This window comes from Streptomyces sp. NPDC015220 (genome assembly GCF_043079345.1).
In the GTDB taxonomy this organism is placed as follows: domain Bacteria; phylum Actinomycetota; class Actinomycetes; order Streptomycetales; family Streptomycetaceae; genus Streptomyces.
The window spans coordinates 1-57671 of the sequence record NZ_JBIBUK010000011.1; the positions used below are offsets into that span (position 1 = coordinate 1).

At 73.3% G+C, this 57671-nt stretch carries 48 protein-coding genes (1 of these 48 running past the window's edge); 31 read left to right on the top strand and 17 right to left on the bottom strand.

Annotation, left to right across the window (positions count from 1 at the left end):
- From ACF061_RS21765 to ACF061_RS21785, 5 genes are all read left to right on the top strand, one after another.
- Positions 1-477 (top strand): DUF3459 domain-containing protein (locus tag ACF061_RS21765; RefSeq protein WP_392268574.1); only part of this gene is annotated, 477 nt, incomplete at its 5' end.
- Positions 474-2192 carry a maltose alpha-D-glucosyltransferase gene (treS, locus tag ACF061_RS21770; protein WP_392268575.1) on the top strand — a complete coding sequence of 573 codons (1719 nt, stop codon included), beginning with the start codon at positions 474-476 and terminating at the stop codon, positions 2190-2192. The genes ACF061_RS21765 and treS, both read left to right, overlap by 4 nt.
- A gap of 31 nt (positions 2193-2223) precedes the next feature.
- Positions 2224-3612: a maltokinase gene (locus ACF061_RS21775; RefSeq protein WP_392268576.1), complete on the top strand. Its 1389-nt coding sequence runs from the start codon at positions 2224-2226 to the stop codon at positions 3610-3612.
- A 4-nt stretch (positions 3613-3616) separates the two neighbouring features.
- Positions 3617-5839, top strand: coding sequence for a 1,4-alpha-glucan branching enzyme (gene glgB / locus ACF061_RS21780; protein WP_392268577.1), 2223 nt, complete (start codon positions 3617-3619; stop codon positions 5837-5839).
- Positions 5840-5965: 126 nt separating this feature from the next.
- On the top strand, positions 5966-7054 hold the full coding sequence (locus tag ACF061_RS21785; RefSeq protein WP_392268578.1) for a glutamate--cysteine ligase: 1089 nt from the start codon (positions 5966-5968) through the stop codon (positions 7052-7054).
- A gap of 95 nt (positions 7055-7149) precedes the next feature.
- Here the strand turns inward: ACF061_RS21785 and ACF061_RS21790 are convergent, their stop codons facing one another.
- On the bottom strand, positions 7150-7383 hold the full coding sequence (locus tag ACF061_RS21790) for a DUF6480 family protein (protein ID WP_392268579.1): 234 nt from the start codon (positions 7381-7383) through the stop codon (positions 7150-7152).
- Between the two features lie 693 nt (positions 7384-8076).
- On the opposite strand from ACF061_RS21790, the gene ACF061_RS21795 reads away from it, so the two are divergent.
- Entirely contained in the window at positions 8077-8508 is a 432-nt protein-coding gene (locus tag ACF061_RS21795) for an ATP-binding protein (RefSeq protein ID WP_392268580.1), read from the top strand.
- A gap of 176 nt (positions 8509-8684) precedes the next feature.
- Here ACF061_RS21795 and ACF061_RS21800 read toward each other — a convergent pair whose 3' ends face one another.
- On the bottom strand, positions 8685-9056 hold the full coding sequence (locus ACF061_RS21800) for a PRC-barrel domain containing protein (RefSeq protein ID WP_392268581.1): 372 nt from the start codon (positions 9054-9056) through the stop codon (positions 8685-8687).
- Between the two features lie 388 nt (positions 9057-9444).
- Between ACF061_RS21800 and ACF061_RS21805 the strand changes: the two genes are divergently transcribed.
- The 4 genes from ACF061_RS21805 to ACF061_RS21820 all read left to right on the top strand — a co-directional run bounded on the left by ACF061_RS21805 (position 9445) and on the right by ACF061_RS21820 (position 17753).
- Positions 9445-13716 carry a HAMP domain-containing protein gene (locus ACF061_RS21805; RefSeq protein WP_392268582.1) on the top strand — a complete coding sequence of 1424 codons (4272 nt, stop codon included), beginning with the start codon at positions 9445-9447 and terminating at the stop codon, positions 13714-13716.
- Between the two features lie 37 nt (positions 13717-13753).
- Entirely contained in the window at positions 13754-16198 is a 2445-nt protein-coding gene (locus tag ACF061_RS21810) for a SpoIIE family protein phosphatase (protein WP_392268583.1), read from the top strand.
- 108 nt (positions 16199-16306) lie between these two features.
- Positions 16307-17191, top strand: a complete 885-nt coding sequence (locus ACF061_RS21815) for an SDR family oxidoreductase (RefSeq protein ID WP_392268584.1) — start codon at positions 16307-16309, stop codon at positions 17189-17191.
- 124 nt (positions 17192-17315) lie between these two features.
- Complete coding sequence (locus tag ACF061_RS21820) at positions 17316-17753, top strand: STAS domain-containing protein (protein ID WP_392268585.1); 438 nt, start codon at positions 17316-17318, stop codon at positions 17751-17753.
- On the opposite strand, the gene ACF061_RS21825 is transcribed toward ACF061_RS21820, so the two are convergent.
- The gene (locus tag ACF061_RS21825; RefSeq protein ID WP_392268586.1) at positions 17723-18295 is read right to left on the bottom strand and encodes a MarR family winged helix-turn-helix transcriptional regulator; all 573 of its coding nucleotides are present in this window, start codon (positions 18293-18295) and stop codon (positions 17723-17725) included. The genes ACF061_RS21820 and ACF061_RS21825 overlap by 31 nt on opposite strands.
- A gap of 721 nt (positions 18296-19016) precedes the next feature.
- Here ACF061_RS21825 and ACF061_RS21830 point away from each other — a divergent pair.
- The 5 genes from ACF061_RS21830 to ACF061_RS21850 all read left to right on the top strand — a co-directional run bounded on the left by ACF061_RS21830 (position 19017) and on the right by ACF061_RS21850 (position 26653).
- Positions 19017-19457, top strand: coding sequence for an anti-sigma regulatory factor (locus ACF061_RS21830; RefSeq protein ID WP_392268802.1), 441 nt, complete (start codon positions 19017-19019; stop codon positions 19455-19457).
- Positions 19457-20527 carry a SpoIIE family protein phosphatase gene (locus ACF061_RS21835; protein ID WP_392268587.1) on the top strand — a complete coding sequence of 357 codons (1071 nt, stop codon included), beginning with the start codon at positions 19457-19459 and terminating at the stop codon, positions 20525-20527. Before ACF061_RS21830 ends, ACF061_RS21835 begins: the two co-directional genes overlap by 1 nt.
- Positions 20524-22308 carry a PP2C family protein-serine/threonine phosphatase gene (locus ACF061_RS21840; RefSeq protein ID WP_392268588.1) on the top strand — a complete coding sequence of 595 codons (1785 nt, stop codon included), beginning with the start codon at positions 20524-20526 and terminating at the stop codon, positions 22306-22308. Before ACF061_RS21835 ends, ACF061_RS21840 begins: the two co-directional genes overlap by 4 nt.
- A 550-nt stretch (positions 22309-22858) precedes the next feature.
- Positions 22859-24232: an NAD(P)/FAD-dependent oxidoreductase gene (locus ACF061_RS21845; RefSeq protein ID WP_392268589.1), complete on the top strand. Its 1374-nt coding sequence runs from the start codon at positions 22859-22861 to the stop codon at positions 24230-24232.
- A gap of 165 nt (positions 24233-24397) precedes the next feature.
- On the top strand, positions 24398-26653 hold the full coding sequence (locus ACF061_RS21850) for an FUSC family protein (protein WP_392268590.1): 2256 nt from the start codon (positions 24398-24400) through the stop codon (positions 26651-26653).
- A 78-nt stretch (positions 26654-26731) separates the two neighbouring features.
- Here ACF061_RS21850 and ACF061_RS21855 read toward each other — a convergent pair whose 3' ends face one another.
- The 5 genes from ACF061_RS21855 to ACF061_RS21875 all read right to left on the bottom strand — a co-directional run bounded on the left by ACF061_RS21855 (position 26732) and on the right by ACF061_RS21875 (position 30193).
- Positions 26732-27172 carry a hypothetical protein gene (locus ACF061_RS21855; protein ID WP_392268591.1) on the bottom strand — a complete coding sequence of 147 codons (441 nt, stop codon included), beginning with the start codon at positions 27170-27172 and terminating at the stop codon, positions 26732-26734.
- Between the two features lie 28 nt (positions 27173-27200).
- Positions 27201-28034, bottom strand: a complete 834-nt coding sequence (locus ACF061_RS21860) for a DUF1206 domain-containing protein (protein ID WP_392268592.1) — start codon at positions 28032-28034, stop codon at positions 27201-27203.
- Positions 28035-28263: 229 nt separating this feature from the next.
- Positions 28264-28545, bottom strand: coding sequence for a DUF5133 domain-containing protein (locus tag ACF061_RS21865; protein WP_392268803.1), 282 nt, complete (start codon positions 28543-28545; stop codon positions 28264-28266).
- Positions 28546-28586: 41 nt separating this feature from the next.
- Positions 28587-29486, bottom strand: a complete 900-nt coding sequence (locus ACF061_RS21870) for a SigB/SigF/SigG family RNA polymerase sigma factor (RefSeq protein ID WP_392268593.1) — start codon at positions 29484-29486, stop codon at positions 28587-28589.
- 263 nt (positions 29487-29749) lie between these two features.
- Positions 29750-30193 (bottom strand): ATP-binding protein, encoded by a 444-nt coding sequence (locus ACF061_RS21875; RefSeq protein ID WP_392268594.1) that lies wholly within the window; start codon positions 30191-30193, stop codon positions 29750-29752.
- A 222-nt stretch (positions 30194-30415) separates the two neighbouring features.
- Here ACF061_RS21875 and ACF061_RS21880 point away from each other — a divergent pair, with 222 nt between their 5' ends.
- The 3 genes from ACF061_RS21880 to ACF061_RS21890 all read left to right on the top strand — a co-directional run bounded on the left by ACF061_RS21880 (position 30416) and on the right by ACF061_RS21890 (position 33123).
- Positions 30416-30634, top strand: a complete 219-nt coding sequence (locus ACF061_RS21880) for a 3-deoxy-D-manno-octulosonic acid transferase (RefSeq protein WP_392268595.1) — start codon at positions 30416-30418, stop codon at positions 30632-30634.
- Between the two features lie 212 nt (positions 30635-30846).
- Entirely contained in the window at positions 30847-32322 is a 1476-nt protein-coding gene (locus tag ACF061_RS21885; RefSeq protein WP_392268596.1) for an aminotransferase class I/II-fold pyridoxal phosphate-dependent enzyme, read from the top strand.
- A gap of 348 nt (positions 32323-32670) precedes the next feature.
- Positions 32671-33123 carry a cyclic nucleotide-binding domain-containing protein gene (locus ACF061_RS21890; protein ID WP_392268597.1) on the top strand — a complete coding sequence of 151 codons (453 nt, stop codon included), beginning with the start codon at positions 32671-32673 and terminating at the stop codon, positions 33121-33123.
- Between the two features lie 50 nt (positions 33124-33173).
- On the opposite strand, the gene ACF061_RS21895 is transcribed toward ACF061_RS21890, so the two are convergent.
- Positions 33174-34481 (bottom strand): MFS transporter, encoded by a 1308-nt coding sequence (locus ACF061_RS21895; protein ID WP_392268598.1) that lies wholly within the window; start codon positions 34479-34481, stop codon positions 33174-33176.
- 246 nt (positions 34482-34727) lie between these two features.
- Between ACF061_RS21895 and ACF061_RS21900 the strand changes: the two genes are divergently transcribed.
- On the top strand, positions 34728-34982 hold the full coding sequence (locus ACF061_RS21900) for a WhiB family transcriptional regulator (RefSeq protein ID WP_392268599.1): 255 nt from the start codon (positions 34728-34730) through the stop codon (positions 34980-34982).
- Between the two features lie 244 nt (positions 34983-35226).
- Here ACF061_RS21900 and ACF061_RS21905 read toward each other — a convergent pair whose 3' ends face one another.
- The 4 genes from ACF061_RS21905 to ACF061_RS21920 all read right to left on the bottom strand — a co-directional run bounded on the left by ACF061_RS21905 (position 35227) and on the right by ACF061_RS21920 (position 39872).
- Positions 35227-35676, bottom strand: coding sequence for a DUF6098 family protein (locus ACF061_RS21905; protein ID WP_392268600.1), 450 nt, complete (start codon positions 35674-35676; stop codon positions 35227-35229).
- Between the two features lie 177 nt (positions 35677-35853).
- Positions 35854-37251 carry a M1 family metallopeptidase gene (locus ACF061_RS21910; RefSeq protein WP_392268804.1) on the bottom strand — a complete coding sequence of 466 codons (1398 nt, stop codon included), beginning with the start codon at positions 37249-37251 and terminating at the stop codon, positions 35854-35856.
- Between the two features lie 294 nt (positions 37252-37545).
- The gene (locus ACF061_RS21915; protein WP_392268601.1) at positions 37546-39219 is read right to left on the bottom strand and encodes an FAD-binding dehydrogenase; all 1674 of its coding nucleotides are present in this window, start codon (positions 39217-39219) and stop codon (positions 37546-37548) included.
- 17 nt (positions 39220-39236) lie between these two features.
- Complete coding sequence (locus tag ACF061_RS21920) at positions 39237-39872, bottom strand: TetR/AcrR family transcriptional regulator (protein WP_392268602.1); 636 nt, start codon at positions 39870-39872, stop codon at positions 39237-39239.
- Positions 39873-40107: 235 nt separating this feature from the next.
- On the opposite strand from ACF061_RS21920, the gene ACF061_RS21925 reads away from it, so the two are divergent.
- Both ACF061_RS21925 and ACF061_RS21930 read left to right on the top strand, forming a co-directional pair.
- Complete coding sequence (locus tag ACF061_RS21925; RefSeq protein WP_392268603.1) at positions 40108-40305, top strand: hypothetical protein; 198 nt, start codon at positions 40108-40110, stop codon at positions 40303-40305.
- A gap of 407 nt (positions 40306-40712) precedes the next feature.
- Positions 40713-41207, top strand: a complete 495-nt coding sequence (locus tag ACF061_RS21930) for an SHOCT domain-containing protein (RefSeq protein WP_392268604.1) — start codon at positions 40713-40715, stop codon at positions 41205-41207.
- 176 nt (positions 41208-41383) lie between these two features.
- On the opposite strand, the gene ACF061_RS21935 is transcribed toward ACF061_RS21930, so the two are convergent.
- Positions 41384-42277 carry a universal stress protein gene (locus ACF061_RS21935; protein WP_392268605.1) on the bottom strand — a complete coding sequence of 298 codons (894 nt, stop codon included), beginning with the start codon at positions 42275-42277 and terminating at the stop codon, positions 41384-41386.
- Positions 42278-42522: 245 nt separating this feature from the next.
- Between ACF061_RS21935 and ACF061_RS21940 the strand changes: the two genes are divergently transcribed.
- The gene (locus ACF061_RS21940) at positions 42523-43776 is read left to right on the top strand and encodes a PP2C family protein-serine/threonine phosphatase (RefSeq protein WP_392268606.1); all 1254 of its coding nucleotides are present in this window, start codon (positions 42523-42525) and stop codon (positions 43774-43776) included.
- Between the two features lie 283 nt (positions 43777-44059).
- Here ACF061_RS21940 and ACF061_RS21945 read toward each other — a convergent pair whose 3' ends face one another.
- Entirely contained in the window at positions 44060-44752 is a 693-nt protein-coding gene (locus ACF061_RS21945) for a FadR/GntR family transcriptional regulator (RefSeq protein WP_392268607.1), read from the bottom strand.
- Between the two features lie 433 nt (positions 44753-45185).
- Here ACF061_RS21945 and ACF061_RS21950 point away from each other — a divergent pair, with 433 nt between their 5' ends.
- A complete protein-coding gene (locus tag ACF061_RS21950; RefSeq protein WP_392268608.1) occupies positions 45186-45932 on the top strand; it encodes an MBL fold metallo-hydrolase in 747 nt (248 codons plus the stop codon).
- A 10-nt stretch (positions 45933-45942) separates the two neighbouring features.
- Positions 45943-47178, top strand: a complete 1236-nt coding sequence (locus ACF061_RS21955) for a DUF4032 domain-containing protein (RefSeq protein WP_392268609.1) — start codon at positions 45943-45945, stop codon at positions 47176-47178.
- Between the two features lie 13 nt (positions 47179-47191).
- Here the strand turns inward: ACF061_RS21955 and ACF061_RS21960 are convergent, their stop codons facing one another.
- Positions 47192-48064 (bottom strand): universal stress protein, encoded by an 873-nt coding sequence (locus ACF061_RS21960; protein WP_392268610.1) that lies wholly within the window; start codon positions 48062-48064, stop codon positions 47192-47194.
- A gap of 223 nt (positions 48065-48287) precedes the next feature.
- Between ACF061_RS21960 and ACF061_RS21965 the strand changes: the two genes are divergently transcribed.
- From ACF061_RS21965 to ACF061_RS21975, 3 genes are read left to right on the top strand one after another with little or no spacing between them, the layout of a single operon-like run.
- On the top strand, positions 48288-49964 hold the full coding sequence (locus ACF061_RS21965) for an FAD-dependent oxidoreductase (RefSeq protein WP_392268611.1): 1677 nt from the start codon (positions 48288-48290) through the stop codon (positions 49962-49964).
- The gene (locus ACF061_RS21970; protein ID WP_392268612.1) at positions 49961-51436 is read left to right on the top strand and encodes an ATP-binding protein; all 1476 of its coding nucleotides are present in this window, start codon (positions 49961-49963) and stop codon (positions 51434-51436) included. Before ACF061_RS21965 ends, ACF061_RS21970 begins: the two co-directional genes overlap by 4 nt.
- Positions 51433-51783 carry a UBP-type zinc finger domain-containing protein gene (locus tag ACF061_RS21975; protein ID WP_392268613.1) on the top strand — a complete coding sequence of 117 codons (351 nt, stop codon included), beginning with the start codon at positions 51433-51435 and terminating at the stop codon, positions 51781-51783. Before ACF061_RS21970 ends, ACF061_RS21975 begins: the two co-directional genes overlap by 4 nt.
- Before the next feature lie 64 nt (positions 51784-51847).
- Here ACF061_RS21975 and ACF061_RS21980 read toward each other — a convergent pair whose 3' ends face one another.
- Positions 51848-53632, bottom strand: a complete 1785-nt coding sequence (locus ACF061_RS21980) for a M4 family metallopeptidase (protein ID WP_392268614.1) — start codon at positions 53630-53632, stop codon at positions 51848-51850.
- A 312-nt stretch (positions 53633-53944) separates the two neighbouring features.
- Between ACF061_RS21980 and ACF061_RS21985 the strand changes: the two genes are divergently transcribed.
- The 4 genes from ACF061_RS21985 to ACF061_RS22000 all read left to right on the top strand — a co-directional run.
- Positions 53945-55180, top strand: a complete 1236-nt coding sequence (locus ACF061_RS21985; RefSeq protein WP_392268615.1) for a serine hydrolase domain-containing protein — start codon at positions 53945-53947, stop codon at positions 55178-55180.
- A gap of 38 nt (positions 55181-55218) precedes the next feature.
- A complete protein-coding gene (locus tag ACF061_RS21990) occupies positions 55219-55896 on the top strand; it encodes an AIM24 family protein (RefSeq protein WP_392268616.1) in 678 nt (225 codons plus the stop codon).
- 83 nt (positions 55897-55979) lie between these two features.
- Positions 55980-56939: a threonine/serine dehydratase gene (locus ACF061_RS21995; RefSeq protein WP_392268617.1), complete on the top strand. Its 960-nt coding sequence runs from the start codon at positions 55980-55982 to the stop codon at positions 56937-56939.
- A 298-nt stretch (positions 56940-57237) separates the two neighbouring features.
- Positions 57238-57671 carry the beginning of an LLM class F420-dependent oxidoreductase gene (locus ACF061_RS22000; protein ID WP_392268618.1) on the top strand. Its footprint extends 538 nt past the window's final position, so 434 of the gene's 972 nt are visible here — the first part of the coding sequence; it begins with the start codon at positions 57238-57240; its stop codon lies beyond the right edge, outside the window.

Consider the following 57671-nt stretch of genomic DNA (forward strand, 5'->3'; position numbering starts at 1 on the left):
AACACCCCGCTCAGAGAGGGCGGCGAGGAATACCTGGACTCGGAGAAGTACCAGCTCAAACCCCGCGACTGGGCCGCCGCCGAACGCGAGGGCCGCACCATCGCCCCGCTGATCACCCGCCTCAACGCCATCCGCCGCCGGCACCCCGCACTGCACCACCTGCGGAACCTGCGCTTCCACCACACCGACAACGACGCCGTGATCGCGTACAGCAAGAGCACCGGCGCGGACACGGTCGTCGTGGTGGCCAACCTCGACCCGCACCACACCCAGGAGGCCACGGTCTCGTTGGACATGCCGCAACTCGGCCTGGACTGGCACGAGTCCACGTCCGTGCTCGACGAACTGACGGGTGAGACCTACCACTGGGGCAGGACCGGCTACGTGCGCCTCGACCCGGGCCACCGGCCCGCGCACGTGCTCCACGTCCAGCGATCGTCCACCTCGCCGCAGATCGGAGGGCCCCCAGCGCCATGACAGTCAACGAGCCCGTCCCGGACATCTTCGAGGACGCCCCGGCCAGGGACCGCGACCCGGAGTGGTTCAAACGCGCCGTCTTCTACGAGGTCCTCGTCCGCTCCTTCCAGGACAGCAACGGCGACGGCGTCGGCGACCTGAAGGGCCTGACCGCCAAACTCGACTATCTGCAATGGCTCGGCGTGGACTGCCTGTGGCTGCCGCCGTTCTTCAAGTCCCCTCTGCGGGACGGCGGTTACGACGTCTCCGACTACACCGCCGTACTCCCCGAATTCGGCGACCTCGCCGACTTCGTGGAATTCGTCGACGCCGCCCACCAGCGCGGCATGCGGGTCATCATCGACTTCGTCATGAACCACACCAGCGACCAGCACCCGTGGTTCCAGGAATCCCGCAAGGACCCCGACGGCCCCTACGGCGACTTCTACATGTGGGCCGACGACGACAAGGGCTATCCGGACGCCCGGATCATCTTCGTCGACACCGAGGTGTCCAACTGGACCTTCGACCCGGTGCGCGGCAAGTACTACTTCCACCGGTTCTTCTCCCACCAGCCCGACCTCAACTACGAGAGCCCGGCGGTGCAGGAGGAGATCCTGGCCGCCCTGAGGTTCTGGCTGGACCTGGGCATCGACGGCTTCCGGCTGGACGCGGTGCCCTACCTCTACGCCGAGGAGGGCACCAACTGCGAGAACCTGCCCGCCACCCACGAGTTCCTCAAGCGGGTCCGCAAGGAGATCGACGTCCAGTACCCCGACACGGTGATCCTCGCGGAGGCGAACCAGTGGCCGGAGGACGTCGTCGACTACTTCGGCGACTACGCCGCCGGCGGCGACGAGTGCCACATGGCGTTCCACTTCCCGGTGATGCCGCGGATCTTCATGGCCGTGCGGCGCGAGTCGCGTTACCCGGTCTCCGAGATCCTCGCCAAGACCCCGGCGATCCCCTCGAACTGCCAGTGGGGCATCTTCCTGCGCAACCACGACGAGCTGACCCTGGAGATGGTCACCGACGAGGAGCGCGACTACATGTGGGCCGAGTACGCCAAGGACCCGCGGATGCGCGCCAACATCGGCATCCGCCGCCGCCTGGCGCCCCTGCTGGACAACGACCGCAACCAGATCGAGCTGTTCACCGCGCTGCTGCTGTCGCTGCCCGGCAGCCCGATCCTGTACTACGGCGACGAGATCGGCATGGGCGACAACATCTGGCTCGGCGACCGCGACGCCGTGCGCACCCCCATGCAGTGGACGCCGGACCGCAACGCCGGCTTCTCCTCCAGCGACCCCGGGCGCCTCTACCTGCCCACGATCATGGACCCGGTCTACGGCTACCAGGTCACCAACGTCGAGGCGTCGATGTCCTCGCCCTCCTCGCTGCTGCACTGGACCCGCCGCATGATCGAGATCCGCAAGCAGAACCCCGCCTTCGGACTCGGCTCCTACACCGAACTGCAGTCCTCCAACCCGGCCGTCATCGCCTTCCTGCGCGAGTACCGGGACGACCTCGTACTGTGCGTGCACAACTTCTCCCGCTTCGCACAGCCCACCGAACTGGACCTCAGCGCCTACGACGGCCGGAACCCGGTCGAGCTCATCGGCGGGGTCCGGTTTCCCGCCATCGGTGAACTCCCCTACCTGCTGACCCTGGCGGGACACGGCTTCTACTGGTTCCGGCTCGCCAAGGTCGCATCCCGGGTCGGCCGACGAGTCTGAGCGCGCGGCCGAGACGAAAGGAGGCGTGACCATGCAGAAGACCGCACCCCTGACGCCGAGCGCCGCGGGCCTCGCCGAGCCCATGGCCTCGCTCGGGTCGCTGCTGCGCGCGTGGCTGCCGCGCCAGCGCTGGTTCGCCGGAAAGGACCGGCCGGTCACCGATCTGCGGCTGCTGTCGATGACGGAGCTGTTCCCGGGCTGTCTGCATCTGCTGGTCCACGCCGAACACGCGGGTGTCCCCACCGGTCACGGCGGGGTCCCCGCCCCCGCCGGCACCTCCGCGCCGCCGCCCGCCGACTGCTACCAGCTGCTGCTCGGCGTGCGCCAGGAGCTGGCGCCGCGCCTGCACCGGGCGTTCATCGGCCGGCCCGTGGCGGGACCGCTGGCCGGCCTCGCGGTCTACGACGCGCTGTGCGACCCGCGCTCGGCGCAGCTGCTCCTCGAACGGCTGCGGCGTCCCGGCACGGCGGGTCCGCTGCGCTTCGAGGCCGATCCGTCCGTGCTCATCCCCGGCGGTCTGGCGCCCAGGCTGCTGGACGCCGAACAGTCCAACTCCTCCATCGTGTACGGCGACGAGTTCATCCTGAAGGTGTTCCGGCGCATCCAGCCGGGCGTCAACCCGGATTTGGAGGTGCCGTGGGCGCTGGCGCGGCAGGGCTGCGACCGGGTCCCGGCTCCCGTGGCCTGGCTGCGGACCACCCGGCCGGAGGCGGCGACGCTCGGTGTGCTCCAGCCGTTCCTGCGGGAGGCGGCCGACGGCTGGACGCTGGCCCTGAGGGCACTGGCCACCGGGGACGACTTCACCACCCAGGCGCACCAGCTGGGGCAGGCGACGGCGGAGGTGCACCTGGCGCTGGCCGACGCCTTCCCGACCGGCGCGCACCGGGAGGCGGCGCGGACGGCCGCGGCGATGACCGAGCGCCTGGAGGCGGCGGCGCACAGTGTGCCCGCGCTGCGGCCCTACGCGACCCGGCTGCGCACCGCGTTCGCCGCGCTGGCCAACTGCGACGCCGGTCCGCCCGCCCAGCGCGTCCACGGCGACCTGCACCTCGGCCAGGTGCTGCGGGCCGGACGGGAGTGGTTCGTCATCGACTTCGAGGGCGAGCCGTCCCGTCCGCTCGCCGAGCGCCGCATCCCCGAGTCCCCGGTGCGGGACGTCGCGGGCATGCTGCGCTCCTTCGACTACGCCGCCCGGCAGCGCCGTCCCTGGCGGCCGGAGTGGGCGCGCCGCTGCCGGGAGGCGTACTGCGCCGGATACGCCTCCCGGGCCGGCTGGGACCCCCGTAAGAAACACGCCCTGCTGCGGGCCTACGAGACGGACCGTGCCGTGTACGAAGTGCTGTACGAGGCCCGGCACCGCCCCGACTGGCTCGCGGTACCTATGGCGGCGATCGAACGTCTCGCCGTGAGAGGAGGCTGAACCGGTGGCACTGCGCGACACGTCACTTCCCGAGCTGTCCGGACCCGTCCCGCCCGCAGCGGGCCGGGTACGCACGGCCCCGCCCCTGGACCCCGCCGACCGTGAGCGCCTGCTGTCCGGCGCCCACCACGACCCGCACGCGCTGCTCGGCGCCCATCCGGCGCCGGGCGGGATCGCCTTCCGGGCGCTGCGGCCGTTCGCCCGTTCGGTCTGTGTGGTGACCGGCGGCGAGCGCGTCCCGCTGGTCTCCGAGGGCGACGGCCTGTTCTCGGCCGTCCTGCCGCTCGACGCGATCCCCGACTACACCCTCGTCATCGCCTACGGGCAGGACGAGTACGAGGTCCACGACCCCTACCGGTTCCTGCCCGCCCTCGGCGAGCTCGACCTTCACCTGATCCGGGAGGGTCGGCACGAGCAGCTGTGGCGGGCGCTCGGCGCGGAGCCGATGACCCATCAGGGCGTGAGCGGCACCCGGTTCACGGTGTGGGCGCCCAACGCCCGGGGCGTGCGGGTGGCCGGGGACTTCGCCTACTGGGACGGGACCGCGTTCCCGATGCGCTCGCTCGGCGCGGCGGGGGTGTGGGAGCTGTTCCTGCCGGGGATCGGCGAGGGCGCGGCGTACAAGTACGAGATCACCTCGCAGTACGGCGGACGGTTCCTGAAGGCCGACCCGATGGCGCGCCGCGCCGAGGTGCCGCCGGACACCGCCTCGATCGTGACGGCGGCGCACCACGAGTGGGGCGACGCGGAGTGGATGGCGCACCGCGGGGACGTCCCGGTGCACGAGGCGCCCTTCTCGGTGTACGAGGTGCACCTGCCGTCCTGGCGGAAGGGGCTGACCTACCGGGAACTGGCCGAGGAGCTACCGGCGTACGTCAAGGACCTGGGCTTCACCCATGTGGAGCTGATGCCGGTCGCCGAGCACCCCTTCGGCGGCTCCTGGGGCTACCAGGTCACCTCCTACTACGCGCCGACCTCGCGGCTGGGCTCACCGGACGACTTCCGGTACTTCGTGGACGCCTGCCACCGGGCCGGGATCGGCGTGATCATGGACTGGGTGCCGGCCCACTTCCCCAAGGACGACTGGGCGCTCGCCCGCTTCGACGGCGACCCGCTGTACGAGCCCGGGAACGCGCAGCGCGCCGAGCACCCCGACTGGGGGACGTACGAGTTCGACTTCGCCCGCACCGAGGTGCGCAACTTCCTCGTCGCCAACGCCGTCTACTGGTGCGAGGAGTTCCACATCGACGGGCTGCGCGTCGACGCGGTCGCCTCCATGCTCTACCTGGACTACTCGCGCGACTCCGGCCAGTGGACGCCGAACGCGTACGGCGGCCGGGAGGACCTGGACGCCATGGCCTTCCTGCAGGAGATGAACGCCACGGTGTACCGGCGGGCGCCGGGCGTGGTCACCATCGCCGAGGAGTCCACCGCCTGGGGCGGGGTGACCGCGCCGACCGACCACGGCGGGCTGGGGTTCGGACTGAAGTGGAACATGGGCTGGATGCACGACTCGTTGCAGTACATGAGCAAGGAGCCGGTGCACCGCAAGTACCACCACCACGAGATGACCTTCGCGATGGTGTACGCCTACAGCGAGAACTACGTGCTGCCGATCTCCCACGACGAGGTGGTGCACGGCAAGCGGGCCCTGGTCTCGAAGATGCCCGGCGACTGGTGGCAGCGGCGCGCCGACCACCGCGCGTACCTCGGCTTCATGTGGGCGCATCCCGGCAAGCAGCTGCTCTTCATGGGGCAGGAGTTCGCGCAGGGCGGTGAGTTCTCCGAGGAGCACGGGCCCGAGTGGTGGCTGCTCGACGAGAGCCACTGCGCGGCGGGCGACCACCGGGGGGTGCGCGACCTGGTGCGCGACCTGAACGCGCGCTACCGGGCGACCCCGGCGCTGTGGCAGCGCGACACCCGGCCCGAGGGTTTCCGGTGGGTCGCGGTGGACGCCGCCGACGACAACGTCTACGCGTTCCTGCGTCACGACGCCCAGGGCGCCCCGCTGCTGGCGGTGTCCAACTTCTCCCCCGTGGTGCGCCGGGACTACCGCCTGGACGTGCCCGGTGACGTCACCGCCTGGTGCGAGGTGCTGAACACCGACGCGGCGCGCTACGGCGGCAGTGACGTGACCAACCCCGACCCGGTCAAGCCGGAGGACGGGCACGTCCGGCTCACGCTGCCGCCGCTCGCCACCCTCTGGCTGGTCCCGTACCCGCTCTGAGGGCGACTGCCCCGGGACGGCGGCCGGACCCGTAGGTGTCCGGCCGCCGTCCCGGGGCAGTCGGGGTCGTACGACGACCCGGCGCCCGTCCGGCGTCGCGGCGAACGGACGGAAAGGCGGCAAGAGGTGCGGACCGTCGGAGTGGAGGAGGAACTCCTCCTGGTCGACCCGGAGACAGGTGAGCCGAAGGCTCTGTCCGCGGCGGTGCTCGCCCGGGCCGAGGCGGACGACGCGGACCAGGACGTGTTCGAGAAGGAGCTCTACGGGCAGATGCTGGAGTTCGCCACGCATCCGCAGACGGACATGGCCGAACTCGGCGCGGAGATCGCCCGCTGCCGCAAGGAGGCGGCCCGGCACGCCGGGGAGATCGGCTGCGCGGTGGCCGCGCTGGCCACCTCCCCGCTGCCGGTCAGCCCGTCCATCAGTATGAACCGCCGCTACCAGTGGCTGGCCGAGCAGTACGGCATCGCCACCCGGGAGCAGCTCGTCTGCGGCATGCACGTGCACGTGGCCGTGGAGTCGGACGAGGAGGGCACCGCGGTCCTGGACCGCATCCGCCCCTGGCTGCCGGTGCTCCTGGCGATCAGCGCCAACTCCCCGTTCTGGCAGGGCGAGGACACCAGCTACGACAGTTACCGGAGCCGGGTCTGGGACCGCTGGCCGTCGGCCGGTCCGACGGAGCTGTTCGGCTCGCCGGAGCGCTACCACCGGCGGGTGGCCGACATGGTCGCCACCGGCGTCATCCTGGACGAGAAGATGGCGTACTTCGACGCACGGCTGTCCGAGCGGTATCCGACGGTGGAGATCCGGGTCGCGGACGTCTGCCTGCACGCCGGCGCCGCCCGGCTCGTCGCCACCCTCGCCCGCGCGCTGGTGGAGACCGCCGCACGCGACTGGCGGGCCGGCCGGGAACCGCTGGACCACAGCGTGAGTCTGCTCCGGCTGGCCGCGTGGCAGGCCGCCCGGGCCGGTGTCGCCCGCGAGCTGCTCCACCCGGCGACCATGCGGCGGCTGCCCGCCGAGTCGGTGCTGCGGTCCCTGCTGGACCACGTCCGCGACGCGCTCGCCGACACCGGTGATCTGCCGCAGGCCGAGGAGGCGGTGGAGGCGCTGCTGCGGCACGGCACCGGCGCCCGCGTGCAGCGCGAGGTGCTGGAGCGGACCGGGAGCCTGCGGGAGGTCGTCACCGAGTGCGTGCGCCTCACCCAGGAGTGAGCGCCCGGGGCGGGCCCGAGGCCCGCCTCCGGCCCGCCCCGCCCTCCCGTCCGCCGGACGGGAGGGCGGGGCTCGGCTCTCGCGGTGCCCCGGGATCAGAAGATCAGGGCGAGGGCGTACGTCAGGAAGCCCACGGCGACCACCAGGACGAGCAGGAGGATGAGGATGAGCGGGGCCTTCGCCCAGCCCCGGGCGGTCTGGTCAGGCTGCTGGGGCGCCGCCTCGGGCATGCTGCTCTCCGCGGGCGGGGTCTCGCCGGGCGGCACGCCGCCCCCCGGTTCGAGGCCGGTGGTCCGTTCCGGATCGGGATCTGGATTGACGTAACTCATGCCCGACGGGTTCCCCGAACGGGCCGGGATCACAGAACGGCGCCACTTCCCCGTTCCGGGTTCCCGGGCGCCCTCCCCCCGGCCGCGGCGCAGTGTCGCGCTCGGGGTCCGTCCGGGTCCTCCGGGCGGTGCCGGAGCCCTTCGACGTGGCGGGCGGGCCGCTGACGCCGCCGACGAAGCCGCGCGGGGACGCCGTCGTGGAGCGTTGCGCCGCGCCGACCTGGTGGTCCTCGCCGTCCTGGTGGCCGTGCACCACGGCGCGTCCTGGACGGCCTTCGGGTGAGCGGCTCCGCATCCGGCGCGTCGTCCGTCCAGGCGTGGCGGGGAAGCCGTGCCGATCCGCGCGGCGGAAGAGCCCCGTCCACGACGCACCGCCGACCCCGCCGCACCGCTCCGGGCCGCGCCGGCGACCTCGGCGGCGCTGACGGTACGGGGGCGGCGGTCGACGCGTGGCGGGAGCCGTACGACACCTGCTGCCCGACCGGTCGGGAGTCCGTGGGCGGGGTGCACGACCCCCGGCCGGTGCCCGCGCCGGGCCGCCGTGTGAGACCTGCGGTCCCTCGGTCGGCACTGAGACCAGTGCCACGGGATGCCCACGCGTAGGGTCCGTGCCCACGGGAACTAGACACGGGAACGGAAGGCAAGGAAAGGACGACGACGCCCTGCTCACAGGGGCCGGGCCGGGAAGGCACGATGGCAACCGAGCCGCATTGGGACGACGCACTGGCCACCGAGTTTCCGAGTCGAACCGCTCGCTTCGCGGGCGAGCTGCACCATGTGACGGGTGCGCGCCTCGCCGCGGAGGAGTTCCTGGACGACCTCGCGCACACCTCACTGCCCTCGTCCCAGGAACACTGGGACGACATCCTGCTGGTGGTCACCGAACTCGCCGCGAACGCCGTGCAGTACGCGCCGGGGCCGTTCGTGCTGCGCCTGCGCCGCACGTACGACGGGGTGCATGTGACGCTCAGCGACACCAGCACCACGCGGCCGGCCCCGCGCCCCTTCCATCCCAGCCGCGGTGGCGGCGGGATCGGCTGGCACCTGGTCCACACGCTCTCCGACCAGGTCAGCGTCGTGGTGAACGACCGCGGCAAGGACGTGCACGTCTTCCTGCCCTGGTGACCGCCCGGCGAGGACATCTCCCCGACGACCGCCCGCGAGCCCGCGCCGCCGACCGCCGCCCGGCCCATCGGGCCCGTCGGCGAGCGCTCCGGCGGGCCGGGCGGCGCACGGCGCTCCGGCCCCCGTCCGGCGGCCCCGCGCGCCGGCGCCGCCTGACCGCCGGGCGCCGCCGCCGGTCAGGCGGTGGCCGCTCCACGTGGCGGCAGCCCGTGGTAGTACTGCCCCACCCGGGCCAGGTAGTCCGGGTCCATCGTCTCGCTGTCGGTGCGGAAGCGCGGCGCCGCCTTGATCTCCGCGCGGGAGCAGGCCACCGCTATCCGGCGCTCCTCCCGGTCGATGCCGGTGACCACGCCGACCGGCACCAGAACGCTCTTGCCGAACACCCAGACTCCGGTGTCCACGACCAGATGCCGCATCCCGAAGTGATCGGCCTCCCGGTCCACATGGCCGATGACGCCGTCGGAGGCGACGACGGTGAAACCGGTCACGTCCTCTCCCTGGGCACCGACGGCCTGCGGCGGGTACGACCAGATGCTGTCGACGGTCACGCTGCTCCTCTCCCGGACGAACGAGTGGCGAGCCGCCGGACCGGGGATCGCGGTGCGGTCGGCTCACAGCACCAACTACCCGGCGCCGCCGGTCGCATTCGGCGGCCGGATCGCCGTACGGCCGCGGCGAGGAGGGAAAACAGCACCGGGTTCCCCGGATTTCCGGTCCCATGCACGGTGCGTACGGACGGGACTCGGCGGGGGCCGGAACTGACGCGGAGTTTTGTTCGGCACGGGCGCGGTGGGTTAGCCTGCGACGTATTTCTCATCGCGCGTGCCTTCCGTGACATGCGGAAAAGCACGCGGCAACGCGGGCCCGGAACGGCCCGATGAGGTTTTCCGAGTCCTCGTCGCCGAGGACTCCCTGGGGAGCGGGACGAGGGTGCGCATGACCAGCGACAGGACCGAGGTGGTCGACGCCGTACCGGGCGACCAGGAGCTGAGGCAGCTCCTGGCGGGGCTGACGGCCGTGCGCGACGGCGACTTCGGCACACGTCTGCCCGAGGACACCGAAGGTCTCATGGGCGACATCGCGACCGTGTTCAACGGCATGGTCGACCAGCTGTCCGTGTTCACCTCCGAGGTCACCAGGGTGGCCCGGGAGGTCGGCACCGAGGGGACGCTCGGCGGGCAGGCGGAGGTGCCCGGAGTCTCCGGCACCTGGGCCGACCTGACCGACTCCGTCAACGCCATGGCGGGCAACCTGACCACACAGGTGCGCGACATCGCCCAGGTGGCGACCGCGGTGGCCAAGGGCGATCTGTCGCAGAAGATCGACGTGCCCGCCCGCGGCGAGATCCTCCAGCTGAAGGAGACCGTCAACACGATGGTCGACCAGCTGTCCGCCTTCGCCGACGAGGTCACCCGCGTCGCCCGCGAGGTCGGCACCGAAGGACGCCTCGGCGGCCAGGCCAAGGTCCCCGGTGTCGCCGGCGTGTGGCGGGACCTCACCGACTCCGTCAACTTCATGGCGGGCAACCTCACCAACCAGGTCCGCAACGTCGCCCAGGTGACGACGGCCGTCGCCAAGGGCGACCTCTCCCAGAAGATCACCGTCGACGCGCGCGGCGAGATCCTCGAACTGAAGAACACCATCAACACCATGGTCGACCAGCTCGGCGCCTTCGCCGACGAGGTCACCCGCGTCGCCCGCGAGGTCGGCACCGAAGGACGCCTCGGCGGCCAGGCCGACGTCAAGGGCGTCAAGGGCACCTGGCGCGACCTGACCGACTCCGTGAACTCGATGGCGGGCAACCTCACCGACCAGGTCCGCAACGTCGCCCAGGTGGCGACGGCCGTGGCCCAGGGCGATCTGTCGCAGAAGATCACCGTCGACGCGCGCGGCGAGATCCTCGAGCTGAAGAACACCATGAACACGATGGTCGACCAGCTCTCCGCCTTCGCCGACGAGGTCACCCGCGTCGCCCGCGAGGTCGGCACCGAAGGACGCCTCGGCGGCCAGGCCGACGTCAAGGGCGTGTCGGGCACCTGGAAGGACCTCACCGACAACGTCAACGTGATGGCGTCGAACCTCACCGGTCAGGTCCGCTCCATCGCCCAGGTCGCCACCGCGGTGGCCCGCGGCGACCTGTCCCGCAAGATCACCGTCGAGGCCAAGGGCGAGGTCGCGGCACTGGCCGACGTGATCAACACCATGGTCGACACGCTGTCCGCGTTCGCCGACGAGGTCACCCGCGTCGCCCGCGAGGTCGGCACCGAAGGACGCCTCGGCGGCCAGGCCCACGTGCCCAACGTGGCGGGCACCTGGAAGGACCTCACCGACAACGTCAACTCGATGGCCAACAACCTCACCGGCCAGGTGCGCAACATCGCGCTGGTGACGACCGCCGTGGCCAGGGGCGACCTGTCGAAGAAGATCGACGTCGACGCGCGCGGGGAGATCCTGGAGCTGAAGACGACCATCAACACGATGGTCGACCAGCTCTCCGCCTTCGCCGACGAGGTCACCCGCGTCGCCCGCGAGGTCGGCACCGAAGGACGCCTCGGCGGCCAGGCCGAGGTGGAGGGGGTCTCCGGCACCTGGAAGCGGCTGACGGAGAACGTCAACGAGCTGGCCGGCAACCTCACCCGCCAGGTGCGGGCGATCGGCGCGGTGGCCAGCGCCGTGGCCGAGGGCGACCTGACCCGCTCGATCACCGTCGAGGCCTCCGGCGAGGTCGCCGAGCTCAAGGACAACATCAACTCCATGGTGGAGTCCCTGCGCCAGACCACCCGCGCCAACCAGGAGCAGGACTGGCTCAAGACCAACCTGGCGCGGATCTCCGGTCTGATGCAGGGCCACCGCGACCTGCCGGTCGTGGCCGAACTGATCATGGAGGAGCTCACCCCGCTGGTGTCGGCCCAGTACGGCGCCTTCTACCTCGCCGAGGAGGGCGCGAGCGGCCCCGAGCTGCGCCTCGTCGGCTCCTACGGCAGGCCCGACGACGACGAGCGGCCCACCCGTTTCTCCTTCGGCCGCTCGCTGGTCGGCCAGGCCGCGCGCAGCCGCCGCACCATCACCGTCGACGAGCTGCCCCGCGGCTACGTCACCATCTCCTCCGGGCTCGGCCAGGCCGTGCCGAGCGCGCTGGTCCTGCTGCCGATCCTGTTCGAGGACCAGGTCCTCGGCGTCATCGAGCTGGCCTCGGTCGCCGCGTTCACCCCGATCCACCGGGACTTCCTGGAGCAGCTGCGCGAGGCCCTCGGCGTCAACGTCAACACGATCGTCGCGAACGCCCGCACCGACGAACTGCTGGGCGAGTCGCAGCGGCTGACGGCCGAACTGCAGGCCCGCTCGGCCGAGCTCCAGGCTCAGCAGGAGGAACTGCAGCGCTCCAACGCGGAACTGGAGGACAAGGCCTCGCTGCTGGCGGCGCAGAACCGCGACATCGAGGCGAAGAACCTCCAGATCGAGCAGGCCCGCCAGGAGCTGGAGGCCCGGGCGCAGCAGCTCTCGCTGGCCTCGAAGTACAAGTCGGAGTTCCTGGCCAACATGAGCCACGAGCTGCGCACCCCGCTCAACAGCCTGCTCATCCTCGCCCAGTTGCTGGCCCAGAACCCCTCGCGCAACCTCACCCCGAAGCAGGTCGAGTACGCGGGCATCATCCACTCGGCCGGCAGTGACCTGCTGCAGCTGATCAACGACATCCTGGACCTGTCGAAGGTCGAGGCGGGCAAGATGGACGTCTCCCCGGAGCAGGTTCCGCTCAGCCGGCTCATCGAGTACGTCGAGGCCACCTTCCGGCCCATGACGACGCAGAAGGGCCTGGAGTTCAAGGTCGCCACCGCCACCGGAGCCCCCGCCGACCTGCTGACCGACGACTCCCGGCTGCGCCAGATCCTGCGCAACCTGCTGTCCAACGCGGTGAAGTTCACCGAGCAGGGCGGCGTGGAGCTGTCCATCGAGCCTGCGGTGGACGACGAGGTGCCGCAGGGGGTGGTGCGGGGCGGCGCCGTCGTGGCGTTCCGGGTGAAGGACACCGGCATCGGCATTCCGGAACGGCACCTGGAGTCGATCTTCGGCGCGTTCCAGCAGGCGGACGGCACCACCAGCCGCAAGTACGGCGGCACCGGTCTGGGGCTGTCCATCACGCGGGAGATCGCCCATCTGCTCGGCGGCGCGGTGGTGGTGGACAGCGCGCCCGGCCGCGGCAGCACCTTCACGCTGTTCCTGCCGGTCTCCCGTCCCGACTTCGAGCAACTGCTCGGCAGCGGGCGGTTCCCGGAGCGGGCCCCGGCCGAGCTGCTCGCCGCCGCCGACCCGGTCGTCGCCGTCGCCCCGGCGGGCCCCGCCCGGCAGCGTCCGCGCCGGCTGCTGGTCGTGGAGGAGCGCTCGCGCGGACTGCTCACCCTGGTCGCCGAGAGCGTGGTCGCGGACCTCGCCCGGCACAGCCCGGACGACGGCGCCGCGCTGCCGGCGGTGGACGTCATCACCGCCGTCGGCGCGCAGGAGGCGGCGGGCGCGCTGGCGGCCGAGCCGTGCCACTGCGTGGTCCTGGACCTGGACATGCCCGAGGGCGAGGCGTCCCGGTTCCTCGACGCGCTCGCGGGCGACTCGGGACTGGCCGGCGTGCCGGTGCTCATCCACAGCGGTCACCGCCCGGACGTGGCCCGCTCCGAGGCGCTGGGCTCGCACCGCGACGACGGGTCCATGGAGTTCCTGTCCAGCCTGGACGAGCTGCGCGAGCGCATCGCCCTGCACCTGGCGGCCGAGGAGCCCGGGGACGTGCTGTCCCTGGTACGGCCCGAGGAACCCCAGGACCTCGCGCCCCCGGTCGACGGCTCCTTCCAGGGCCGTACCGTCCTCGTCGTCGACGACGACGCGCGCAACCTCTTCGCGCTCAGCGGGATCCTGGAGCTGTACGGCTTCCGGGTGCTGCACGCGGAGAACGGCCGCAAGGGCATCGAGACGCTGCTGGCCCACTCGGAGATCGCGCTGGTGCTGATGGACGTGATGATGCCGGAGATGGACGGCTACACGGCCACGGCCGAGATCCGCAGACTGCCGCAGTACGCCGAGCTGCCGATCATCGCGGTCACCGCGAAGGCGATGCCGGGAGACCGGGAGAAGTCGCTCTCGTCGGGTGCGAGCGACTACGTCACCAAGCCCGTGGACACCCACGACCTCATCGCCTGCGTCCGCCGCTGGCTGACCGCGTGAGCGCGCGGTCGTCGTTCGGCCGAGGAGCATTCGCATCGTGAGCACGTCCGAGCAGCAACCGGAGCCGGCCGGGGCGCAGACGCGCCCCGAGCCGTCCGCACACCTCGCGCACACGGCCGCCGGTGAGCCGGCGCAGCTCGACCTGGCCGGCATTCCGCCGTCGTCACCGGTCGGCAGACTGGCCGCCACGGTGGACCGGCTGCGCCGCGAGGTGCGCACGGCGCAGGCGGAGGCCGAGGGCCGGGCCCTGATAGAGCTGGCCAAGGGCATCCTGGTCGAGCGTCTGGGCTGCGGCCCGGCGCAGGCCGCCCGGCAGCTCGCGGAGCTGACCGAGCAGGCCAAGGTGACGCCGCTGGAGTTCGCGGTGGAGGTCATCAACCAGGCCGCCCGCGACCGGGTGTCCGAGGTCACGGACGCCTTCCTGGCCGCCGCCACGGGGGTGCCCGAGCGCGACCCGGCCGCCGTGCGGCTGCGCGCCGCGGAGAGCGGGGCGCTGGCCGCCGACGACACGCAGGCCGTCGCCGACTCCCTCCTGGAGCACGCGCTGCGTCCGCTGGGCGCGGTCGCCGTGGCCGTGTGGGCCGCGGACGCGGACGGTTCGCTCACCCTGGCCGGCAGTGCCGGTTTCTCCCCGGCCGAGGGCACCCGGTGGCGTTACGTACCGCCGGAGGTGGCCACCGTGGCACGCCGGGGCCTGACCGAACGCACCGGTCAGTGGTTCCCGTCGCTGGCCGAGACCGGGCTGCCCACCATCGGCCGGCACCTGCACCCGGACGGCGGACGGGTGGCGGTGCCCGCGGGTACCGGAGGGCGTATCCACGGAGTGCTGGAGATCGCCTGGCCGGGGCCGCTGGAACCGCAGCCGCCCCAGGTCGTCCGCCAGGTGGAGGCGCTGGCCGAGCTGTGCGCGCACACGCTGGAGACGTACACGATGCGCCAGGACCTGGGCCCGGAGCCGCGGGTGCTGCCGGACGCGGCCGAGCTGATGGACCTGGCGGACGGGTTGCACGACCCGGCGCTCGTCCTGGTGCCGCAGGTCGACGGCTCCGGGCAGCTGGTCGACTTCCGGATCCAGCACGTCAACAACCGCTTCCTCGACCCGGCGGGCCGGCCGCGGGCGGTGATCAGCGGCGCCCTGCTGCTGGAGGCGTACCCCATGGCCGCCGGCAAGAGCGAGCTGTTCCAGCGGGTGGAACGGGTGTACGCCACGGGTGAGCCGTTCCGGGCGCAGCGCATGCAGCTGACGGCGCTGGTCGACCAGGTGTCGCTGTCGGCGGTGGCGGACATCAGCGTCAGCCGGCACGGCAACAGCGTGCTGCTGATCTGGCGCATCGAGGACGAGACGGCGCGGCTGGCGAGCCTGCTCCAGCACGCCCAGCGCCTGGGCCGCATCGGCGGCTTCGAGGAGAACCTGCTCACCGGTGAGATCACCTGGAACGACCAGCTGTTCCACCTGTACGGGCGGGCTCCTACGAGTACGCCCGTGCCGCTGGAGGCACTGCCCGCGCACGCCCATCCGGACGACGCCGTGGCCCTCGGCCGGTTCCTGCGCACGGTGCTGCACCAGCGCCGTCCGGCGTCCGCGGCCTTCCGGCTGCAACGGCCGGACGGGGTGACCCGGCACATCCGGGTGGTCGCCGAGCCGGTGCTGGACACCGACGGCCGGCTGTTCGTGGTGCGCGGGGCCTACCAGGACATCTCCGCGCAGCACTGGACGGAGGTCGCGCTCGCCGCCACCCGGGACCAGCTCGCCCACACCGAGCAGCAGGCGACCGAGCGCAACCGCCTGACGCTGCAGTTGCAGCACGCCATCATGCCGCCCACGCAGGCGCCGCTGAAGGTGTCCGGCCTGGAGGTCGCGGTGCGCTACCGGCCGGCCGAGACCGAGCAGTTGGTGGGCGGTGACTGGTACGACACCGTGGTGCTGCCGTCCGGGCTGGTGCTGCTGTGCGTGGGCGACGTGGCCGGGCACGGCATCGAGGCCGCGACCAGCATGGTCGTGCTGCGCAACGCGCTGCGCGGGCTGGCCGTGACCGGCGCCGGGCCGGGCCAGCTGCTGTCCTGGCTGAACATCGTGGCGCACCATCTGACCGGTGCGGTCACCGCCACCGCGGTCTGCGCCCTGTACGACCCCCAGCGGCGCGTGCTGCGCTGGGCGCGGGCCGGTCATCTGCCGCCCGTGGTGGTGCGCGGCCCGGAGGCGACGCCGTTGCCGCTGGTACGGGGCCTGCTGCTGGGCGCGGTGCCGGAGGCGGTGTACGAGGAGGCCGAGGTGCAGTTCGCGCCGGAGGACACCCTACTGATGTACACCGACGGTCTGATCGAGCGCCGGGACCGGTCCGTGGAGGAGTCGCTCACCCATCTGCTGACCACGGCCCGTTCGGCGCCCAGGACGCTGGACCAGCAACTGGACCGGCTGCTGACCTACAGCAGGTCGGACACGGACGACGACACCTGCATCGTGGGCATAAGGGTGGCCTGACACCCGGCGGTCACCGGTCCGCCGGGTGTGCGCGGGACGTGCCGGGGCACTAGGAGCGGCGAGCCACGCCCGACGGTTTCCGGGGCGTACGACCCTCGGAGGTGCAGCATGTCCGACGACCGCCCGCAGGACCCGACGGCCCGGTACCCGCGTCCGGACTTCCCCCAGCAGGACCAGGAACACCCGGGCTGGACCGGACCGATGGACCCGCCGCCGGACCACGGGGAGCGGTCGTACCGGGGCAGCGGGCTGCTGGCCGGCCGGAAGGCCCTGCTGACCGGCGGCGACTCGGGCATCGGCCGCGCGGTGGCCATCGCCTTCGCGCGCGAGGGCGCCGACGTGGTGTTCACCCATCTCCCTGAGGAGGAGAAGGAGGCCCGGGAGACCGCCCGGCTGGTGGAGGAGGCCGGCCGCAGGGCGGTCGCGGTGGCGTGCGACATCCGCGAGGAGCGGCAGTGCCGCGAGCTGGTGGACCGGGCGGTCGCCGAGTTCGGCCGGATCGACGTGCTGGTCAACAACGCCGCGTACCAGATGGCGCAGCCGGACGGCATCGGCGCGATCTCCACCGAGCAGTTCGACCGGGTGGTGCGCACCAACCTGTACGGCATGTTCTGGCTGTGCAGGATGTCGCTGCCGCACATGCGTCCGGGTTCCTCGATCATCAACACGACCTCGGTGCAGGCGTACAGGCCGAGCCCGCAGCTGCTGGACTACGCGATGACGAAGGGCGCCATCGTCACCTTCACCCAGGGGCTGGCGCAGACGGTCGCCGGGGACGGGATCCGCGTCAACGCCGTCGCGCCGGGCCCGGTGTGGACCCCGCTGATCCCGGCGACCCTGCCGGACACCGCGGAGTTCGGCAAGCAGTCGCCGCTGGGCCGTCCCGCCCAGCCCGCGGAGATGGCGCCGGCCTACGTCTTCCTGGCCTCGGAGCGCGCGGGCTACATCACCGCGGAGATCGTCAACGCCACCGGCGGCACTCCGCTTCCGTGAGGGTCTTGGTCCGGCCGGGAGTAGGCGGTTGATTCAGGGGTAGGCGCGGGTGCGCGGTGCGGGCCACCACTCGTCCTCGACACGGGTGGCCGGCACTGGCCGTCAGCACTCGTTGGAGGTACTCGTGCCCATTGCCCAGAACCCGTTGTCCGTCGAGGTCACCGTCCCCAGGGAGGATGTCGCCCTGCTCACGGTCGAGGGCTACCTGGACGTCGACACCGCGACCGAGCTGCAGGCCCACCTGGCCAACCAGCTCCATCACGGCAGGCGGCACTTCCTGCTCGACCTCACCGGGGTGCCCTTCATGGACTCCTCCGGCATGAACATCATTCTTCAGGTGTACCAGGAGGTCCGGGACCGGCCGGGCAGCGTGCACATCATCGCGCCCACCCCGGCCGTGCGGCGGATCCTCGACCTGACCGGGGTCAGCATCACGGTGCCGGTCTCGGAGACCGTGGAGGAGGCGTTCGCCCTGGTCGACCGGGAGCCCGGGGAGCTGCCCGAGGGGTCCGCGGCCGGGGAGCCCTCGGATCAGTCGGAGTCGACGGAGGGACGGGCCTGAGGCCTGGTCCGAGGCCGGGTGCGACGAGGGGCCGGGGCATGCGGGTGCTCAGGGGTCCGGGCGGTGCGGGTGCCGTCCGGCGCGACGCCGTCGTGGAGGCGTTCGGACGCGGCGGCGCAGAACGCCTCCAGCCCGGTGAGCAGCGCTGCCCGCTGGGCCGTCGGCATGTCCTCCAGCACGGAGTGCAGCGCCGCCTCCCGGCGGGAGCGCAGTTCGGCCAGGACGGCGCGGCCCCGGCTGCTGAGCCGCAGCTCCAGCTCGCGGCGGCTGGTGGCGGCGGCCTGCCGGCTCACCAGGCCCACCGCCTCCAGCCGGTCGCACAGGCGGCTCGCGGACGGTGGTGTGGCGGCCAGGGCGCCGGCGAGGGTGCGCAGGTTGATGCCTTCGTTGTGCTCCAGGACGAACAGCGCGCGCAGTTGCGAGGCGGGGACCGGAGACCTCGACGCGCGGCCGAACAGAACCTCCAGCAGCTCCGCCGCCGCCAGGGCCGCCCGCGCCACCTCGGGAGGCCGCGGGCCCGGGTGAGAGGACGTCACCGTCACACTCTCGCAGGGTTCGCGGGGCCTGTCAGCCCGTCGGCCGGCCGCGCCGGGACCGGATCCGGCGACCCGGGAGGCGGTGCCGTGGTGGCCGGGCCCGTGGATACAGTTGTCGTCCGGCAAGAGTCGCACCGCGGTCCCGTTGCCCCGATCGGGTTCGCGGTGGTGAGAGGCGGACGAGGAGTCGAACAGGTGCCGGAGCACGAAACGGCAGGGCAGCGCCGATCGCCCGTGCGGGAGGTCGGCGACTTCCCGCACCGTCGTCGGCGGCGGAGCGCCCGGCCGGGGGCGGACGTGACTTCCCCGGTCCGCGACGGTGTGGGTCAGCGGTGACCCACGACTTCCCCCGGCCCACCACGGGACCCGGTCCGGCGCTCCGGCCCGGCTACGCCCGGCGGCACTACTCGTACCGTGGCACGGCCGAGCGGCCCCGGCGGGACGTCAGCGAGGCCGTCGGCCGCGACCGGACCACCGATCCGGTCGTCGGCGTCCGGGGGACGGAGACCGTTGGCACCGGATCCGGCCGGGTGCCGGCCGAGGCCGGGCGGCCGGCCGCGAGGGCGGCGGTGGCCGGTGCACGGCCGGCCGTCGCCCTCTCCGCGGTGGAACCGGGCCCGCCCCTGCCCTGGCCGCGCACCGCCCTCCACGCCGGGGACGCCGTGCGGCTCGTCTCCGGCCGGGCCTCGCTCCCGCGGCCCGGCGGCACACCCCCGGGGAGTCCATGATGGAGACAGCGGCAGACGTGGAGGCATGCTTGCCGATCCGTTCGGACATGGACCTGGTGCGGGTGCGCCAGCACGTGCGCCAGGCGGCCGCCGGGTTCGGCTTCGGACTGGTGGACCAGACCAAGCTGGTCACCGCGGCCAGCGAGCTGGCCCGCAACACCCTGGTGCACGGCGGAGGCGGTCGGATGGAGGCGGCGCTCGTGGTCGACGGGCCGGTTTCCGGGCTCCGGCTGGTCTTCAGCGACGAGGGGCCGGGCATCGCGGACCTGGACCTGGCGCTCTCGGACGGCTACACCTCCGGCGGCGGCCTGGGCATGGGCCTGGGCGGCGCCCGGCGGCTGGTGCACGACTTCGGCATCGACAGCGCCCCCGGCTCGGGCACCACGGTCACCGTGATCTCGTGGTCGGTCCGGCCGCCGCGGCCACGGAAGGAGTCCTGATGCCGCGCGTGTGGGACGTCCCGGTGCGCGAAACGGCCCGGGTGCGCGACGCCCGGGCCGCCGCGGAGGGCGCCGCCGCCCTGGCCGGCCTGGACCGGCAGCGCGCCGACGCCGCCGCCCTGGTGGCGACCGAACTCGCCACCAATCTGCTCAACCACGCCGAAGGGGGGCGGGTCCTCGTCGAGGTGGTGGCGCCGCCGGTACCGCGGGAGGAGGGCCGGCAGGAGCCGGTGGTGCAGATCGCGGCCGTCGACCACGGCCCGGGCATGGCCGACGTGGCCGCCGCGCTGCGCGACGGCTACTCGACGTCCGGGTCGCTCGGCGCCGGCCTCGGCACCTGCCGGCGCGCGGCCGACGACTTCCGGCTGCACAGCGCTCCCGGCCGGGGCACGGTGGCCCTGGCCCGGATCGGCGCCGCGGCGCAGGATCCCGGACCCGCGACCGCACACGGGCCGACCGCCCCCGTGCGGGCCGGCGGGATCAACATCCCCTACCCGGGCGCGGACCACTCGGGCGACGCCTGGGCCTGGGTCCGGTCCGGGGACCGGCTGACCCTGATGCTGGCGGACGGCCTGGGGCACGGCCGGGAGGCCGCCCGTGCCTCGTCCGCGGCCGTCGAGGCGGTGCGCCGCTTCGCCGGCCTCGCACCGGCCGAGCTGCTGCACCGGCTGGACACGGCGCTGCGCGGAACCCGCGGGGCGGCCGTCGCGGTGGCCCAGCTCGACGTGCGCGCCGGGCGGTTGCGGTTCGCCGGGATCGGCGACATCGGGGCGCGGCTGCGCGAGGGGGACGTCTGGCGTCCGCTGCCGTCCCGCCCCGGCATCGTCGGGGTGCACCGGCCGGGGAGGCTGCCCGAGACCGAAGTGGCCTGGGCCGCCGACCGACTGCTGGTCCTGCACAGCGACGGCCTGCCCAGCCGGTGGGCGCCGCCCGCCGGGCCCGGCCTGCTCGGGGACGACCCGGCGGTGACCGCCGCCGTGACCGTACGTGACGCCGGCAGCTCGGCCCGCCCGCTGCGGGACGACACCGCCGTGGCCGTGCTGGCCCCTACTCCGACGGAGCGCCCATGACGCGCACCTGGCAGATCACCACCGTCACCGACGCGGCCCGGGCCCGGATCTCCACCGCCCGCCTGACCGCCGCGTACGGGGTTCCACCGCTGGAGCGCACCCGGCTGTCCGCCGCCCTCAGCGCCCGGCTGCGGCAGTGCCTGACCAAGGGCGGCACCTGGCGGCTCGCCCTGGAGGCCCCCACGCGCGAGCGCGGTCAACGGCTGCTGCGGGTCACGCTGACCCCGGACCGGGAGGCGAGCGCCGCGGGCGAACCGCCGTGGCGGACGGCGGTCGCCTGCCCGGAGTCCGCCGACGCCTGGGACGAGACGGCGGACGCCTGGGACGAGGAGGTGCCGGACGATCCGGCGGCGCTGGCCGAGGCGCTGCTGGGCGCCGACGAGGACACCGCGCTGGCGCTGGACAGACTCGGCGAACAGGAGGAGCTGGTCGCCTTCCACCGGGAGGAGCTGCACCAGACCAACCAGGGCGTGCTGGCGCTGCACGCCGAACTGGACGCCGCCGGACGGGCCCAGCGCGAGGCCTTCGCCGCCGAGCGCAAGGCCCGTACCGAGGCGGAGGAGGCCCGGCGCAGGCTGACGTTCCTGGCGGACGCCAGTGCGGTGCTGACAACCTCGCTCAACCACGAGGAGATCCTGCGCCGGCTGCCGGACCTGCTGGTGCCGAGGTACGCCGCCGACGTCGACGTATGGCTGTTCGACCACGAGGAGGGCCCGGGCCGGCCCGCTCCGCAGCCCGCTGCGGCCGTGCTCGCCGCCCGCACCGGACGGCCGCAGTACGCCGCGGACCACGCCGGCGGCCTGCCCGGCGTCGACGACCAGCCGCCGTCGGCGCTGGATCCGACCCGACCGCTGCTGTGCATCCCGTTGCCCACGCGGCGGGCGCCGCTGGGGGTCCTGACCCTGTCGCCGCCGGGCACCCGCTGGGACCCCGACGACGCGGTCATGCTGATCGAGCTGGCCCGGCGGGCCAGTATCGCCATCGACAACGCCCGCCGGTTCGAGCACAACCGGGACATCGCCGAGACGCTCCAGCGCGCGCTGCTCACCGAGCTGCCCACCACGCCGGGCCTGAGGCTGGCCGCGCGCTATCTGCCGGCCACCCGCGGGCTGAACATCGGCGGCGACTGGTACGACGCCTTCCGGCAGCCGGACGGGAGCCTGATCACCGTCATAGGCGACGTCACCGGGCACGGGCTGCACGCGGCGGTGATGATGAGCCAGTTGCGCACCGCGCTGCGCGCCTACGCCGTCGACGGCGGCAGCCCGGGCCGGCTGCTGACCCGGCTGCACGACTTCCTGCACCATCTCCAGCCCGACCTGTACGCCACGGCGGTCATCGCCCGGTTCCGTCCCGACGACCCCACGGTCACCTGGGCCGCCGCGGGGCATCCGCCGCCGGTGCTGCGCCTGTCGGACGGGCGGGTGCGCACGCTCGACGCCAAGCCGGGGGCGATGCTCGGCATTCCGCTGCGGCAGGAGATCGCCGACCACACCGTCCGGCTCTCCCCCGGCTCGACGCTGGCGCTCTACACCGACGGCCTGGTGGAGCGGCGCGCCGAGGGCATAGACCCGGGGATCGAGCGGCTGGCGGCGGCGCTCGGCGGCTTCGGGCCCGCGGAACTGGACGCCGACCTGGAGGGGGCGGCGGACCGCATCCTGGACCCGCTGCTGAGCGACTCCGAACGCGACGACGACGTGTGCCTGCTGCTGTGCCACATCGCCGGCGGCGGCGAGCGGCCCCTGCCGGTTCCCGCGGGCACGGACCGCACCCGCACCTGACCGCCGCCCGCCCTCCCCCGGCGGACGCCCGCACCGGCCCGGGCGGGACGGGATCCGCCGCCCGCTCGGACCCGGATCCCCGGCCGGACGACGGGCACGCGAGCGCGCCGGGCCGACCGCGGTCGGCACACGCGGCTTCCGAGCCCGCCCGGTCGCCGGGCGAGCGCACCGGAGGACGCGCCAGGGGTGGGGGACATCGCCGGCCCTGTACCGGCCCCCCGGACCGGCCCAGGCGGGGGCGGGGACGACCTCCTTCCCCGGACGGCTCACCGGCGCGATAGAGCGCCCGATCTTGGGAACCCACTTATGCGGACCGTGCCGACGGCGGCACCGGGCGGGCGCCCGGGGCCGCCGGTGGCGGCCGCGTCTGGTGCGCTCCCGGCCCGAGGGGGGCATGGTGGTGATCGACGCGTGTGTCCGGCCACCGGGTCCGCCCTCGTGCCCGGCCGGCCGGACCGCCGGGCGGCACGGCCGGACCGACGAGGTGCGAAAGCGGCGGTCCTGGGCAGGCGCAAGACGTCGAGGCAGACCGCCTGGAGCCGCAGAAGGGATGAACACCGTGACACGACCCAGGATCCTGGTGGTTGGCGCAGGCTTCGCCGGAGTGGAGTGCGTCCGCCGTCTGGAACGCAGGCTCTCTCCCCGCGAGGCCGACGTCACCCTGGTGACGCCGTTCGCCTACCAGCTCTACCTGCCGCTGCTGCCCCAGGTCGCCTCCGGCGTGCTGACGCCCCAGTCGATCGCCGTCTCCCTGCGGCGCAGCCAGAAGTACCGCACCCGGATCATCCCGGGCGGGGCCATCGGCGTGGACCTGAGGGCCAAGGTCTGCGTCATCCGCACCATCACCGACCACATCGTCGACGAGCCGTACGACTACATCGTGCTGGCCCCCGGCAGCATCACCCGGACGTTCGACATCCCGGGCCTCACCGACCACGCCTTCGGCATGAAGACGCTCGCGGAGGCCGCGTACATCCGCGACCACGTCATCTCGCAGCTCGATCTGGCCGACGCCAGCGACGACCCGGCGGAGCGCGCCTCGCGGCTGCAGTTCGTGGTGGTCGGCGGCGGTTACGCCGGTACCGAGACCGCGGCCTGTCTGCAGCGTCTGACGCATGCCGCGGTGAAGCGGTACCCCCGGCTTGACCCGGCGCTGATCAAGTGGCACCTGATCGACATCGCGCCGAAGCTGATGCCCGAGCTCGGCGACAAGCTGGGCCGCAGCGCCCAGGAGGTGCTGCGGCGACGGGGCATCGAGGTCTCCCTCGGGGTGTCCATCGCCAAGGCCGGTCCGGAGGAGGTCACCTTCACCGACGGCCGGGTGGTGCCCACCCGCACCCTGATCTGGACGGCGGGCGTGGTGGCCAGTCCGCTGATCGCCACCCTCGGCGCGGAGACCGTCAGGGGCCGGCTCGCGGTGAACGCCGACATGTGCCTGCCCGGCCACGACGGTGTGTTCGCGCTGGGCGACTCCGCGGCCGTGCCGGACCTGGCCAAGGGCGACGGAGCGGTCTGCCCGCCGACCGCGCAGCACGCCATGCGGCAGGGCAGGCAGGTCGCCGAGAACGTGATCGCGACCCTGCGCAACCAGCCCATGCGGCCGTACGAGCACAAGGATCTGGGTCTCGTCGTCGACCTGGGCGGCAAGGACGCGGTCTCCAAGCCGCTCGGCGTGGAACTGCGCGGGGTGCCCGCCCAGGCGGTGGCCCGCGGCTACCACCTGGGGGCGCTGCGCACGAACGTGGCCAAGACCAGGGTGGCGACGAACTGGCTGCTGAACGCGGTGGCCGGTGACGACTTCGTGCGGACCGGCTTCCAGGCCCGCAAGCCCGCCAAGCTGAAGGACTTCGAATACACCGACGCGTACATGACCATGGAGCAGGTGCGGGAGCACGTCGAACGGACGCGGTCCCGGGCACTGTGACGTGGCACGGGCCGGCCGCCGCCCGCCACGGCCGGGCCGCGCCGGGCCGGCGCGGCGCGCTGACGGGCGGTCCGGCCGGGGCGGACGCCGGTGCGTGCCGGCGCAGGTGTGCGTGCGATGCTGGGGATGCGGATCATCACGGGGATCGGGAGAGAGTACAACGGCGTGAGTGCAGCGGAGGGGTCGGTCTGGGCACGGCTGCGGGATCGCGTGACCGCGTCCGATCCCGGTCTGCTGCGGCTGGCCGCGGGGTCCCGGACGGCCGGTTCGATCGCGCTGACGCTCGCGGTCCTGGCCGCGCTGCGCGCCCCCGTCCCGCACCTGGTGGCCGGTGCCATCGCCTCGATGGCGGCCACCTTCGCCATCCGGGAGAAGCAGCGGCCGCAGCAGGCGGTCACGCTCGCCCTGGGCCTGCCCGTGGCGCTGGCGTCGGTGTCCCTGGGCGCGCTGCTCAACTCACGCGTGGTGGCCGGTGACGTCTTCTTCGTCGTCCTGATCTTCAGCGCGGTCTACAGCCGCAGATTCGGCGACCGGGGCAACGCGCTCGGCCTGATCGGTTTCCAGGTCTACTTCATGTCCCTGTTCGTCGGCGCCACCGCGGCGACGCTGCCGGGGCTGTACGGCGTCCTCACGGTCGCCTTCGTGTGCAGCGCCCTGCTGCGCTTCGTGATCGTCTACGAGACCCCGGCGGGCATCCTGTTGCGGCTGCGCGAGGCCTTCCGGGTGCGGCTGGCCCAGTTGGTCTCCGCACAGCTCGAACTGCTGGACGCCGGGCCCGACCAGGTGGACAGGGCCGTGGAGTCGGTGCGCGAGGGCACCGCCCGGCTGCACGAGACGGCCATGATGATCCAGGGCCGGCTCCAGGACGGAACCTCGGACGAGTCCGTGGCCCGGCTGGTGCAGCGGCGCATCGCGGGCGCCGAGATCGCCGCCGAGCGGCTCGGGCTGCTGCTGCTGAACGCGCGCAGCAGCGAGCGGGCGGACACCCTCACCCTCCACCTGCCCGGTGCTTCCCTGCCCACCGGCGGCCGGCTGCCGATGCGCGAGGAGGCGACCGACATCCTGCGCCGCGATCTGCGGGCGCTGCGGATGCTGGTGCTGCGGCCCGCCGGGGAGGGCGGCGGCACCGCAATGCCGCACCTGCGCAACCGGCTCCTCGGCTACCGCGAGGAGGAGAACCTGCCGCCCGCCTCGGTCGCCGTGCAGGACGTCTTCCGGGGGATCGGCGAGGCCTCGCGGGCCGTGCTGGGACTCAGGGTCGCGCTGGGCGGGCCGCAGGACGAGTCCGACGACACGCCCGCCACCACCCGCTCCCGGGAGGAGCTGGACGCCGAGGACGCCGCCATCGCGGGCGCGGAGGCGGGCGAGCGGGTCCGGGAGGAGGTCCCGACCGGCCTGCGGCGGCCCACCACGCGGGCCGCGGTGCAGGTCGCGCTGGGTTCGTCGCTGGCCATCGTCGGGGGCGAGTTCCTGTCCAGTCAGCGCTGGTACTGGGCGGTGCTGACCTGCTGGATCGTCTTCATCAACACCTCGTCCACGGGCGAGATCCTGGTCAAGGGCTACCGCAGGCTGCTGGGCACCGTGCTCGGCGTGGTCGCCGGCATCGTGCTGGCGGGACTGGTCGGGCCGCACACCTGGCCGGCCATGCTGCTGGTGCTGCTGTTCGTCTTCGCGATGTTCTACACGGCCCCGTTGTCGTACACGCTGATGTCCTTCTTCGTCACCGCGGCGCTGGGGCTGCTCTACACCCTGCTGCACACCTACAGCCTGGCGGTGCTGGTGCTGCGCGTGGAGGAGACGGCGCTGGGCGCGGCCTGCGGGATCATCGCGGCCGCGGTGGTGCTCCCGGTGCGCACCGACCGCCGTACGAACGAACTGCTGGTCACGGTGCTGGAGCGGCTCGCCGACGTCACCGGGGCGGCCGTCGAGCAACTGAGCGGCGGAGTGGAGACGGACCTCCTCGACCAGGCGCGCGACCTCGACCAGGCGCTGGCCGACCTGCGTTCCGCCGTCCAGCCGCTGACCCATCCGATCACCCCGCTGAGGGCCCGGCGCAACACCGCGCAGTACCTTCTCGCGCTGCTGGAGACCTGCGCCTACCACGCGCGGTCACTGGCGGCGACCGCGGAACTGCTGCCCACTCATCCCTCGATCGCGGCGGATCCGCGGCTGCGGCGGGCCTGCGGCCGTATCACCCACAACATCGCGGCGCTCACCGCGCACGTGGCGGACGAGCACGCCGGCGCCGAGGTCGAGACGGGACCGAGCATCGCGTCCCTGCTGGAGACCGGCGGCACGCCCGGCACTCCCCGCTACGGCCGGATCACCGACCGGGTGCTGCGTCATCTGCAGCGTCTGGACGAGGCGGTGGTCGGTCTGGCCCGTCCCCTGGGCGTGCCGGTGCCGACGCCGAAGAAGTGAGGGGGCCGGGCGCGCCCGCCCGGCCCGGGGCCGCCGGGGAGGCGTGGCCGGCGGCGGGTGCCGTACCGGGCCGGGCGGTCAGAAGTCCGTGGGGAGGTCGCTCGCCTCGGCGATGCCCCGCAGTTCCTCGGTGTCCCGGTGGCGGTCGCGGATGTAGTCGGCGATCTCGGTCAGACGGGCCGGGTCCGAGGCGGTCGCGGCGTCGGTGACCACCCGGACCGGGCCGGTCTCCTCGATGTCGAGGACCACGAGCTCGTTGTCCAGTCTGCCGGTGACCGCGGTGGCGATGACCAGGGCCGCCTCGTCCCTCACCTGCTGGGGCAGGCCCTGGGCCTGCGGGCCGTCCAGCGGGAAGTCCGTCGTCGGCACGCCCTGCTCGCCATGCTCGTGGATGGCCTGCAGGACCGGATCGACGACGGTGAGCAGGAGTTCGTAGTCCTCTTCGGGCATCCGGACCCGCAGTAGGTCGAGGTACACCTCCACGGCCCGGTCCTCGGGCGGAAGCTCGTTTTCGTTCATCTGCACCGTGTTCCCCGCCCGGGGAACGTCAGACGCGGCGCCAGCGGGCCAGCGCGAAGGAGAACAGGCCGAACAGCACCAGACCGGCCGCGACCAGCACCAGCAGCCACGGGCCGAACGGGGTGTCGGCGAACGAGCGCAGGGTGTCGTCGAGCCCCTTCGCCTTCTGGGGCCGGTAGTCGACGGCGGCCCGCACCGCGAAGGCGCCGGCCACCGCGAAGACCAGGCCCCGCGCCACGCCGCCGCCGACGCCGGTGACGTCCACCAGCCGGCGGACCCTCGGGGACAGCTCGCCGAGCTTGAGCTTGTCGTGGTAGGAGCGCATCGCCGCGCGTACGCCGATCCACACGCCCGCCACGGCGATGCCGGCCCCGACAGCGCCGACGAACCACTGCCCGGCGGGCACGGCCAGGGCCCTGGCCGTCAGGTCGCGGGACTGCTGGTCGCTCGACCGGCCGCCGCCGGAGCCCGCCGCGAACGACAGCACGGACCAGGCGCCGAAGACGTAGAAGACGCACCGGACCACCGCCAGGAACCGCTTGCCCGGTTTGCGGCCGTCCGGCCCCGAGGAGCCGAACACCGCCTGGGACAGCCGCCACAGCACCATGCCGACCAGACCGGCGCCGAGCGCCCACAGCAGCACGGCGCCGAACGGCTTGTCCGCGATCGTCGCCAGCGCTCCGCTGCGGTCGGCCTGCTCCTCGCCCTCGCCGAAGGCGACCCGCAGCGCCAGCACACCGACCAGCAGGTAGATCACCCCCCGTGCGGCCAGCCCCGCCCGCGCGGCCCCCTCCGTCATCGAGCCCCTCGCCGCCCGCCGGGCCCGGAACCGTCCGGGCCGGGTCATGGCACTCGTCTCCATCGCCACCTCCGGCCATGCGGATGCCCCGGCCGCGGCCGGTCACACGCCCGGGCACACACAGCACTGCCCGTATGCGCGCTGAGGCGCATACGGGCAGCGGGCACGGCCGGTCCGGGGGAAACACGGTCGGCCGGCGCGGGTCGTGTCCGGGCGGCCGGGGAATCGCACAGGCGGCGAACGACCGGGCAGTGCGGCGGTCGCCGTCAGGGACCACGCGTCAGGGGGAGAGTCAGGCGGTCATCGCGGCCGCCGTGGGCTCGCGATCGCGGCGGGCCGGCACCTGCTCACGGCGGGCCGTCACACGGGCGCCGATGTCCGTCCCGGCGGCCGCGAGCATCCGGCGGGCCGCCTCCAGGGCCGGTCCCACGTCGCGGGTTCCGGTGGACACGCACAAGGTGTAGGCCAGGTCCTGCGCTCGGGTGTTCCGCACGCCGGCCGCGGTCACGCTCTCCTCGGCCAGCGCCGTCTCGTACTCGTCCACGAGCTTGCGCAGGAACTCGGGGTGGGGCATCAGCACTCGGTCACTCTCCATGGATGTCGTGCGGGAATTGCTCAGAAGGCCGTGGTCCGGGATCCGCCGCCGCGCCGGTTCGACCGCTCGGCCAGCACCTCGTCGCGGACGCGCGCGCAGCTGCGGCTGATCAGCCGGGAGACGTGCATCTGCGAGATGCCCAGCCGGTCGGCGATGCGGCTTTGCGTCATGTCCTCGAAGAAGCGCATGTAGAGGATGGCTCGTTCGCGTTCGGGAAGCCTGCGCAGCCCTTCCTTGGCTGACTCCCGGTCGACGACGACGTCGTAGGAGGAGTCCGCGGCACCGAGGGTGTCGGCGAGGCTGTAGCCGTCGTCGCCGGCCGACATCTCCGCGTCCAGGGACAGGGTGCTGAAACTGTCCAGCGCCTCCATGCCGGTGTTGACCTCTTCCTCGGTCAGCCCGGTGTGGGCGGCGACGGCGGCGACCGAGGGCTCCGGGCTGCCGGGGTTCTGGGTGAGCTCACGGCGCGCGACGCGCACCTTGTTGCGCAGTTCCTGCACCCGGCGGGGCACCCGCAGCGCCCACATCCGGTCGCGGAAGTGCCGCTTGACCTCGCCGGTGATGGTCGGCACCGCGTAGCTCTCGAACGCGCCGCGGTCCGGGTCGAACCGGTCGATGGCCTTCACCAGCCCCAGCGCCGCCACCTGCCGCAGGTCCTCGATGGACTCGCCGCGGTCGCGGAAGCGGCCGGCGATGCGGTGGGCCATGGGCAGCCAGGCGGTGACCAGTTCGTCGCGCACACCGTCCCGTTCGGGACCGTCCTCGAGTTCGGCGAGGCGCCGGAAGAGCGCCGCGGTGTCCGGGGCGTCGTCGTGCGGCCGCCGCGCGGGGGCGGTCCGGTCGGCGCGCTGCCCGGAGGTCTCGTCGGTGGTCTGTTCTCCGGGGGTGGCGGGATGGCTTGTCGCCATGTCAATGAGCATGCGGAATCGCTCCTGAACGGTGGTTTCAGGTATGTACCGCGGGGGGTGTGGGGTCTCCGGCGATCTCCGGTCGAGCCGGGGGCCTCCGAAGCAGCCAAACCGCTCCCGCTGGCGCGCCTCCGGTCCGAAGCACGAGATTCCGTCTGCCCGGGCGTTGGAGCGACAAACTCCGGTTCACCGAGTTCTTTGCAGCGCGCAACGCTCCCCCGCGGCGGGCGGTCGCGAGCCCCGAGAACCTCCCGGTCGGGTACGCCACCGCCGGGTCAGGTCAGCGGCACCACGACGCTGATGCACTTGCCTCCGGAAGGCAGGTCGCACACCTGTACGTCACGCGCCAGCCGGCACACGATCGGCCAGCCCCGGCCGCCCATCCGGCGCCGTCCCTGCCGGTCCACCGGGGGCCGTGCCACCGGCAGCCGGTCGCTGCGATCGCTCACGCAGACGCGCACGTCCGGTCCGAGGACGTCGACGTGGAAGTCGGTCACCCCGCCACCGTGCAGGATGGCGTTGGTCGTGAGTTCGGAGGCGACGAGCTGGGCGTCGGAGACGGCGTGCTCGTCGCACGGGGCGTGCCCGGCCCGGCAGCATTCGCTGATCGCGCGTTCCACCGCCCGGCGGGCGTCGGCCGGCTTGCACGGTTGGGACCGCCTCCGGCCCACGGCGGACGGCGGCTCGACCAGGGGGGTGGTCCTGTGCTTCTCGCACATCTCCTCGCTCCCAGGATGGTGAAGAAGACGGCCCGGACCGGCGGGCGACCCGCGCCGCGCGGGTCCGGGGCGGCCGCGGCGCGTGGGGCGCGGGGCCGGACGCCGTGCCGTTCTCGGGTCTCAGTGTCCGGCTAGCCCCTCCGGGCGCCGCGAAACATCCCCGCCCGCCGGACAGACGCCGCCCACAGCCATCGGAGCGCGTCGAGCGGGTACGCGAACGGCATGACCGAAGTGGTGGACTCGGACGAACTGTTGCGGCGCATCCAGCGGGCCAGGGGCTGCGCGGAGGAGGAGGTGCGCCGGTGGCGGAGCCGCCGTGACGACCCGGGGACGGACGACGCGGACGCGGCCCGGGAGGCCGCCGGACGAGTGGTCGCCTACGAGGCCGTCCTGCGGGTGCTGGACGAGATCCTCACCCCCGGCAGGCACGGCGGGGACTGACAGGGGGCGGGCCGCCCCGCGCCCTCCGGCGTGCCGGCCCGGGGTGCGGTGCGCCGGGCCGGCGCGCCGGGGGCGCGGGCGAACACGGCCGGTGTTCCGTGCGGAGGCGCGAGGTCCGCGCGGACCCGGCGGCGTGCCCCGCGGGGACGATTCCCGGACGGATCCGGCGGTCCGTCCGAATAAAGGACGCGAGCCGGGACAGGCGATTCGTCATGGTTGCCGATCACACCCGAGCTCCGGTTCTGGAAGCACTCCTCGACTACCGCCGTTCCGGCCGGCTGTCCTTCACGCCTCCCGGGCACAAGCAGGCCCGTGGCGCCGATCCCGCGGTGCGGGAGATCCTGGGGGACGCCGTCTTCCTGGGCGACGTGCTGGCCTCGGGCGGCCTGGACGACCGGCTGATGCGGGGGCGCGTGCTGCAACGGGCCGAGGAGCTGATGGCGGACGCCGTGCACGCCGAGCACACGTTCTTCACCACGTGCGGCAGCTCCCTGTCGGTGAAGGCGGCGATGCTGGCGGTCGCGGGCCCGCACGAGAAGCTGCTGATCGGCCGGGACGCCCACAAGTCGGTCGCCTCCGGTCTGGTCCTGTCCGGCATCGAGCCCGTCTGGGTGGACCCGCGCTGGGACGCCGAGCGGCACCTCGCCCATCCCCCGTCGGCCGACGACTTCGAGCGGGCCTTCGCCGCGCACCCGGACGCCAAGGGCGCGCTGATCACCAGCCCCACCCCGTACGGCGCCTGCGCGGACCTGCGGTCGGTCGCCGAGGTCTGCCACCGGCGCGGGGTGCCGCTGATCGTGGACGAGGCGTGGGGCGCGCACCTGCCCTTCCATCCGGATCTGCCGTCCTGGGCCATGGACGCGGGCGCCGACATCTGTGTGACGAGCATCCACAAGATGGGCAGCGGGCTCGAACAGGGCTCCGTCTTCCATCTGCGGGGCGACCTGGTGACGCCGGCGTTGCTCAAGACGCGCGCGGACCTGCTGGGCACCACCAGCCCCTCGGTGCTGATCTACGCCGGACTGGACGGCTGGCGGCGTCAGATGGCGCTGCGCGGACGGAAGATCATGGACGGCGCCCTGGAGCTGTGCGGCCTGGTCCGGTCCGGGATCGAGGAGATCGACGGCCTGCACGTGAACGACCGCGACGACTTCTGCGGCCCCGGGCTCGCCGACGACTTCGACCCGCTGCCCGTGGTCATCGACGTGACCGGCCTCGGGATCACCGGCTACCGGGCCGCCGACTGGCTGCGGGAACACCGGAACGTGGACGCGCACCTGACCGACCACCGCCGGATCGGCGCGCAGATCACCCACGGCGACGACCGGGAGACGGCCGCCGAGCTGCTGGCCGCGCTGAAGGACCTGTCGGCCGCGGCGCCGGACCTCGATCCGGGGCCGGGGGTGGAGGTGCCGGAGCCGTCGGAGCTGCGGATGGCCCAGGAGCTGCTGCCGCGGGACGCCTTCTTCGGACCCGCTCAGGACGTGCCGGCGAGCGAGGCCGCCGGCCGGATCGCGGCCGAGATCATCACGCCCTACCCGCCCGGCATCCCGGCCGTCCTGCCGGGTGAGCGCCTGACGGAACCGGTGCTGCGCTACCTGGTCGGCGGCCGGGCCGCGGGCATGAACCTCCCGGACCCCAGCGATCCCGGGCTGAGCACGGTCAGGGTGGTGGCGGATGCCGGGTGAAAGCGAGTGAAACCGGTCACGTGACCCGCTTCCGGCTGAGCGAATCGGACGGAGATGGTTTACGGTTCATCCATACGCGGCGACGGGGTCGATCCGGACGATCCCCCGTACGCCGCCGCATACGGCCCTGGCTGGCTTCCCCCGTCCAGCCAGGGCTTTTTCACGCCCTCCCGGACCGCGCCCCGGTCCGGCCGCCCGCACCGGCCACGCCCCCGGCCGAAGTCCCCGGACGGCTCCGCGGCGCGGCGGGCGGAAGTCGGCTCCGCCGAGGTGCCCGGGTGGCCCGCAGCGGCTGAAATGGGCGTAGGCACATGCGCGGATCCCATCGCCGGCGAGGAGCCCCGGGTCATGACCAAAGCGATAAAACTGCTCACCGCCCTCCCCCACAAGCAGCGCGAACGCCTGATGGAGCTCGCGAAGGAGGTGTCCTTCCCCGAGGACACCAGGATCTTCGAATCGGGCGGCACGGCCGACCGCTTCTGGGTCATCCGCTCCGGCGCCGTCCACCTCGACCAGCAGGTCACGGCCACCCGCCGGGTGACCGTGGCGAGCCTCGGCGCGGGCGACCTGCTCGGCTGGTCCTGGCTGTTCCCGCCCTACCGCTGGGACTTCGGGGCGGAGTCCTTCAGCCAGGTGCGGGCCTACGAGTTCGACGGACCCGCGGTGCTGGCCCTGTCGGTGGAGGACCCGCTGCTCGGGCTGTCCCTGGTGCGTACCGTCGCCGAGATCCTCGCCCACCGGCTGGAAGTGACCCGCGGCCGCCTCCTGGAGCAGTACACGATCACCCGGCGCGGGCTGTAGGGGCGCGGGGCCGGCGCCCACGGCCCCCGGGCCGGCGGCCCGCGGCCGGCTCAGACGCGGTAGCGGCGCAGCGCCGGCGCGGCCGTCGCCAGGCCGAGTGTCAGGACGACGACGAGCAGGCCGCCGCCGACGACGGCCGCGCGCGGGCCGAGGGCCGAGCCGGCCGTGCCGTGCAGCACGTCGGCCAGGCGCGGTCCGCCCGCGACGACGACGGTGAAGACGCCCTGCATCCGGCCGCGCATCTCGTCGGTGGCGGCGGACAGCAGGATCGCGCCCCGGAAGACCATGGAGACCATGTCGGCGACTCCGGCGGCGGCCAGGAACGCCACGGCGATCCACAGGTTCCGGCTCGCCCCGGATCCGGCGACGGCGATCCCCCAGGCCGTCACCGCGCCGATGACCATCCAGCCGTGCCGGCGCGCCCGGGAGAAGGTCCCGGAGAACAGGCCGCCGATCACGGCGCCGATGGGAACGGCCGCGAACAGCAGGCCCAGCGCGAGGCCCTCGCCGTAGGGGGCGTAGGTCTCCGCGGCGAGCTGCGGGAAGAGGGCGCGGGGCATGCCGAAGACCATGGCGACGATGTCGGCGAGGAAGGACAGCAGCAGCACCTTGTGGCCCGAGATGTAGCGGAAGCCGGCGGCTACCTCGCGCACACCCGCGCGGCGGGCGGCGGAGCCGTTCAGGGGCGGCAGCGCCGGCAGCCGCAGCACGGCCCAGACCGTGGCGCACAGGGCCACGGCGTCGACCAGATACAGCTCGGGCAGCCCGATGACGGGTATGAGAGCGCCGGCGAGCAGCGGTCCGGCCACGAGCCCGGTCTGCATGACCGTCGAGCCCAGGGCGTTGGCGGCGGGGAGTTCGTCCTCGGGGACCAGACGGGCGATGGAGGCGTTGCGGGCCGGGGAGTTCAGTCCGAAGAAGGCCTGCTGCACGGCGAGCAGCACCATCAGCACCACCACGGAGTCCAGCCCGGTGAGGGCCTGCAACCAGAACAGCAGCGAGGTGACGGCGATGCCGATGTTGGTGACCAGCAACAGCTTGCGGCGGTCCACCGTGTCGGCGACCGCTCCGCCCCACAGCGCGAACACGACCATCGGCAGCAGGCCCGCCAGGCTGGCGTAGCCGACCCAGGCCGAGGAGCCGGTGATGTCGTAGATCTGCTTGGGCACGGCCACGGCGGTGAGCTGGCTGCCGACGGCGGTGACGATGGTCGAGGTCCACAGCCGGCGGAAGGCGGGCCGGCGCAGGGGGCGGGTGTCCATGGCCCAGCGGCGCCAGCCGCGCCGGCCGGCGTCGGCCGGTCCCTGGTCGGCCGCCTGCGCTGTGGTACTGCTCTCGGTGGTGTCGCTGGTGTCCACGGGCTTCCTGGTTGCTCGCTACATCTTTCTGTCCGGGTTCACTATCGCAGCACCGACTGTGCCGTTCGAACTCGTGCGCGGGGCCCGGACGGCGGGGATCCGGACGCCGGACGGCCCTCCTGTGGGGATTCTGCGAAGGTCCGCCACGCGCGGAACCGTGCTGTTTCGCCCCGCGCCGGCCGGTGACCCGAAGCCGAGTACGCACTTGACAAGGGCACGGACGACTTTCGATCGCAGGTGACTTTCATGGACAACTGGCGAGACCACGCCGCCTGCCGCCAGGAGGACCCCGACCTCTTCTTCCCGATCGGCACCACGGGTCCGGCGCTGCTGCAGACCGAGCAGGCCAAGGCGGTGTGCCGTCGCTGTCCCGTCCAGGAACAATGTCTGGAGTGGGCGCTCGACACGGACCAGGCCATCGGGGTGTGGGGCGGTACGAGCGAGAACGAACGGCGCTCGCTCAAGCGGCGGCGCGCAGCGGCCCGTCGGCGCTCGGGCTGACCGTTCCGGCTCCCGGCCGAACACCGGCCGCCCGCGCGGGGGCCCCGTCCGGATCATCCGATCATCCGGGCGGGGCCCCCGCACGACCGGATCCCGGCGGCACGGCGGACCACCGGCGGCCGGCCGCCTACGCCGGTGTCCGGCGGGCGGCCTTCGCCAGGCATCAGGAGGCAGGCGGCAGGCGGCAGGCAGCAGGCGGCAGGCGGCAGGTGCGGGATGCCGGCCGCCCTGGCCGGCGGGCCCGTCAGCCGCCCGAGCGGCGCAGGGTCCCCCACCGCGCCTCCTGCCGGGTGACCTGCGTCCGTGCCTCCTCGATGACGCCGGAATCGATCCAGCACATCGGCTCCACGTCGACGACCAGGGGCTCGTTGTCGGGGCCCCGGCCCGTCTCCCGTCCCTTCAGGACCCACGGCCGTACGCCGGGCCCCTTGTCGTGGGGCAGGTGCGCGTAGTCGTACAGCCGGCGCGCCACCCACAACTCCACGGACCGGTCCTGCCACCACTTCTCCACGTCGAGCGGATTGGCCGACAGCCCCGGCATGGCCACGCCGGTCAGCTCATCGGTGCTGGAGGTGGCGCCCAGGTCGGTCGCGGGGCCGCGCGACCAGCGGACGTACAGACCCCGGTGGTGTCCGACGAGACCGACGAGGTCGGCCAGCGAGTGCACGGTCCGCAGGTCCTCCGATGCGCTCATGTCGTGATCTCCCTCTTGCTCAGGCGCTCGGGGTACCCCGTGTGCGACCGCCGGAATCAGTGGGGGATCACTCCTCGCGGCCGCTCGGCTCCGCCGCGGGTGCTCCGGGCGCGTCGGCGCCGGGCGGCCGGGGCGCCGACGCCCCGGCCGCCCGCGGCCGGGAGGTTCTCCGCGCCCTCAGGGGGTGTCCGGCTTGCCCCCGGCGAGCAGCCAGGTGTGGAACAGTCCGTCCAGGTCCTTGCCGGAGATCCGCTCCGCCAGGGCGGTGAACTGGGCGGTGGTGCCGTTGCCGTGGCGGTGGCCGGAGGCCCAGGCGCGCAGGATCCGGAAGAACGCCGGATCGCCGACCGCCCCGCGCAGTTCGTGCAGCGTCATGGCGCCGCGGTTGTAGACGGCGTCGGCGAAGATGTTCGCGCCGCCGCCGGGGTCACCGGGCGGGAACGCCCACAGCCTGTCGCCCGCCGGGCGGGCGTACAGCGCGTCGAACCGCGTCTGCGCGCTGCGGCCGCCGTGCTGTTCGGTGTAGAGCCACTCGGTGTAGGTCGCGAAGCCCTCGTTGAGCCAGATGTCCTTCCAGCGGGTGACGGAGACGGAGTCGCCGAACCACTGGTGGGCGCTCTCGTGGACCAGGGTGCCCAGGCTGGGCGCGGAGTCGTACAGGGGCCTGCTCTGCGTCTCCATCGCGTACCCGACGTGCGGCGCGTGGTCGACGACGGATCCCGCGGCCCGGAAGGGGTAGGGGCCGAACAGTCGGCTCTCCCACTCCAGCACCGAGGGCAGTCGCCTCAGCACCGAGGCGGCGTCGTCCGCCTCGCGCGGGTCGACCGCGTTGAAGACCTGGACGCCGTCCGCGGTGGTGTACCGCTCGACCTGGAACCTCCCCACGGTGGCGGTGGCCAGGTAGGCGGCCATCGGCTCCGTCTGGCGCCAGCGGAAGGTGGTGCGGCCGCCGCCGGTGCGGCTGCCCAGGTAGAGGCCGTTGGCGACCGCGGTGTGCCCTTCGGGGACGGTGAGGGCGAAGTCGTACGACGACTTGTCCGTCGGGTGGTTGTTCGCCGGGAACCAGGTCATGGCGCCCTGCGGCTCCCCGGCGACGAAGGCGCCGTCGTCCGTGGGGATCCAGCCGTCCCGGGAGCCGTCGGGGTCGGCGACCGGTCGGGGGGTGCCGCTGTAGGCGACGGTGACGCGGAACCGGTGCCCCTCGGGCAGCGCGGTGCGCGGGGTGACGACGAGCTCCTGGCCGTCGCGCCGGTGAGCCGCCGCGTGCCGGTCGACCGTGAGCCCGGTGACCTTCAGGCCCGTCAGGTCGAGGTCGAAGCGGGTGAGGCGCCGGGTGGCGCGGGCGGTGAGGACCGCGGTGCCGTCCAGGTGTCCGCTGTCCGGGTCGTAGCGCAGTCTCAGGTCGTAGTGCTCGACGTGGTAGCCGCCGTTGCCGGCGAGCGGGAAGTAGGGGTCGCCGGCGCCTGGGGAGCCGGTGGTCGCGGCCGTCGCGCGCACGGCGGGCACGGGACCGGCGGCCGAGGGACCGCCGGCCGCGAGCAGCGCCGCGACGGCGGCCGGAACGGCGGCGGCCACGGCTCGGCGGCGCCGGGCCGTGGCGCGTGCGGTTCCGGCGGACCGGTTCGGGGGTGGCGTCACGTGCTCTCCTCGGAGGTAGGGGGTGGCGCGTGAACAACGCACACAGAGTAGGAGCGCTCCGCCCGTGATCGGCCGCGTTTCCGGCCGCTTCGGCGGGCCGTGTCACCCGCCGAGGCGGCCCGCCGGCCGTGGGACCGGCCCTGTCCTTCCTCGGACCGCCCCGTCGGCCGTGGGGCCGGCCGCTCCCCGTTCCACGGACCGACCCGCCGGTCGGCGGGCGCGGACCCCCGCTCAGGCGGTCTGCCCGGCCGCGGCCCGCCCCGCGGCCCGTCCCGAGAAGAGGCACCCGCCGAGGAAGGTGCCCTCCAGGGCGTTGTAACCGTGCACGCCGCCGCCGCCGAAGCCGGCCACCTCGCCCGCCGCGTAGAGGCCGTCGACGGGCCGCCCGTCGACGCCGAGCGCGCGGGAGTCCAGGTCGGTCTGGATGCCGCCGAGCGTCTTGCGGGTCAGGATGCGCAGTTTGACGCCGATCAGCGGGCCGGCCGCCGGATCGAGGAGGCGGTGCGGGGCGGCGACCCGGCCGAGGCGGTCGCCGATGTAGCGGCGGGCGTTGTGGATGCCCTGTACCTGGGCGTCCTTGCTGTAGGGGTTGGCCATCTGCAGGTCGCGGGCCTCCACCTGGCGGCGTACGACGGCGGCGTCCAGCAGCGGCTCGTCGGTCAGCTCGTTCATCTTCCCGACCAGCTGCTCCAGGGTGTCGGCGACCACGAAGTCCGCGCCGTGCCGCAGGAAGTTGCGTACCGGTCCCGGGGCGCCCTTGCCGAGCAGCCGGTCGCGCAGCACCGCCTTGCGGTCCTTGGCGGTGATGTCGGGGTTCTGCTCGGAGCCCGACAGGGCGAACTCCTTCTCGACGATCTTCCGGGTCAGCACGAACCACGAGTGGTCGTGACCGGCGATGTCCTCGGTGGTGCGCAGGTGCCTGAGGGTGCCGAGCGTGTCGTAGCCGGGCAGGCAGGGGTCGGGCAGCCGGCGGCCGAGGGCGTCCAGCCAGACGGAGGACGGGCCGGGCAGGATGCGGATGCCGTGGCCCGGCCAGACGGGGTTCCAGTTCCCGACGCCCTCGGTGTAGTGCCACATCCGGTCGCGGTTGACCAGTCGTACGCCGGCCTCGGCGCTGATGTCCAGCATCCGGCCGTCGACGTAGGCCGGGACGCCCGTGACCATCTCCGACGGCGGGGTGCCGAGCCGTTCGGGCCAGAAGCGGCGCACGATGTCGTGATCGGCGCCGATGCCACCGGTGGTGACGATCACGGCCTGGGCGGTGAGTTCGAACTCGCCGACCGCGTCCCGGTTGGAGGCCACGCCCCGGGGTGAGTCGTCCTCCGCGAGGACCGTGCCGCGCACCCCGCGCGCCGCACCGCCCTCGACCACGAGTTCGTCCACCCGGTGCCGGTGGTGGAAGGTGAGGAGCCCGTCGCGCGCGGCCTGCCCCGCCCGGTGGGCGAACGGCTCCACCACGCCCGTGCCGGTGCCCCAGGCGATGTGGAAGCGCGGCACGGAGTTGCCGTGGCCGCCGGCCCTGAGGTCGCCGCGCTCGGCCCAGCCGACCGTGGGCAGCAACGTGATGCCGTGCCCGGCCAGCCACGACCGCTTCTCCCCCGCCGCGAACTCGACGTAGGCGCGCGCCCAGCGGACCGCCCAGGAGTCCTCGTCCTCGACGCGGTCGAACCGCGCGCTGCCCTGCCAGTCGCTCCAGGCCAGTTCGAAGGAGTCCTTGACGCCCAGGCGCCGTTGCTCCGGGGAGCCGACGAGGAACAGGCCCCCGAAGGACCAGTACGCCTGCCCGCCGAGGTTGGCGGCGTTCTCCTGGTCGACCAGGGCGACCCGGCGGCCCCGGCTGGTCAGTTCGTGCGCGGCGACCAGGCCGGCGAGTCCGGCCCCGACGACGATGACGTCCGCGTCCATGGCGACCGTCTCCTTCCTCAGTCTTCTCGTACGGGTTCGCCGCGGCCGTCGGTGAGCAGCGCGGTGAGCAACCGCCCCAGCCAGGCGCGGGCGCCCTCCACGTCCCTGTCCAGCAGCAGTTGGGTGGTGACTCCGTCGTACGCGGCGACGACCGCGTGGGCGGCGCCGTCCGCGTCGCCGAGGACGGCGGGCAGCGGAGTGCGACCGTGGGCCCGGGCCAGCCGGTCGGCGACGGCCCCGCGCAGCCGGGCCCGGTGCGCGAGCAGGGTCCCGGCGACGGCGGGGTCCCGGGCTGCGTGCGCCAGGAAGTCCGTCTTGACCAGGAGCCAGTCGAGGTCGAGCAGGAGCACCTCGGTGACCCGGTCCACGGCGGCGGGCACGTCGAGGTCCGGGCCGTCCGTGGCGAGCGCGCCGGCCACCTGGTCGGCGATCAGCTCGGCCCGCTCCCGGTAGAGGGCGAAGAACAGCTCGTCCAGGGTGGCGAAGTTGGAGTAGAAGGCGCCCCGGCTGTATCCGGCGGCCTCGCAGACCTCCTCGATGGAGACCCGCCCGAAGCCCTTGGCGGCGAAGACCCGGAAGGCGGCGTCGAGCAGGTTGGCCCGGGTCCGCGCCCTGCCCCTGGTGACGCGCCCGGCCGCCGGCTCGATCGTCATCTCCGCCCCCCTGTCCGTCTCCGCGTTCGATACGGGAACGTATCCGATACACCGGTGTATCGGAAGGGTCGTGCGGTCCCGTTCCGAGCGCCGCGCGGGCCCGGGGCCCCGGGTGCGCGCCGACGGGGCCCGCCGGCTCCTATCACCTGCACGGGGTGAGGCCCGGCGACCGGCTTGGGCGCACGATCGCCGGCAGGGGGTCGTCCGTTCCCGAGTCACCGCGGGAGAGCAGCTGATGCGGTACGAGATCCGCGTCGAGGGGCGCATGTCGGAGACGCTGGCCAAGGCGTTCCCGGAGCTCGACCATGTGCTGGTGTCGGGTCAGACGATCCTGTTCGGCCCGGTCGTGGACGACGCCCACCTGTACGGGCTCCTGGTCCGCTGCCAGTCGCTGGGCCTGCGGCTCCTGGAGATGCGCCGCGTGCCGGAGTGAGCCGGACCCGGACGTACGGTCCCGCTCGGTCCGAATGCCGTCCGGCTCGGACCGGACATCGACCGGCCCGGACCGGAAGCGGCCCGGCTCGGACCCGGACGGCATTGCGTCGCGCCCGGGACCGCGCACGGCCCACCGCGCGGGGTGTGTGGCCAGGCAGGACCGCCGGGGGCGGCTCCGGCGCGTCGGCCGGCACCGGCGCGGCGACGCCCGCGAGCGGCCGGCCCCGCGGCTCCCGGTATCGAGCGAGCCGGTGCCGGGCGTCGGCCGGCGCACCACCGCCCCGGCACGGTCACCCGTCCCGGGTGAGGCGCCCGGCGCTTGCCGTGCGCACGCTGAGACCGGAAGGAAACGCCGAGAGCGAGAAGAGGACGACTCCGGGTCGGACCCCGAAAGGGAGTGGAGAAATGAGCCAGGTGTATCTCGCCTACGACTATCCGCTGCTGAGCGCCTTCTGGACGATGCTGTGGTTCTTCCTGTGGATCATGTGGTTCGTCCTGCTCTTCCGTGTCGTCACCGACATCTTCCGTGACGACACCATGAACGGCTGGGCCAAGGCCGGCTGGCTGGTGTTCTGCATCGTGCTGCCCTTCCTCGGCGTGTTCGTCTACGTCATCGCCCGCGGCAGGAGCATGGGCCGCCGCGAGATCGCCCAGGCGCGCAAGCAGCAGGAGGCCTTCAACGACTACATCCGCGAGACCGCGGGCGGCGGCTCGGGAAGCCGCGTCGACGAACTGGCCAGGCTGTCCGACCTGCGTACCCGCGGCGAGATCACGGACGAGGAGTTCGCGCGGGCCAAGGCGATGATCCTGGCCGACGGCGCCCCCGCCGGCCGGGCCACATCGGTCACCGCCATGCAGGAGGGCCCCGACACCTCGGTCACCTCCACCCCCGGCCGCTGAGCACGGGACCGAGGACGGCGGGGGTTCCGCCGGCCCGGAGCCGCGCGTCCCGTGAGGCGGCTCCCGTGAGGCGCGCCGCGTCGGCGGCCACGGCCGTCGACGCGGCGCGGGCCGCGAACGCGGGCACCACCGAGGGGTACGCGCCGGGCGCCGTCGGGGCGGCTCGGGACGGGATCTCAGTCGTGCGCGACGATCGCGACCGGAGCGACGCCGTGGTGCAGGACGGCGTGCGCGACATGTCCGATGTGGGTGCCGAACAACCTGCGGCGCACCCGCCGGCCCAGGACGACCAGGGAGGCCGTACGGGAGGCTTCGACCAGGAGCTGCGCGGCGCTGCCGGAGCGCGCGTCCTCGGTCACCGCCACGTCCGCGTACTTGTGCCGCCAGTCCCGCAGGACCCGGCTCAGCGCGGTGGCCTCGCCGGCGCCCGTCGAGGCGTGCAGTTCGGCGTCGGCGGCCATGCTGCGCCCGAAGTAGGCCGGCGGGTGCCAGCCGTGCACCACGCGCAGCGACGTGGCACGGCGCACCGCCGCGTCGAAGGCGAACCGGATCAGGTCCTCGTCCGGGCTGCTGGTGTCCAGCCCCAGCACGACGGGCCGGAAGGCGGACGCGCCGGACGGCCCTGCGGCGGGGACGCTCTCGTGCTCGTCGGCGGCCTGCTCCCCGGCGCGGACCAGGACGACGGGCCGTTCCGCGTGCGCCACCACCGACAGGCCGACGGAGCCGACGACGAAGCCGCCGACGCCGCCGAGCGCCCGGGAGCCCAGCACCAGCAGTTCGGCTTCCCTCGCGGCCTGGCAGAGAACTTCGACCGGCCGGCCGGCCGCGTGTTCGGTGACCACCTCCACGCCGGTGTGGCGCACCCGCAGACCGTCGGCGACTTCCCGGAACAGCTGCTCGGTCCAGTCCTGCTCCGTCTCGGCGCCGAGGAGCGGCGCCTGTGTCAGGGGCTGCCAGACGTGGAGGAGTCTCAGCGGCAGCCCGAGCAGCTTGGCCTCCCGTGCCGCCCATTCGACGGCGGCCCGGCTCTCGGCCGAGCCATCGAGGCCGACGGTGACGGTGCGCGGCATGGTCTCCACCTCCCTGCGGCGGGTGCGCGCAGGACACCCCGCATCCAGCCTCTCACCGGCTCGCGGCACACGCTCCCGCGACAGCTCTCGGCCCGCCAGGGGCCCGGCGGCGCCGCCTCGGTCCCGAAGGTCCCGCGCGGGGGCCGGCGGAGGGCGCCCGGGTGGGCGACCGGGGCGGGCGCGGTCGGCGGGCGGAGCCTAGGTTGGGAAGCGGGCCACTCGTGAGAGTGAACAGGAGCGGTGGTATGGCAGCGCAGGTCGATCACGCGGCGCTGTTCGCCGCCATTCCCAACCCCTATATGGTGATCGGTCCGGACCTGGTGATCGCGGACGTCAACCGGGCCTATCTGACGGCGACCGGCCGGAGCCGGGACGATCTGGTCGGTCAGCACGTGTCCGAGGTGTTCCCCGACCACCCGGACGCCCCGGACGCCGACGGGGTGCGCAACCTCAGGACCTCGCTGGACCGGGTGCTGGCCACCCGCCGGCCCGACACGCTGGCGCTGCAGCGGTACGACGTCCCGCTGACGGGCCGGCCCGGGGTGTCCGAGGAGCGGTGGTGGTCCCCGGTGAACACCCCGGTGCTGGGACCGGACGGGCAGGTGGCGTGGATCATCCACCGGGTGGAGGACGTCACCGAGTTCGTCCGGGCCCACCAGACCGGCCAGCCGGCCGACATCCTGGTGGCCGAGCGCCTGGAGGTGTCCCAGGCGCTGGAGGCCGAGCTGTACGCCCGGGCGCGGGAGCTGCAGCGCCTGAACGAGGAACTGCTGCTGGCCCACACCCGCGCGCGGGAGGTCGCCGTCACCCTCCAGGAGGCCATGCTGCACGCCCCGGACCTGGCGCACCACCCGCACGACATCGCGGTGCGCTACCTGCCGGCGACCGGCTCGCTGAACGTCTGCGGTGACTGGTACGACGTGGTCGACCTGCCGCCCGACCGGCTCGCCCTGGCCGTCGGCGACGTCATCGGCCACGGCCTGGAGGCCGCCGCCGTGATGGGCATGCTGCGCAGCGCGCTGTCGGCGGCCATCCGCGCCCTGGAACGTCCGGCGCAGGCACTGGAGGTCCTCGGGCTGTACTCCCGCTCGATCGAGGACGCCCTGGGCACCACCGCGTTCAAGGCGATCGTCGACCGGCGCAGCCGGTTGATCAGCTACAGCAGCGCCGGCCACCCGCCACCGGTGCTGACCCACGCCGACGGCCGGTTCGAGCTGCTGGACCAGGCGACCGACCCGCCGCTGGGCGCCCGCCCCCGGCACGTGCCCCGTCCGCAGGCCAGCATCCACTACCGCCCCGGCGACACCCTGGTCCTTTACACGGACGGACTCATCGAACGCCGCGAGGAGGACATCTACACCGGTCTCGACCGCCTGATCGGCGTCCTCGCCCGGTACCGCGGGCTGGGGGCCGAGGAACTGGCGGACACCCTGCTGACCGGCCTGGGCGTGGCCGGCGGCGGCCGCGACGACGTCGCCCTCGTCGTGGTCCGTCTGTGACCCACGAGGCGTGCTCCCCCGGGTGGGACCGGGAGCCGCGGGCCAGGGGGCCCGGCGGTTCCGGTGCGGCGGGGCGACCGCGGACCCGTGCTCATGCGCAGGTCAGAACAGTTCCGAGACGGCCTTCACCATCCGGCCTGAAGACCGGAGCACTGGCCAAGATCAAAGGTGGACGCGGATCGCGTTGCCGTGGAACACGGCTTCCCCCTCCTGCGGGGAGGGCGCCGCCGCGACACCCGCGGCACGGCGCCTGTCGATCCGGCGCCCGTCGGCCCGGCGCCCGTCAGAGCGCGGAGCCGCTCCCGCCGAGGGTGCCGCGCAGCCACTGTTCGACGCCGGCGACGTGCACCGTCATCCAGGACCGGGCCAGCTGGGGGTTCCGGCCGGCGATGGCCGCGCGGATCGCGGCGTGCTGCTCGCGGGTGCGTTCCACCGCGCCTTCCTCGGTGAGCCCGCGCCAGACCCGCGCCCGCGCGGTGGGACCGGAGATCCCCTCGATCAGGGAGCAGAGCACCGGGTTGCCGGCGCCGGCGGCGATCAGGCGGTGGAACTCCAGGTCGTTCGCGACGAGTTCCTCCAGCGACGGATCCGGCGGAAGACGGTCGAGCACCTCCTGCAGCTTGGCGACGTCCTCGTCCGGCATCGCCCGGGCGGCCATGGCGGCGGCGGCCGGCTCCAGTATCCCGCGGACCTCGAGGAACTCCAGCACCGTGTCGTCCTGGTGGAAGTCGACGACGAAGCCGAGCGCGTCCAGCAGCAGGTCCGGCTCCAGGCTGGTCACGTACGTCCCGTCGCCCTGGCGCACGTCGAGCACCCGGATCAGCGAGAGCGCCTTGACCGCCTCCCGCAGGGAGTTGCGGGACAGTCCCAGCCGCTCGGCCAGGTCGGCCTCCTTGGGCAGCCGCTCACCCGGGCGCAGCTCGCCGTCGACGATCATCGCCTTGATCTTCTCGATCGCCTCGTCGGTGACCGGCACTGTGGTACCTCCTCATACCGCGACCGGGATTGTACGTCTCAGGCACGAATACCGGCGCCGACAACCGCGGCCGGAACCCCGCCGGTCGGCACCGCCCGGACCGACACGAGACGCCCGGCCGCCGTCGGCGGGCCACCACCGACGGCGGCCCCGTCACCCCGTCGCCCCGTGCCCCGTCGCCCCGTGCCCTGTGCCCCGTGCCTCACCGCCCCGTGCCCCGGGCGCCGGCGGCGTGGGCCGGCGCCGGCACCGCCCGGCGCTTGCCGGGTCGGTACCGTCCGGACTGCCGGACCGCCCGGATCGCCCGGCTCCCCCTGGGCCGGCCGGAGTAGGCCGGAGCCGGCCGGGCGGGCCGCCCGCGCTCCTGCGACCGGTCCGCGTCTGGTTTGCTGTCCCTCGACGGACAGCCATCCGGGGACGCGGGAGAGACGTGATGCGGGCGGGCGTGCAGCAAGTGGCCGACGGCACCTATCTGGTGCACGGCAGCAACACCAACTGGGTGATCCTCACCGAGGGCGACGCGGTCACACTCATCGACACCGGGTATCCCGGGGACCGGCAGCAGGTGCTCGCGTCGCTGGCCGCGGTGGGCGGTTCCGCTGAGGCGGTGGCGGCGGTGCTGATCACCCACGCGCACAACGACCATCTGGGCTCCGCCCAGTACCTGCGCGAGACCTACGGCACCCCGGTACGTCTGCACGAGGCCGAAGTACCGCACGCCCGGCGGGAGTTCCTGCACCAGGTCACCCTCGGGCAGGTGCTGCGCAACGGCTGGCGGCCGGGTGTGCTGCCCTGGGCGGTGCACGCGGTGCGCTCCGGCGGCACCGCGCACGTCCCCGTCGCCGAGCCCGAGCCGCTGCCGGCGGCCGGACCGCTGGACCTGCCGGGGCGGCCCGTGCCGGTGCACACCCCCGGTCACACCCTGGGTCACACGGTGTTCCACCTGCCGCAGGCGGGTGTGCTGGTCTCCGGGGACGCCCTGGTGAGCGGCCATCCCACCTCGCGGGTCCAGGGGCCGCAGCTGCTGCCCGACATGTTCCACCACCAACGCGCCCGGGCGCTGGCCTCGCTGGACGTACTGGAGGAGCTCGACGCCGACGTGCTGCTGCCCGGGCACGGGCCCGTGCACCGGGGCCCGGTCGGGCAGGCCGCACGGCGGGCCCGGGACGGCGCCCTCTAAGGTTTCGGCCATGGCCTTGCAGATCAGCGCCACCAATCCGGAGCACCCCGCCCTCCTGCTCGCGCTGCCGTGGGAGACGCCGCTGGAGGAGTGGCCCGAGGAGTACCTCGTGCCGCTGCCGCGCGGCATCTCCCGGCACGTCGTGCGCTACGCCCGCGCCGGCGACGAGGTGGTCGCCGTGAAGGAGCTCGCCGAACGGCCGGCCCTGCGCGAGTACGAGTTGCTGCGCGACCTGGACCGGCTCGGCATCCCCGCGGTGGACGCGCTCGGCGTGGTCACCGGGCGCACCGACCGCGCGGGGGCCCCGCTGGAGCCGGTGCTGATCACCCGGCACCTGGGCGGCTCGCAGCCGTACCGCTCGATGTTCGAGACCACCATGCGCCCGGTCACCATGCACCGGCTGATGGACGCCCTGGCCGTGCTGCTGGTGCGGCTGCACCTGGCCGGGTTCGCCTGGGGCGACTGCTCGCTGTCCAACACGCTCTTCCGGCGCGACGCGGGCGCGTACGCCGCCTACCTGGTCGACGCCGAGACCGGCGACCTGCACCCGCAACTGAGCACCGGGCAGCGGGAGTACGACCTGGACCTCGCCCGCGTGAACATCAGCGGCGAGCTGCTGGACCTGGAGGCGTCCGGGGCGCTGCACCCCTCGGTCGACGCGATCGAGTTCGGTGCGGAGATCTGCGCCCGGTACCACGGACTGTGGCAGGAACTGACCCGTACCTCGGTCTACCCGGCGGGCAAGTACCACTACATCGAGCGCCGGATACGACGGCTCAACGACCTCGGTTTCGACGTCGCCGAGATGCAGATCGAGTCCTCCTCCAACGGCGACACGGTCACCTTCGTGCCCAAGGTCGTCGACGCCGGTCACCACCAGCGGCAACTGCTGCGGCTCACCGGCCTGGACACCGAGGAGAACCAGGCGCGGCGGCTGCTGACCGACTTGGAGAGCTGGATGGCCACCCAGGACGACTACGCCCCGGGCGATCCCCTCGCCGCCCGTCCGGAGGTGCTGGCGCACCGCTGGGTGCGGGACGTGTTCCGGCCCACCGTGCGGGCGGTGCCGCGCGAACTGCGCGGCACCATGGACCCGGCCGAGCTGTACCACCAGTTGCTGGAGCACCGCTGGTACCTGTCCGAGCGGGCGCAGCACGACATCGGCCTCGACACCGCCGTCGCCGACTACGTCAAGAACATCCTGCCCAGGGCACGCGAGACGCTGGAGCCGACGACGCCGGAGTGAGGGCGGGCGCGGGTCAGGTGTGCGGGACGACGGCCACCGGGCAGCCGGCGTGGTGCAGCACCCCGTGCGCGACCGAGCCGATCCGAGCGCCCACCGCCGTACGGCGGGCCCGGCGGCCCACGACCACCAGTTGTGCGCGCTCGGCCGCGGTCAGCAGCACCTGGCCCGCGCTGCCCATCTCCACGTGCTCGACGACGGGGACGTCGGGGAAGCGCTCGCGCAGCGGTGCGAGCGCCTCGGCCAGCGCCTTCTTCTCGTACGGCTCCAGACCGCCGGCCTCGTCGAGCAGTCTCAGCGAGCCGGGGCTGTAGGCGAACACCGGCGGCAGGGTCCAGGCGCGCACCGCCCGGACGGTGGCGCCGCGGGCGGCGGCGCTCTCGAAGGCGAACCGCAGGGTCCGGGCGCTGTCGTCGGGGCCGCCGTGCTGGCCGACGACGACCTCCCGGCCCGCGGCCTCGGCGGCGGGTTCGTCGCCGGCCCGGACCAGGACGACGGGCCGGGCGGCCTCGGCGATCACCTGCTGCCCGACCGAGCCGACCAGGAAGCCGATGAGGGGGCCCTGCCCGCGCGAGCCGAGGACCAGCGTCTCGGCGTCCGCCGCCGCGGCGACCAGCGCCTCCACGGCGCCGTCCTCCACGGCGTCGGTGGTGACGGTCAGCCGCGGGTGGCGCTCGGCGACGTCACGGGCCGCAGCGGCGACCGAGTCGTGCGCCCACTGTCGCTGGGTGTCCCGGTCGCCGAGGTCGAAGGCGTCGTGCGTCTCGAAGCGCCAGGCGTGCACGACGCGCAGCGGCAGCCCGCGGCGCTCGGCCTCCCGGCCCGCCCACGCCAGCGCGGCGAGGCTTTCCCGGGATCCGTCCACCCCTGCCGTGATCGGCCTCGTCATGCCGTCCGCCTCCCTGTTCCGTGTTCCCACCAGTGGATCTGGTCCGGGCCCAGTCTTCCCCATGCCGCGTCCCGCATGTCGCACCGGTGTGCCCCGCGCACGGTCCGGGGCCGGCCGCGGGTGCCGAGCGGAGCCGGACGATCGAACATACGATGGGCGCGGAGTGGGCGGGCAGACGACGGAGGCACCGGGCCGCCGGCCGACCGCTCGGGGCGGGAGACACATGGCACAGGCCGCGGAGCCGACGCGGACCGTCATCATGACCGTGGACGACGATCCGGGGGTTTCCCGTGCCGTCGCCCGCGATCTCAGGCGGCGCTACGGCCAGTCGTACCGGATAGTGCGCGCGGAGTCCGGCGAGTCCGCCCTGGAGGCGCTGCGCGAGCTGAAGCTGCGCGGCGACCTGGTGGCGGTGATCCTGGCGGACTACCGCATGCCGCGGATGAACGGCATCGAGTTCCTCGAGCAGGCGCTGGACGTGTACCCCGGGGCGCGGCGCGTGCTGCTGACCGCGTACGCGGACACCAACGCGGCGATCGACGCGATCAACGTGGTCGACCTGGACCACTACCTCCTCAAGCCCTGGGACCCGCCCGAGGAGAAGCTGTACCCGGTCCTGGACGACCTGCTCCTGGCGTGGCGGCGCAGCGACCACCGGCCGGTGCCCAGCACCAAGGTGGTGGGGCACCGCTGGTCGGCGCGGTCCTCGGAGGTGCGCGAGTTCCTGGCCCGCAACCAGGTGCCCTACCGCTGGTACTCCTCCGACGAGCCGGAGGGGCGGCGGCTGCTCCGGGCGGCCGACCAGGACGGGCAGCGGCTGCCGCTGGTGGTGACCCCGGACGGCACACCGATGGTCGAGCCGGAGGCGCCCGAGCTCGCCGCCCGGGTGGGGCTGGCGACGACGCCGGCGGCCGACTTCTACGACCTGGTCGTGGTCGGCGGCGGCCCGGCCGGGCTCGGCGCGGCCGTGTACGGCGCCTCCGAGGGGCTGCGGACCGTGCTGGTGGAGCGCTCGGCGACCGGCGGCCAGGCCGGGCAGAGCTCGCGCATCGAGAACTACCTCGGTTTCCCGGACGGTGTCTCGGGCGGTCAGCTCACCGACCGGGCGCGCCGGCAGGCGGCGAAGTTCGGCGCGGAGATCCTCACCGCGCGGGAGGTGACCGGGCTGGAGGTCAACGGCGCGGCGCGCACCGTGCGGTTCTCGGACGGCTCGGCGGTCGCCGCGCACAGCGTGATCCTGGCGACCGGCGTCTCCTACCGGCAGCTGCCGGCGCCCGGCGCGGGCGAGCTGACCGGCTGCGGCGTGTTCTACGGCTCGGCGCTGACCGAGGCGCCCTCCTGCAAGGGACAGGACATCTACATCGTGGGCGGCGCCAACTCGGCGGGCCAGGCGGCGATGTACCTGTCCCGGGGCGCCAAGTCGGTGACCCTGCTGGTGCGCGGCCCGTCGCTGGCGGCGTCGATGTCGTACTACCTCATCCAGCAGATCGAGGAGTCGCCGAACATCTCGGTGCGCACCGGCACGGTGGTCGAGGCCGCGCACGGCTCGGGGCACCTGGAGCGGCTCACGCTGCGCGACCTGGCCAGCGGACGGACCGAACAGGTGGACGCCCAGTGGATGTTCGTGTTCATCGGCGCGGCGCCGCTGACCGACTGGCTGGACGGCACGGTGCTGCGGGACGAGCGCGGGTTCATCCTGGCCGGGCCCGACCTCACCGCCGACGGGCTGCCGCCGGCGGGCTGGGAGCTGGACCGGCCGCCGTACCACCTGGAGACCAACGTGCCCGGTGTGTTCGTGGCGGGTGACGCGCGGGCGGAGTCCGCCAAGCGCGTCGCGTCCGCCGTCGGGGAGGGAGCCATGGCCGTGATGCTGGTCCACCGCTACCTGGAGCAGTCGTGAGCGGACGGTTGCTGCCGTGCAGCGCCAAGGAGATCGCCGGGCTGTTCCTGTTCGAGGAGCTGTCCGTCGAGCAGTTGGGCAGGCTGTGCACCGACGGACAGGTCGAGCTGTTCGAACCCGGTCCGGTCTACACCGAGGGTGATCCGGCCACCTGCTTCTACGTGATGATCGAGGGCACGGTGGTGCTCTCCCGCCGGGTCGGCGGCGACGACGTGGAGGTCTCCCGGACCTCGCAGCCCGGGGTCTACGGGGGCGCCATGCAGGCGTACCTCGGCGACCGGGTGCGGCAGGTCTACAACAACTCGATGCGGGTCACGGTGCCCACACGGTTCTTCGTGCTGCCCGCGGACACGTTCGCGACCGTCATGCGGGAATGGTTCCCGATGGCCGTGCACCTGCTGGAGGGGCTGTTCTTCGGGGCGAAGAACACCCAGGCGGCCATCGGGCAGCGGGAACGGCTGCTGGCGCTCGGTTCGTTGTCCGCCGGACTGACGCACGAGCTGAACAATCCGGCGGCGGCCGCCGTCCGGGCCACGGCGGCGCTGCGCGAGCGGGTGGCCAAGATGCGGCACAAGCTCGCCGTCATCGCCGAGGGCCCGTTCTCCCGCGACCAGTTGGCGAACCTCATCGAGATCCAGGAGCGCACCGCCGAGCGGGTCGCCAAGGCGCCCTCGCTCAGTCCCCTGGAGGCCGCCGACCGGGAGGACGCCGTCACCGACTGGCTGGAGGACCGCGGCGTCGCCCAGGGCTGGCAGCTGGCCCCCGTCTTCGTGCAGGCCGGGCTGGACGTCGACTGGCTGGAGCAGGTGGCGGCCGCGGTGGACGAGGAGATCCTGCCGGGGGCGGTGGGATGGCTGAACTACACGGTGGAGACCGAGCTGCTGATGGACGAGATCGCGGACTCCACCACCCGCGTCTCGCGACTGGTGGACGCCGCCAAGCAGTACTCTCAGCTGGACCGCGCTCCCTACCAGGTCGCCGACGTGCACGAACTCCTCGACAGCACGCTGCTGATGCTGTCGGGCAAGACCGGGCCGCGCATCAGGGTCGTCAAGGACTACGACCGCACGCTGCCCAGGATCCCCGCCTATCCGGCCGAACTCAACCAGGTGTGGACCAACCTGATCGACAACGCGGTCTGCGCCATGCGGACCGCGGACGGCGAGGGCACGCTGACCGTGCGGACCGCGCTGCACGCCGACCGGCTGCTCGTCGAGTTCCGGGACACCGGCCCGGGTGTTCCCGCGGAGATCCGCGACCGTATCTTCGACCCGTTCTTCACCACCAAGCCGGTCGGCGAGGGCACCGGGCTCGGTCTGGACATCTCCTGGCGGATCGTGGTCAACAAGCACCACGGCAGTCTCCTGGTGGAGTCGGCGCCGGGCGACACCCGGTTCCAGGTCCTGCTGCCGCTGACCGCCGCGGACGCCGACGGCCTCCCACTGATACCCACGCCCGAGGAGCAGACATGACCAGTGACGACCGGATCGACCCCGCCGTGCCGCCGAGCGGCGCCGGCTGCGTCGAGTGCGACGCGTCCGGCGGCTGGTGGTTCCACCTGCGGCGCTGTGCCGCCTGCGGCCACGTCGGCTGCTGCGACGACTCCCCCTCCAAGCACGCCACCGCCCATTACCGGGCCACCGGGCACCCGTTGATCCGCAGCTTCGAGCCGGGCGAGGCGTGGTTCTGGGACTACGCGACCGAGGAACTGTACGAGTCCGGTCCCGAACTCGCGCCGCCGGTCTCCCACCCGGCCGGCCAGCCGGTGCCGGGTCCGGCGGGACGGGTTCCCGCGAACTGGGCGGACACCCTGCGCTGAGGCCGTCGACGAGGATGCCCCGCCGGAGGCGGGGCATCCCTGTGTCACCGGGTCCGACTCACCGTCAGGGGGTGTTGGCGGCGGTGACGTTGACCGCGGCCCAGGCGCGGTCCACCGTCTTGTACTCGGTGCTGCTCGCGCCGTAGAGGTCCTTGGCCGCCTGCAGCGTCGCGACGCGCGCGTCGTGGAAGTCGGTGGAGGAGACCATGTAGCGAGTCAGCGCCCGGTAGAAGATGGCGGTGGCCTTGGTGCGGCCGATGCCCTTCACCGACAGGCTGTGGTACGTCGGCGAGTTGTAGGCGACGCCGCCGATCGTCTTCTTGCCGCTGCCCTCGGCGAGCAGGTAGTACGCGTGCGAGGAGACGCCGGAGCCGGCGTGCACCTCGGTGTAGTACACGTCGGACGACCAGTAGTCGATCGTGCCCTCGAGCTTGTCCAGGGACGGGTGGTCGAGCCGGCGCAGGAACTTCTGGGCCAGTCCCAGCTTCTCGCCGATGAGGTAGTTCGGCGGGTTCTTCGCGTTGTTGGTGAAGAACTCGACGTTGGAGCCGAAGATGTCGGCCAGCGACTCGTTCAGCGACCCGGGCTCGCCGTACTGGTTGCCGTAGGGGTCCACGCGGGTGGGCTCGAGCCTGGCCGTGGCGTCCACCACGCCGTGGGTGAGCTCGTGACCGGTGACGTCCAGCGCGACGAGCGGCTTCTTGAACGTCTGGCCGTCGCCGTCGCCGTACAGCATGCAGTCGCACGTCGGGTCCCAGAACGCGTTCGCGATCTTGTTCCCGAAGTGGACCATGGCCTGGGCGCCCTTGGAGTTGTTCTCGATGCCCTTGCGCCCGAAGGTCTTCTTGTAGAAGTCCAGCGTCTTGGTGACGCCGTACTGGGCGTCCACGGCGGCGCTGACACGGCTGGAGACCGCGCCGTTGCCCCAGGTGTTGGTGGAGCTGACGATCTTCTTGCCGCCGGCGAAGTCCTCCAGCTCCCTGTTCTGGGCGTCCCGCGTCTCGGTGCCGTAGCGGGAGGGGTCCTTGAGCAGGAACCAGGGCTTGGACGTCTGGGTCGTGGTCAGGGAGACCTTGCCCAGGAACAGCGACGAGCCGGTGCCCGTCACGGTCTTGGGGTAGGTGTTGGCCACGGCGGTGCCGATCGAGCCCATCGAACCGGCCGGCGGGGTGTTGTACGTCGACGGGTCGATGACCTGTCCGCTGTCGCGCAGGACGGCGAGCAGCTTCGGCGACAGGAACTCGTCGCTGTCGGGCGTGTTGCTGCGCACCTCGCCGGTGACGGCGTCGATGACGACGGTCCGCGAGCCGGTGGAGTCCGAGGTCGGGGCGCCGGTGACCTGCACCTGGTAGGCGAGGGCCGAGGCGCCGCCGCGGGCGTCCACCACCAGGTGGGCGGTCCCCGCGTCGCCCTTGGCGACCGAGGCGGCCTTGGCCGCCGCCTGGGCGGCCGACACCTTGGCCTTGGTGGTGGCGGGCCTGACGCTCTGGTCGGCGGCCCGGGTCACCCCGGTGTAGGCCAGGGTGCGGTTGAGGTGGACGACGAGGTCGCCACCGAGCACGGGCATGCCCTGGTGCAGGCGTATGAACCGGACGTGCCGCGCGCCCTCGGGGTCGAGCATGACGTCCTGGGCGCGCAGTTCGTCCCCCTGCGTGACGCCGGTCGCCGACGCGTGGGCGAAGGCGGCGGCGCGGGCGGCGTCCACCACGAGGGCGGTGGAGCCGCCGATGGACGACACGGTGCGGCTGGGCCCCGCGGGGGCGGCCAGCGCCGTGCCGGCCAGGCCCGTGGCGGCCGTCGTCGCGACGACGACGGCGACCGCCACGCTGCGTATGTGGGGTCTGTGCACTCTTTGGGATTCCTTCGTTCGTGAAGGCGGCCGGGATCGCCAACCGCCCCGACGCATGGCGTCGTTGCGCCATGGGGGCTGGTCTGGCCCCGGGACCGTACCCTTATGGATCGGTCATGGGCATGTAAAGCACGAATGATCCATTCCGTGCACTCCATGACAATCCTTTGCCAATCCACCCCACTCAGTGATCGGTGCGTGACCAACTGTGTGTCGTCTGTGGAGATGTGACCCGATGAGAGATGGTTGCACGGCCCACATGTGATCGATCTCGCACGGACGACGCGCGGACGGAGACGGGAGAGGAATCCTATGGCCTCACTGAGGACGTGCAGGAGCGCGGTGCTCGGTTCGCTGGTGCTGGCCCTGGCGGCGGGCCCGGCCCACGGGGCGGGCCACCGGCCGGACGTCTTGGCGGCCGCCGCGCCGGCCGCGCTGCCGGCGCCCGATCCCGTGGCCCTCGACGGCCTGCTGCGCGCCGCGCTGTCCCAGGGCGCACCGGGAGCGACGGCACGGATCGACGACCGCCGCACGGCCCACGACGACCACGCCACCGTCCACAAGGCCGCCGAAGGGGTCGCCGACCTGGGCACCGGCGAGGTGATGGACACCGCACACCGGTTCCGCATCGGCAGCGTCACCAAGACCTTCTCGGCCGTCGTGCTGCTGCAACTGGCCGCCGAGGGCAGGCTGAGGCTCGACGCCTCCGTCGACCACTACCTGCCGGGCCTGCTGCCCGACGAACGGATCACCGTGCGGCACGTACTCAGCCACCGCAGCGGCCTGTACGACTACACCGACGACATGTTCGCCCGGACCGTCCCGGGCTTCGAGGCCGTGCGCTCCAGGGTCTTCACCTACCGCGAGCTGCTGGCCCGGTCCCTTCAGCACCCGCGCACCCAGGCTCCCGGCGCCGCCTACTCCTACTCCAACACCAACTTCGTGGTCGCGGGCCTGCTCATCGAGAAGCTGACGGGCCATCCGGTGCGCGCCGAGTACGAGAACCGCGTCATCAGGCCGCTGAGGCTGGCCGACACCTCCTACGTCCATCCGAGCACCAGGATCCCCGGCCGTCACGCGCACGGCTACCTCACCCCGGACGAGGCCGGGGCCGCCCTGGTGGACGCCACCGACCAGACGGTGTCCTGGGCGCAGAGCGCGGGCGCCCTGATCTCCTCCGCCCGCGACCTGAACACCTTCTTCTCGGCCCTGCTCGGCGGCCGGCTGCTGCCCGCCGCGCGACTGGCGGAGATGGAGCGGTGGATCCCGGCCGGCACCGACCAGGGGTACGGTCTCGGGCTGCGCCGCCGCGACCTGTCCTGCGGAGTGTCGGTCCGCGGGCACACCGGCGCCGTCCAGGGCTACTACACCTACGCGTTCACCAGCGAGGACGGCAGGCGCAGTCTGACCGCGTTCGCCAACACCTCCAACAACGGCGCGGTGCACCGCACCATGCTGGGGACGCTGGAGGCGGCGTTCTGCGGGAAGCGGACGAAAGCGCTCCTCGCCGCCCCCGGCACGGCCGAGGCCGACGACTTCTCCGAGTGATCTTGGCGGAACCGATCCTTCCGGGCCAGGATGCGCGCATGAAGGGTGATCTCTTTTCCAGTGAGCACGTGGTGCGGCCCGCGACAGCGCCGGGCATGTACGTCGAGAACGCCAAGTGCGTCAAGTACGCCGTCGACGGCGAGATGCTGGCCCGTCAGGGGTCGATGGTGGCCTTCCGGGGCGACCTCAGGTTCGAGCGCAAGGGTCAGGGCGTGGGCGGCATGCTCAAGCGCGCGGTCACCGGGGAGGGACTGCCGCTGATGACGGTGCGCGGGCGGGGCGAGGCCTGGTTCGCGCACGAGGCGCAGAACTGCTTCGTCGTCGAGATCGGCCCCGGCGACGAGTTCACCGTCAACGGCCGCAACGTCCTGTGCTTCGACGCCACGCTGGCGTACGAGATCAAGACGGTCAAGGGCTCGGGCATCGCCGGCGGCGGGCTGTTCAACAGCGTGTTCACCGGCCAGGGCCGGCTCGCTCTGGTCTGCGAGGGCAACCCGCTCGTCATACCGGTCACGCCCGAGCAGCCGGTGTACGTCGACACGGACGCCGTCGTCGGCTGGACGGCGAGCCTGCAGACGTCGCTGCACCGCTCCCAGTCGATCGGCTCCATGCTGCGCGGCGGCTCCGGCGAGGCGGTGCAGCTGATGCTCCAGGGCCAGGGCCACGTCGTCGTCCGGCCCAGCGAGGCCACCCCGCAGAAGGCCCAGCAGCACTGAGGGATCTTGACCCGCGCCGCCCCGCCGGGTGAGGGTCGGGGCAGCGCGGGCCGTCGTCCCCCGCGCCGGAGAGGTGGACTGCCTTGATCGGCATCCCGGAGATCGAAGCCGCGGCCGAGCGGATCGCCGGACACGTCGTGCGGACCCCGACCGTGCCGAGTCCCGGTCTGTCCGCGCTGCTGGGCGCCCCGGTCACCGCGAAACTGGAGCTGTTGCAGCGCACCGGCTCGTTCAAGGCGCGCGGCGCGACGGCGAAGCTGCTCTCGCTCGGCGCGGCGGAACGCGCCGCGGGCGTGGTCGCGGTCAGCGGCGGCAACCACGGCATCGCCCTCGCGGTGATGGCCGCCGCCCTCGAGGTGAAGGCCACGGTGGTGATGCCTCGGACGGCCCCGGCCCGGTCCATCGCGATCGCGGAGGAGACCGGGGCGTCGGTGCGGCTCACCGACGGCATGGGCGAGGCGTTCGCGACGGCGGCGCGGCTGCGCGACGAGGGCCTCACCCTGGTCCACCCCTTCGACGACCCGGTGGTCATCGCCGGGCAGGGAACCGTCGGCCTGGAGCTGGCGCAGGACGCCGACGAGCTCACCGACGTCCTGGTCAGCGTCGGTGGCGGCGGGCTGATCGCGGGCGTCGCCGCGGCGCTGCGCGCGCTGCGTCCCGGGGTGCGGGTCTGGGGTGTGGAGACGGCGGGCGCCGAGGCCATGTCCGAGGCGCTGACGGCCGGCGGCCCGGTGCCGGTGGCCCTCTCCTCGATCGTCACGACGCTGAGCGCGCCCACGGTGTCGCGGTCGACCTACGACCATGCCGCCGCCCTGGTCGAGGAGGTGATCGTGGTCACGGACCGGGAGGCGGTCCAGGGCTGCCTCGACCTCGCCGAGCACGCCAAGGTGTGGGCCGAGCCCGCCGCCGGCTGTCTCCTGCCGGCCGCCCGTCGGGTGCGCGAGCGGATCGGCGCGGACGCCCGGCTCGGGCTCGTGGTGTGCGGGGGCAACGCGACGACCGCCGACGTCATGTCCTGGGTGGAGCGGTTCGGACTGCGCTGAGGCCGCGGCCCGGCGGCCGTCCTCCCGGAGGGACAACCGCCGACCCGGCTCCTCTCCCGAACGACCGGACACCCTCGGCCGGGGGTCTCCCGCGGGCCGGGGACTCCGGCCGGCCGGGATCTCCCGTCGGCCGGGTCTCCCACCGGCCCGGGCGGCTCCTCGCCGTGCCGGCCGGTCCCTCCCGGCGTCCTCGGCGCGGCGGTGCGCGGCGGGTCCTCGTCGGCCGCCCGGGCACGCTCCGCCCGGCCTCCGGCCGAGCCCCCCGTTTTCACCCACGCCGTGCGGGGACTCGGACGCCATGGTGCAAATCGGATACACGATGATGACCGAGCAGGCCGGGCCGCGTGAGCTGGTCGACCATGTGGTGCGGGCGGAGGAGGCCGGCTTCGACTTCTCGGTGACCTCCGACCACTACTTCCCGTGGCTGCGCTCGCAGGGTCACGCGCCGTACGCGTGGAGCGTCCTCGGGGCGGCCGCCCAGGCGACCTCGCGCATTCCCCTCATGACGTACGTGACCTGCCCCACCTTCCGCTACCACCCGGCGGTGGTGGCGCAGAAGGCGGCGACCGTGCAGCTGCTGTCGCAGGGACGGTTCCGGCTGGGCCTGGGCTCCGGCGAGAACCTCAACGAGCACGTGGTGGGCGGTGGCTGGCCGTCCGTCGACGTACGCCACGAACGGCTCGAAGAAGCCGTCGAGATCATCCGCGCGCTGTTCCAGGGCGGTCATGTCAC

Bases quoted from the DNA above. Each gene is read 5' to 3' on its own strand.
- ACF061_RS21795 (WP_392268580.1), top strand. From the start codon at position 8,077: ATGGCAACCGAGCCGCATTGGGACGACGCACTGGCCACCGAGTTTCCG.
- ACF061_RS21830 (WP_392268802.1), top strand. From the start codon at position 19,017: ATGGAGACAGCGGCAGACGTGGAGGCATGCTTGCCGATCCGTTCGGAC.
- ACF061_RS21905 (WP_392268600.1), bottom strand. From the start codon at position 35,676: ATGAGCGCATCGGAGGACCTGCGGACCGTGCACTCGCTGGCCGACCTC.
- ACF061_RS21835 (WP_392268587.1), top strand. From the start codon at position 19,457: ATGCCGCGCGTGTGGGACGTCCCGGTGCGCGAAACGGCCCGGGTGCGC.
- ACF061_RS21885 (WP_392268596.1), top strand. From the start codon at position 30,847: ATGGTTGCCGATCACACCCGAGCTCCGGTTCTGGAAGCACTCCTCGAC.
- ACF061_RS21790 (WP_392268579.1), bottom strand. From the start codon at position 7,383: ATGAGTTACGTCAATCCAGATCCCGATCCGGAACGGACCACCGGCCTC.
- ACF061_RS21950 (WP_392268608.1), top strand. From the start codon at position 45,186: ATGCGGGCGGGCGTGCAGCAAGTGGCCGACGGCACCTATCTGGTGCAC.
- ACF061_RS21940 (WP_392268606.1), top strand. From the start codon at position 42,523: ATGGCAGCGCAGGTCGATCACGCGGCGCTGTTCGCCGCCATTCCCAAC.
- ACF061_RS21975 (WP_392268613.1), top strand. From the start codon at position 51,433: ATGACCAGTGACGACCGGATCGACCCCGCCGTGCCGCCGAGCGGCGCC.
- ACF061_RS21805 (WP_392268582.1), top strand. From the start codon at position 9,445: ATGACCAGCGACAGGACCGAGGTGGTCGACGCCGTACCGGGCGACCAG.
- ACF061_RS21915 (WP_392268601.1), bottom strand. From the start codon at position 39,219: ATGGACGCGGACGTCATCGTCGTCGGGGCCGGACTCGCCGGCCTGGTC.
- ACF061_RS21960 (WP_392268610.1), bottom strand. From the start codon at position 48,064: ATGACGAGGCCGATCACGGCAGGGGTGGACGGATCCCGGGAAAGCCTC.
- ACF061_RS21855 (WP_392268591.1), bottom strand. From the start codon at position 27,172: ATGAACGAAAACGAGCTTCCGCCCGAGGACCGGGCCGTGGAGGTGTAC.
- ACF061_RS21875 (WP_392268594.1), bottom strand. From the start codon at position 30,193: ATGTGCGAGAAGCACAGGACCACCCCCCTGGTCGAGCCGCCGTCCGCC.
- ACF061_RS21965 (WP_392268611.1), top strand. From the start codon at position 48,288: ATGGCACAGGCCGCGGAGCCGACGCGGACCGTCATCATGACCGTGGAC.
- ACF061_RS21860 (WP_392268592.1), bottom strand. From the start codon at position 28,034: ATGGAGACGAGTGCCATGACCCGGCCCGGACGGTTCCGGGCCCGGCGG.
- ACF061_RS21840 (WP_392268588.1), top strand. From the start codon at position 20,524: ATGACGCGCACCTGGCAGATCACCACCGTCACCGACGCGGCCCGGGCC.
- ACF061_RS21955 (WP_392268609.1), top strand. From the start codon at position 45,943: ATGGCCTTGCAGATCAGCGCCACCAATCCGGAGCACCCCGCCCTCCTG.
- ACF061_RS21985 (WP_392268615.1), top strand. From the start codon at position 53,945: ATGGCCTCACTGAGGACGTGCAGGAGCGCGGTGCTCGGTTCGCTGGTG.
- ACF061_RS21890 (WP_392268597.1), top strand. From the start codon at position 32,671: ATGACCAAAGCGATAAAACTGCTCACCGCCCTCCCCCACAAGCAGCGC.
- ACF061_RS21900 (WP_392268599.1), top strand. From the start codon at position 34,728: ATGGACAACTGGCGAGACCACGCCGCCTGCCGCCAGGAGGACCCCGAC.
- ACF061_RS21920 (WP_392268602.1), bottom strand. From the start codon at position 39,872: ATGACGATCGAGCCGGCGGCCGGGCGCGTCACCAGGGGCAGGGCGCGG.
- ACF061_RS21845 (WP_392268589.1), top strand. From the start codon at position 22,859: ATGAACACCGTGACACGACCCAGGATCCTGGTGGTTGGCGCAGGCTTC.
- ACF061_RS21880 (WP_392268595.1), top strand. From the start codon at position 30,416: ATGACCGAAGTGGTGGACTCGGACGAACTGTTGCGGCGCATCCAGCGG.
- ACF061_RS21815 (WP_392268584.1), top strand. From the start codon at position 16,307: ATGTCCGACGACCGCCCGCAGGACCCGACGGCCCGGTACCCGCGTCCG.
- ACF061_RS21870 (WP_392268593.1), bottom strand. From the start codon at position 29,486: ATGCTCATTGACATGGCGACAAGCCATCCCGCCACCCCCGGAGAACAG.
- ACF061_RS21775 (WP_392268576.1), top strand. From the start codon at position 2,224: ATGCAGAAGACCGCACCCCTGACGCCGAGCGCCGCGGGCCTCGCCGAG.
- ACF061_RS21925 (WP_392268603.1), top strand. From the start codon at position 40,108: ATGCGGTACGAGATCCGCGTCGAGGGGCGCATGTCGGAGACGCTGGCC.
- ACF061_RS21865 (WP_392268803.1), bottom strand. From the start codon at position 28,545: ATGCCCCACCCCGAGTTCCTGCGCAAGCTCGTGGACGAGTACGAGACG.
- ACF061_RS21935 (WP_392268605.1), bottom strand. From the start codon at position 42,277: ATGCCGCGCACCGTCACCGTCGGCCTCGATGGCTCGGCCGAGAGCCGG.
- treS (WP_392268575.1), top strand. From the start codon at position 474: ATGACAGTCAACGAGCCCGTCCCGGACATCTTCGAGGACGCCCCGGCC.
- ACF061_RS21930 (WP_392268604.1), top strand. From the start codon at position 40,713: ATGAGCCAGGTGTATCTCGCCTACGACTATCCGCTGCTGAGCGCCTTC.
- ACF061_RS21990 (WP_392268616.1), top strand. From the start codon at position 55,219: ATGAAGGGTGATCTCTTTTCCAGTGAGCACGTGGTGCGGCCCGCGACA.